This is a genomic window from Bacillus sp. SH5-2 (assembly GCF_008368905.1).
Classification (GTDB): Bacteria; Bacillota; Bacilli; order Bacillales; family Bacillaceae_G; genus Bacillus_A; species Bacillus_A luti.
The window spans coordinates 1-57,671 of the sequence record NZ_QOSD01000027.1 but is presented as its reverse complement, the minus strand read 5'-3'; the positions used below and the strand labels follow the sequence as shown (position 1 = coordinate 57,671).

Here is a 57,671-nt window from a genome sequence, read left to right as displayed (position 1 = left end):
TCATTTTCAATTTGGGCATTCATATGGACTTGGAATATTATTTCCAAAAGGTTGTAGTGATAAGTTTGCGGAAATACTTAAAAACAAAGAAGAGATACAAAATATGTATAGATAATAATGGAGTACGCATCATGTTAATGATGTGTGTTTTTTTTATGGGGAAATATAGCACTTCTTATAACGGAGGGTTATAGTAAAAAGTTTTGTTAAGGCAACTATTAAAAAGGTTATTATTAGGGGATTTTGCTTGCTGCAAATAGCGTGATAATAAAAAATACGACATTTTTTATATTTTTCATTGCGAAAAGTAGCATCTACTTTTACAATAGAAAAGGTGTAAATATATTATACTGGAAAAATAAATCGAAATAATATGAAAATTTTGTTTTGTCTTCGCTAATTGTATATTACATACATATAAGACGACATACATCATGTTATCGACTTGTAAGGAGAGAAAAAAATGAAAAGTGTAAGATTACCATCGATGCTAGAAATTATTATTCTTTTAGTCCTATTTCTTGCTGTCGTCTTTTCCTTCCAAACGATTTTTGATCTCCCAATTCAATTAGCGCTATTTATTTCATGGTTTTTAGTTATTGCGCTGGGATTAAGGTTAGGATTTCGTTATCAAGAATTGCAAGATGCAATTACAAAAGGGATTTCTAATGGATTAGAAGCAATTCTTATTTTAGTTGCAGTAGGGGCTTTAATTGGAACATGGATTGCTGGTGGAGTTGTGCCAACATTAATTTATTATGGATTAGAATTTATCCACCCAAGCATATTCTTACTGGCAACTTTAATTATTTGTTCTATAACTTCTATCGCGACAGGAACATCATGGGGAACAGTTGGAACAGCTGGTATAGCTATGATGGCGATTGGTGAAGGGCTTGGATTACCACTTCCGCTTGTTGCTGGTGCAGTTCTTTCAGGAGCTTATTTCGGAGATAAATTATCACCACTTTCTGATAGCACAGTTCTTGCAGCTTCTATGGCGAAAGTAGATGTTATTGCTCACGTTCGAGCTATGCTCGTATTAGACGTTCCAGCGTATATTATTACGAGCATTATGTTTACTGTAGCTGGCTGGATGTATGGCGGCGATAATGTAGATTTGAATCGAGTAGAGTTTTTAAAAGAAGCTTTATTAAAGCAATTTGACATTAAAATATGGATGCTTGTTCCAGCGGTCATTGTTATTGTGCTATTGGCGATGAAGAAACCTTCTATGCCAACAATTGCAATGGGAGCTTTAATTGGTGCGATTTGGGCAACTCTTTTCCAAGGAATGAACTTTGGAGAGGCGATTGGAACAGCGTATAACGGATTTTCAATTCAATCTGGTGTAGAGTTTGTTGACAAGTTATTAAACCGTGGTGGAATTAACGGTATGCTTGGCTCAGTAGCCGTTATTATTTTCGGTTTAGGATTTGGTGGATTGCTTGAAAAACTAGGTGTTTTAAAAGTAATCGTATCAAAATTCGAGAAGAAATTAAATTCTGCGGGTAATGTAACATTGTCTACATTAATCGTAGCATTCTTAGCTAATATATTTGGTTGTGCGATGTACGTATCACTGATTTTAACACCGAAAATTATGGAAGATAGCTATGATAAATTAAAAATAGACCGCCGTGTATTAGCACGTAACTCAGAAGTAGGTGGAACGTTAACTTCAGGTATGGTTCCATGGTCCGATAATGGTATTTTCATGGCTGGTATTTTAGGTGTAGCAACGTTTTCATACGTTCCGTTTATGTGGTTAAGCTTCGTATCGTTAATTTTAGCAGTTATTTACGGATATACAGGCAAATTCATTTGGTATGTAGATGATGCCGATAAAGGAAAGCAAGCATCATAAAATAAAAAATCACATTGTAGAAGGTGATTTTTTATTTTGTAATAGGAGTTGAAGAAGTGATTTCATCCTCGTATTTAGCAATTTTTTGTTGTATCTTTTTTAAGTTTGTTTCAGTATCTTGAATGAGTTGTAAGACATTGGTCTCCTGTTGTTTCATTAATTCTAACCGTTGAAAGATGGTAGATTCTCCATCCATAGACCAGTCGATAAATTGTTTTATTTTTTGAATTGGCATACCGGTGTTTTTTAAACATAAAATCATCTCCAAATATTTCAGTGCTTCTTCGTCAAAAACTCGATCTCCTTTTTCATTTCTTTGAAGAAAAGGGAACAGTCCTTGTTTATCGTAATAACGTATTTGAGAAATAGTTAAGTGGTGCATTTTGGAAAATTGACCAATCGTATAATACATATGATTCATCCTTTTACTACCAAGTTATAATTCCATCTTTATTTAGTATTTTACCATTATAGTTTGTTTCACTTACTGCATATTTAATAATAATTTTAGCACTTTCATTGGTCGTATGGCCACCTGGGGAATTACTATTAAGGTCAGTAGTTGTAAAACCGGGAGTTACTCCAAAAATTTCTGGACCATTAGTACTAAATTCTTTACTAAAAGCTAATGTTAAAGCATTAATAGCAGTTTTTGAGGAATTATACCCTACTGCATTAATTGGATGTGTTTCACCATTAGCAAACATTGTTAGTGAAGCCATATCAGTTGTTACATTTATAATTTTACTGTTGCTTGATTTCTTTAATAATGGTAAAAAGGCTTGTATCATTTGGAATGTTCCAAAAAAGTTAACTTCAAATCCTTGGCGTAAAGTTTCAATATTTAACTCACTAGGTAGCGTATTGAAGTCTAGTGCTATGCCTGCGTTATTGATTAATAAATCTAAGTGGTCAGTTGTTTCATGGATTCTCTTGGTTGCTTCTTGAATGGATTGTGAACTTGAAATATCTACTTGAATATAGGAAACGTTTGAAACATTTAAAGCTTCTACAGCTTGTTGTCCCAGTTGTTTATTACGAGCACCTAAAAATACGTGATAATCTTTTTCTACTAATTGTCGAACAAGTTCAAATCCGATCCCTTTATTAGCACCTGTTACAAAAGCATATTTTTTCATTTTGAATTCCTCCAGTGTTATTATTGTAGGTTACAATGGAAAGGATACAGCCTAAACTTAAGTTTAGGTCAAGAGGAATTTTTAAAAAAATTATCTATATATAAGAGTGAGAATTCTTATCATTTAAGAGGAAGTCTGTTATTATAAGAGATGTAGGTATTATATTTTCAAGGGGATGAAAAAATGGAATACAGAATTGAAAGAGATACAATAGGAGAAATAAAAGTTCCAGCTGATAAATTATGGGCAGCTCAGACGCAGCGAAGTAAAGAAAACTTTCCAATTGGAACAGAGAAAATGCCGCTTGAAATTGTAAAAGCATTTGCGATTTTAAAGAAGAGTGCAGCACTTAGCAATCAAAAGTTAGGAAAGCTGTCAGAAGAAAAGGCTGAAGCGATTGTGGCAGCAGCTGACGAAGTGATTGCAGGGAAATGGAATGAGCATTTTCCACTTGTCGTATGGCAAACTGGTAGTGGTACACAATCAAATATGAATGTGAACGAAGTAATTGCAAATCGTGGGAATCAAATTTTGAAAGAAAAGGGATCTGACGTACATATTCATCCGAATGATGATGTGAACATGTCTCAAAGCTCCAATGATACATTTCCAACAGCGCTTCATGTAGCTTGTGTAATCGCAGTAGAAAATCACGTATTACCAGCAATTACGAAATTAAAAGAAACATTAGCAGAAAAAGTAACTGCATTTGAACATATTATAAAAATCGGTCGTACACATTTACAAGATGCAACGCCGTTAACATTAGGGCAAGAAATTAGTGGATGGCACCGTATGCTTGAAAAAACAGAGCGTATGATTGCCGAGAGCAATACATATATGAAAGAGTTAGCAATTGGTGGTACTGCAGTTGGAACAGGTATTAATGCTCATCCTAAATTTGGTGAGATGGTAGCTGAGGAAATTAGCCAATTTACAGGTAAGCAATTTGTTTCAGCACCAAATAAGTTTCATGCATTAACGAGCCATGATGAAGCTGTATATACTCATGGAGCATTAAAGGCATTAGCTGCTGATTTAATGAAGATTGCTAACGATGTACGCTGGCTTGCAAGTGGTCCACGTAGTGGTCTTGGGGAAATTATTATTCCTGCTAATGAGCCAGGAAGCTCTATTATGCCAGGTAAAGTAAATCCAACGCAAAGTGAAGCATTAACAATGGTTGTAGCGCAAGTTATGGGGAATGATGCAACAATCGGGTTTGCAGCGAGCCAAGGTAATTTTGAGCTAAACGTATTTAAACCTGTTATTGCTTATAATTTCTTACAATCAGCTCACTTATTAGCAGATGCAATTGTTTCGTTTAATGACAATTGTGCAGTTGGTATTGAAGCGGATGAAGAAGTAATTAAAGAGAATGTGAATCGTTCATTAATGCTTGTAACAGCGCTAAACCCGCATATTGGATATGAAAATGCAGCGAAAATTGCGAAGCATGCTCATAAAGAAGGGTTAACTTTAAAAGAAGCAGCATTGCAATCTGGATTACTAACAGAAGAACAATTTAATGAAATTGTAGATCCGAAAAAAATGATTGCTCCGAAAGAATAATAGAAGAAGCTAAGGTTCTTAGTATAGAATCTTGGCTTTTTTAATATTTATCTTTTCTATTTGTATTACTGCAAGTGACAAAATATATTATTTGTTAGCAGGCATATTCAATACTTTCATATGCGGACAGTTTTCTCTTAAGACGGAAATGAACTTTTCTTCTTCTTGAGGTATAAAAACAGTTACTGAGTCAAATAAATTGTAATGGATTTCTAATTGTTGTCTAGTCCATTTTTTTGAATGAAGTTTTTTACCAGAGTATTTAATGTGACGAATGTCTTCAAATGGAATTTCAGTATGAAATATGAAACCGTGTTTTACAATAAGAGATGAAGCAGTTATATTGTAGTGAGAAAAATAGAAGGAAGAAAGATTCACGACATTTAGCAGCATCATGAGAGTGAAAAAAATAGAGTTTTCATTTTGGAAGAATAGCGAAATGAAAAAAATTATGATAAATAATGAAATAAAAATGACGTGAAATGGATTTTTTTTCGCTTTAAATTTCAAGTTAGTCACCCCGGTATACGTGTTCTTTAACTAAATTAAATCATAACATCGTGATAAAACGTATAAATATGCAGAATTGCATATTCCTTCGGCTTATTATTCATGTAAAATTTCTTGATGGGATAAATTCAAAAGAAGTTTTGTAATAGTGGAGTGGCATGAAGTGACTTACAAGAATAGAAGTGTAGTGCTAATCATAATTAGTTGTATGATGATTATGAGTGGCTGTTCACCTAAATTAGTAGAGGATGGAAAGCGAAAGCATGTATTTATAGATGCAAGTAAAGCTTTAGTAGAGGTTGTTTATAAAATATATAAAAGGTGAAAAGGTGTTTCCATAATAGGAAACACCTTTTCTGTAGTTAAAATGGAATATTTGAGAGGGATTAAATAGTGAGCTTGTTTCGTTTCAGACGCCACTTTCATTTTTATCCAATGAATAATAATTTCATTATATTTAGCGGTTATTCAAGTTAATTATAGATGTTTTTTGTTAAAGTTTATAAAATAGGCAAACGAAATATTGAAATGTTTATTTTTGATGTGTTAAAATGATGAAGTGATAATAAACGATATTGTGAAATGTTTGTTTTAAAAATAAACGTTTTGAAGGAGTGTTTAGTATGAGCGATATTTCAGAGAAGTTTTGGGATGCATCGTTAGAGGAATTGAAGAAAGGATATGTGTTTGATGCAACGTCAGAAGAATATATTTGTTTAGCTTGTGGAGAAAGGTTTATAAAAGGGGTTATTTATCAAGATAATCAAGTTTTGTATGAAGCAGAGAAGTTTGCCCAATTGCATATTCAAAATGAGCATACATCTATGTTTGATTATTTATTAAATATGGATAAGAAATTTACTGGTTTAACGGATTTGCAAAAGAAAATGGTGCAGTTTTTCCATATGGGGCTGAATGATAAAGAGATTGTAAAAGAGATGGATGGCGGAAGCACATCAACAATTCGCAATCATCGATTTACATTACGAGAGAAAATGAAGCAAGCAAAAGTATTTTTAGCGTTAATGGAATTATCAGAAGAAAAATCAAAAGTACAAACGAAATTTGTACCCATTCATAGAACAGCAACAATGGTAGATGATCGCTACAATATTACGGAAGAAGAAAATGATGAAGTATTAAAAGCGCATTTTACAGAAGGATTAGATGGACCGCTTTCTAAATTTCCAAAAAAGCAAAAGCGTAAATTGATTATATTACGCCATTTAGTGAAGAAGTTTGATAGTCATAAAAAGTATACTGAAAAAGAAGTAAATGCAGTGATAGAAAATGTATACCCAGATTTCGTAACTTTGAGAAGATATTTAATTGAATATGGTTTTTTAGATAGAACAGCTGATGGAAGCCAATATTGGGTGAAGTTATAATAATGCATAAAAGAAAATGAATAGAAGCACATCATTATAACAACTATCCAAAGAGATAGAGTGTGAAAATAGATTTTGAATAAAAGGAGAAATGAAATTTGAAACCACCTACAGAGAATAATAAAGAAGGTGCGGAGTCACACAAGTTAGAAAGTGAGAGTAAACCGATATGGAAATCAATGTCGGTGTTTTTAGTACCGTTACTATTAAGTAATGTATTACAATCAGTTGGACAATTATTTGGTATGGTAGTAGTGGGAAGATGGCTTGGTGTAAATGATTTAGCAGCTATATCGGCTTTCTTTCCGTTATTTTTCCTACTCGTTTCATTCGTAATTGGTATTGGTTCAGGAAGTTCTATATTAATTGGTCAGGCGTTTGGTGCTAAAAACGAAGATCGTTTAAAAGCGATCGTTGGTACGACGCTGACGTTTACATTTATTATTGGAGTTGTGTTGGCGATAATAGGTAGTATTTTTGCGATGGATATTATGCGCCTAATGGGAACGCCAGAAAACATTATTGAAATAAGTGTACACTATGCACGAATATTATTTATATCGATGCCAGTATTATTTTTATATTTTGCATACACAACATTTATGAGAGGTACAGGAGATTCTAAAACGCCATTTTACTTTTTAATCGTAAGTACAGCGCTAAATATGATCTTATTACCAATTCTTATTTTTGGATGGTTAGGAGCTCCGAAATTAGATGTGTATGGAGCAGCCTATGCATCTGTTATATCTACAGTTATTACGTTTATTGTCATGTTAGTGTATTTAAAGAAGAAAAATCACCCATTACAATTGGATGGCACAGTTAGAAAATACCTTCGGATGGATGGGGAGTTATTAAAGCTATTGCTACGACTTGGTATTCCAGCGAGTATTAATATGATATTAGTTTCATTATCTGAAATCGCGGTAATTGCGTTTGTAAATCGTTACGGCTCGGATGCAACAGCTGCTTATGGTGTTGTGAACCAAGTTGCAAGTTATGTACAGATGCCAGCAGTTAGTCTTGGTATTACGGTCTCCATTTTTGCGGCACAATCAATTGGTGCGAATCAATTTGATCGATTGCAGAAAGTTGTAAAGGCCGGAATTCTTATGAATTATGTCATCGGTGGTGTATTAATATCTCTTATTTACTTATTCTCAAGAGACATTTTATCGCTATTTTTGACGAGTCAAACTACAATTGATATTGCTCATAGCTTAGTTATGATTACATTATGGAGCTATTTGATTTTCGGGCATGCACAAATTATTAGTGCGACAATGCGAGCGAGTGGTACAGTGATATGGCCAACCGTTATCGGTGTTGTATCAATTTGGCTTGTTGAAGTACCTGTAGCGTATTACCTTTCTTACCATACAAGCCTTGGAATAGAAGGAATATGGATTGGGTACCCGGCAGCATTTATTGTCAGTTTAATACTACAGTATGCATATTATAAACTTTCATGGCAGAAGAAACGAATTACACGATTAGTTAGTTAAACAGTGAAGAAGTCCCTAAGTTAGTCTACTTAGGGACTTCTTTTTGTAAGTGTATGTTTATAAATAGCTTTTTAAAGTTATATCAAAATGTTGTCTAATGAGTTTTTTATCACTCATATAAAACTCCCACGCTTTTTCAGGTTCGCCGATAATTTCAAAGGATTCCTCTGTAATATATAAAGCACAATTATCTTCTAGTGCAATCCCTTCTATATTACCTTGGTGATTTTGTAAAAAGGAATGAAAGGCGTTCATTCTGTTTAATTGGTTATAATGCGGGCAAAACCTTTTGTTCACGATACCCCATCCGTTACTTTCGATATAACCGGACCCCTCATAATCGGAGCGGATACTAGATGTAAACCAGCACATAGCCCCAGCGCTATATCCCGCAATAAGTGTTCCGTGTTGCAAAGCCGATAGTAACTTTTCATTTAGTTCATGTTCTTTCCATTGAGTAAGCATGTGAATATAGTTTCCACCACCAAGATAAATAAGATCAGCTGAATGAATCATTTCGTCTATTTCATATTTCGAAGGTGTATCAGTTATAGTACGTAAAACTTCTACTTCACAATGTAATTGTTTTTCAAACGTGTCTAAAAATAGTTTTATATAGCTTTCATCATCATGACTAGCTGTAGGAATAAATAATACTTTTGGGTACGGTTTATCTGTTAATTCTATAAGTCGTTCATTAATAGGCGAGTGATTGGAATCTTGTAAATCACCGCCACCAATGACAGCTAATTTCATAGTAAAGCACCACCTAATCATTTTTGTTATATAAAAATTCGATAGAAGAGAGTTACATTCCTTCCATAAATGAATGATGATATGGAAGGAAGAAAGAAAAATTATATAGGAATAGTAAGGGTACGGTGTTTTTTACATTAGTAAGGAATTAGAAACGATAGGTTGATAAATAATAAGAGATACATATCGTTACAAAATATAGAAGTCATCTAGATGAATATTACGAAAAATCATTAAATATAGAGTATGTATATATAATCCGAGAAAATAGTAATGATTTCATAAAATGTTTTTTACTTTTTATGGGAACTTGTATTACAATATGGTAAAATTATTTAAATATATTTATTTAATATGAAATGAAGTGAGGGAGCGTGAAAGAGTGGATTTTCGATTTGATTTTGCAGCGAAGGTAAAAGAATATTTAGATGATGAAAAAGATGAAAAAATAATAAAAGATGGACACAGAGATATCATTTTTCGATATTTATATCCGTTAGAGAGTGAGATTGGCATTTTTAAAAATCCTAACTTTACATTTTTTGCATCAGGAAGGCGTTCACATATAGTATTAGAAAATATTGAATTTAAAACAGAAGTAAACGTAGAAAGTAATATAATTGAAATTACAAAAATAGTGGATAATGTGGTTATTCCGTTAGATACTATCGTAGCGAAAGATAAGGAATTATTTGCACTTGGACGTAATGAAAAGTTTAGTGTGCAAATATTAGAGTATTATCTCTTTGATACATTTGGAGAGAAGTTAGGTTTACAATGAGTGAAATGGAATCCATATTCATAATTAGTGGATATTCGTTTATATCATCCGCGTTTGACCTTTCATTTAATTTGTACTACAATTTGTAGTGTGAAAGGAGCCGTACTATGTTTACTCAAAATTATAAGTTAAATGAGCAAGGGCTAAATCACTTCTTTGGACCGCTTGAAGCGAAAATTATGGAGATCGTTTGGTCTACTGAGGGGATTACCATTAAAGAAGTGCAGCAGAAATTAAGTGAAGAATCACCTGTGAATTTTAACACTGTTATGACAGTTATGAACAGGCTGGTAGAGAAATTACACTTGGAAAAACAGACTGTGAAAAGAAGTGGCATATATCGTGCTGTACAAACAAAAGAAGAATTCTTATCCAATCAAACGAAGAAAATGACACAGGAATTAATGGGGGAATTTGGAGATTTAGTTGTAAATCATATGCTAGATGAATTAGAGCAGGTTGATCCGACTTTAATAAAAAAATTAGAAGATAAATTGAGCCAGTTAAAAAAAGAGGATCGATAAAATGAAATGGCAAATGCGTAAAATCGTATTGTTAGCAGTAATTGTTAGTACTCTCTTTTTTAGCATGTTAGTGTATTACGTTACATATCCATTTCTTTTTCAAAATAAGGCGTTCTTTCTTTCGAAATTTTGCTTGTTCCAGTTAGAAAAACATATGAAGGAACTATCGCTAATTCGAATCGTAATAGCTGGATTATTATTACTTACTGTACTGATAGTTTGCAAAAGAATTTGGCGGCAATTTTTCTATAGTAAAAAATTGCAAAAAGTACTTGTTCCTTTCATTAGAAAAGGAAAACAAATATATATACTGCCGAACGCGGAAGTTGCAGCATTTACAATTGGGTTATTTCGTCCGAAAGTTGTTATGTCAAAAGGGATGCTTCAGACGTTTTCAGATGAAGAAATTGATGCGATTATTTTCCATGAAGAATATCATCAAAACAATCGGGATCCGCTAAAATTATTTTGTTTTACGTTATTAGCAGAAGGAATGATGTATATCCCGATACTAAAAGGGCTGCTACAACGGTATCATACGTATCAGGAGCTAGCAGCAGATAAATATGCGATGCAAAAAATGAAATCTTCATTTGAGTTAGGTAGTGCGTTATTAAAATTAATTAAAATAAAGACAATGGAAAATCGATGTGTGACAGCTTCATTTGCAAAAACAGCAATCAATTTACGAATCGAGCAAGTGTTAAATGAAAAAGTTGTTAAGTTTAATATGCCGTTACATACAAATTCGGTATATGTAACATTATGTTTATTCTGTATATCGATCGTACTTATTGTCGGAGAGTGCATATAGCCTCTTTTTTTAAGATTTAACACTACTCGTCGTAGTGTTTTTAGGGGGAATAAAATGAACGCAGCAGATTTAACAATTTGGCTTGTAGTTGGGGCTGGAGTATTGTCATTTCTATCACCATGCTCTTTACCGCTATATCCATCTTATTTATCATACATTACAGGTGTTTCTATTCAAGATTTAAAAGAGAATCGTGGGATTATGCAAAAATCAGCGATTATACATACAGTATTTTTTATAATCGGATTTTCGGTTATATTTTATGCGTTAGGTCTATCAGTAAGCTGGATTGGAATAACATTTTCATCTAACCAAAAATTGATTCAACAAATTGGTGGGATTTTTATTATTTTGATGGGGCTGTTTATGACCGGTTTATTTCAGCCTAAGTGGCTTATGGCAGAGAAAAAGGTGCAGTATAGAAGTAAATCGACTGGATATATTCGCTCGATTTTAGTCGGTATGACATATGCAGCGGGATGGACGCCGTGTGTTGGGCCGATATTTTCAGCTGTACTCATGCTGGGTGCAACGAATCCTGAAGGTGCGCTTCTTTATATTACAGCGTATACTCTTGGATTTGCGGTTCCATTTTTCGTGATGGCATTCTTTATAGGAAAGGTAAAATGGATTGTTACATATGCCAATGTCATGATGAAAATCGGAGGTGGAATTATGATTGTAACAGGTGTTTTATTGTATACAAATCAAATGACGAAAATTACAGCGTTCTTTATTCGTCTATTTGGTGGATTTACAGGATTTTGAAAATGAGGAGGAAAAAAAGTGAAGAAGCTAATTGCTATTATACTAGTAGGAGCGCTCGTTTGGGCGGGAGTCAACTTTTATAATTCAAAGAAAGAAGAGAAGGAAAGAAAAGCGAAGCAAGCAGAATTACAAGAGAAAGAAATATTACCACAAGTAGGATTTAAAGCACCAAGTATTACATTGAAAGGATTAGATGGAAAGTTGTATTCGTTAAATGATGCAAAGGGAAAACCATATATTATTAATTTTTGGGCATCGTGGTGTGGACCATGTGAAATGGAAGCACCTGATTTAGTTCGTTTTTATGACAAATATAAAAAGGATATTGAAATCTTTGCGGTAAATGCAACTGTTAGTGACCCGGTACAAGAAGCAAGTGCATTTGCGGATCGCTATGGATTTGAGTTTCCTGTTTTACTAGATATGGATGGAGTAGCTGGATTAGATTATAAAGTATTTTCTTTACCAACGACATTTTTTGTTAATAAAGATGGAATTATAGTAGATCATGTACGAGGGGTATTACCTCCAGATCAATTAGAAAAGAAATTTAAGAAATTAATTGAGAGTTAAGAGGGGATTTTGTAGTGATGGAGTGGATCGTGAGGTTACAACCCGTATCTCTTATAATTGGAAGTCTATTTGGATTTATGCTGATGAAACGAAAGATGAGACACCAAAATGTAACATATGAAAAAATGATGGATGCTGTAACAAATGCTTTTCTAATCATCGTATTTGTATGGAAATTGGCACCGGCAATTTTAAATCCAGCATGGGCTTTTGGGTCTCCATTGCAAGCATTATTAGCTGTAGGAAGTATGCAGCACATTGTAGTAGGATGCTTCATTGCGAGTGTATACATTGTTTGGAAAAGTAAAAAGGAGCAATTTTCACTTCGTATTTTACTTGATACATTGCCTTATGCACTATGTATGAGTATTATTTTTTATTTTCTATTTCACCAACAATTAGGTGTACAAACTACATTGCCTTGGGGTATGAAAATATATGAATCTAAATTTTTATATCATCCTATTTTCGTATACGAGATTATACTCGCCCTTTGTATCATCAGTTGGTTATGGATGAAAAATGAAAGGTTAGGAAATGGAAAGAATATAAGTGGTTTTCTAATTTTTGAGGGGATTGCTCATATCATCATTTCATTAATTAGTGAACAAAATGCGGTTCTATTTGGTTTATCAATACAACAAATAATGAGTTTATTTGTTATTAGTTTAGGGATTTTATTGGTACCGAAAAAATAAAAAATAGCCATGTACAGAGAGTATCCGTGCGTGGCTATTTTTTATTATATTTATTAAAAAATCGGCGGAGTAACAGAAAATAAGACAATTGCATTTTTCTCAAATTGATTTACCCATTTATGCTTTAAATAAGCAGGTATTTTTACACTATCACCAGTTTCTAAAATATATTCTTCTTCATTTAAATGCAATGTAATGGTTCCATCTAATACGAAGGCTAATTCCTCTCCTTTATGTTCTAGAACATTTTCTGATGAGGCAGTATTCGGTGGGATAGTCATAATTGCCGTTGCTAAATTTCCTGTGAAATCAGGTGAAAGCATTTCATATGATAAATTATCGATAATCATTTTCTTACGCTTATGTGAGCGTACGATTAAATCATCTGTATTTGTTTCCTCAAGTAAAAAGCTAAATGTTGGAACATCAAGTGCTTTTGCGAGTACCTTTAATGTTTGGATAGAAGGATTAGCAGAACCACGTTCAATTTGACTTAGCATAGATGGTGTAATTTCAGCCATTTTTGCTAGTTCTTTACTAGTTAGACCTTTTTCTTTTCTTTGCTTTTCAATCTTTTTACCAATATCTATATTTTCCATAAAACATTCTCCTTTATAATTATTAAATTATATTTAAATAAATTAAATTAAAATTAACTAAAACTGTATTTTATGTTAAACTATATTAAAATTAATTTAATTATAATTTATTGTATAGTGAGCTACAAGGATATGAGGAGGAAACGAAATGAAGGAAATAGGGGAATTAAAAGCAGAATATCCATTAGTTAACAAACTTATTGCAACAGAAGAAGTATTTTGGATCAACCCGAATATAGAAAGGTATGAAACAGCAATAAAAGATTCACCACTTAATGAAGAAGATGTAAAAGAAGCGGAAGAGAGATTAAAGCGTTTTGCACCATATATTGCGAAAGTTTTTCCTGAAACGAAAGAAAAAAACGGCATTATTGAATCGCCTTTAGTGAAAATACCGTCTATGAAACAATCTTTAGAGCAAAAATACGGGAAACCAATATTAGGAGAATTATTATTAAAATGTGATAGTCATCTTCCAATATCAGGTTCAATAAAAGCTAGAGGTGGTATTTATGAAGTGTTAAAACATGCTGAGCAATTAGCATTACAGCATGGAATGTTAACAGAAGAAGATGATTACTCCATTTTAGATAGTGATACATGTAGAGAGTTATTTGCAACATATTCTATTGCAGTAGGTTCGACAGGAAACTTAGGACTAAGTATCGGGATTATGAGTGCGAAACTAGGTTTTAATGTAACTGTTCATATGTCAGCAGACGCGAAACAATGGAAAAAAGATTTACTAAGAAGTAAAGGTGTAAACGTTATTGAATATGAGTCGGATTATAGTAAAGCAGTAGAGGAAGGAAGAAGGCAAGCGGATGCTGATCCTAGCTGTTATTTTGTCGATGATGAAAACTCGCATGATTTATTTTTAGGATATGCAGTCGCAGCATCGCGTTTACAAAAACAATTAGAAGAATTAGAGATTGTAGTGGATGAAGAACATCCTTTATTCGTTTACCTTCCGTGCGGAGTAGGGGGCGGACCTGGCGGAGTGGCATTTGGTTTAAAGTTATTGTATAAAGACAATGTTCATTGTTTCTTTGCGGAGCCAACGCACTCTCCGTGTATGTTACTTGGATTAATGACAGGGCTTCATGATAAAATTGCCGTTCAAGATATCGGAATTGATAATGTAACAGACGCGGATGGACTAGCGGTAGGAAGACCGTCTGGGTTTGTCGGGAAAACGATGGAACCATTTCTAAGCGGAAATTATACAGTAAGTGATGAAGAGTTATATAGATTATTAAAAGAATTGGCTGATACTGAAAATGTTTATTTAGAGCCTTCTGCGTTAGCGGGTATGATAGGACCAGTGAAAGTATGTAAAGAAGATGCGTATTTACAAAAGAAACAGTTAACAGAGAAGATGAAGAAAGGTACTCATATTGTTTGGGGAACGGGCGGTAGTATGGTTCCAGAAGATGTAATGAATGAGTATTATAAAACAGGTGTGGAATTAACGATAGTAGAGTAACGAAAAATGAGGCGATTTAAAGCCTCATTTTTTCATGCACATAAAAATCTTTGTTATTTTCGCATTAGTTCATTATAGTATAGATATAAAGAACTAATATCAAATAAATATAACAAAAAGCTTTATTTTACATAATAAGAGGATGTGTATACGATGTCACTACAGACTAAATATATAGCGGGTATTTCGCTTGGGGTTATGGGTGTAGGCTTTGCGGCTTCTATCCCTTTTCAAGGAACGGTAGCAGGGGAGATTATACAAGGGGGATTTGAAGCCGGATTAGTTGGCGGACTTGCGGATTGGTTCGCGGTTACAGCATTATTCCGTCATCCGATGGGAATCCCAATTCCGCATACAGCGTTGTTGCCTAAAAACCGTAAACGAGTAACGAAAGGGCTTATTCATACGTTAGAAAATGAGTGGCTGACGAAAGAAAGTATTACGAATAAAGTAAAAGAAATGCAGTTAGCGCAAATGGTGCTGCAAATTGCTGAGAGAGAAATGCAGTCTGATGCTGTGAAAAAAGGGATTGTAACGATTGCGGAGAAAGCGATTGTTTCAATAGATACAGAAAAGCTAGCTGTTATTATTGAAAAAGAACTCAAAACGTATTTGCATACAATTAATACAAGTAACATTTTACAAGTGCTTGTTGATCAATTAGTGGTGCAAGAATATGATGAAAAGACACTTGATTACATATTAGTGAAAGTGAAAGATTGGACAGCGCAAGATGAAGCTCGTTATCAGCTCGGAAGCTTAGGTATGAAGGCGATGGAAAATATAAAAGTAGATGGATTCTTGCAGTTTACTTTGAAATCATTTATGAATATTGTAGATGAAGATAAAATTGGCGGTATTTTGCAGAAGTTTATTATTAGCAATATTAACAGCTTACAAGATGCTGATAATAGCACAAGACAACTTATTTTAACAAAAATTCGTCAAGAAATTATAAATGTAAAAGAAAATGAAGCTTTACTACAGGAGTTAGAAAAATGGAAAGAAAAATGGATTGCCAATTGGGATGGTACTGACAAAATAAAAGAGATGCTTGAACAAGTACAACAAAGGGCAATTACTTTTGTGAAAAATGAAGAATTTACGGATAAGTATGTTATTCCATTTTTACAAGCACAAATGAATAAAATAAAAGAAGATGAACAAACTGTTCAAAAAATAGAAGAGTGGTTACAAAAGCAAGTTGTCACCCTCGTTGAAAAGAATCATTCGAAAATCGGAAAGCTTGTACAAGAAAACCTTGATAAGTTAGATGATAAAACGTTAATCGAAATGATTGAAAATAACGTAGGTAAAGATTTACAGTGGATCCGAGTAAACGGGGCTGTTTGCGGATTTATGATTGGATTAGTGTTAGAAGGAATAAAAGCGATTATATGAGAAAAACCTTCCGCAATTGCGGAAGGTTTTTCTTATTTTTCAATAACGCTCATATTTAAATTATAAGCTTTCTCAATATTTAACTTGTACGTGCCATTTCCAGTTTTAATTGAATTTTTATACCAATGTTCTTGGTTGTTTAATTCTGGATGCTCTTCTGAAGAAGTATTTTCGTTTTTCGTTAAATCTTCTACTTGTTCCCAAGGTGTGCTTCCGTGTGCTTCTTTTTGATTCGTTACTGCTGTTAAAGATACATCACTCTCTTTTGCAAGATGGACAGACACTCTTGAGCTTTCTTGTACAAACCAATTATTTTGTAATTGACCTGGATAAAGAGATAGTTCGTTATTTGAAGCACGGATTTCCACATTTTTATTTTGCGGAAGAACAAGCGTTGGTTTCACCTGTGGTGCTGAATTAAATAACGTATGCTGAACAGGTAATGATTTTAAAGTGATATACATCGTTTCTCCAGCGGTTTGAACTGAAAGGAAATCAGCTTGTTTTAAATTGAGTTTTTCATTTGCTTTCGTCGTCATTTCATAAGTTCCCAAAAGATGAATTTGATTTGTATTATTTCCCTCTATCGTTAGAGGCTGATGTCCTGCATCTACTACGATTTTTTTGATAGATTCAGGTATATCAAATTGTCCGTCTGGAATATTACTCGTTTGCCTCGTTGTGTTAATAGAGTGACGAACTTCTTCTAGCAATCCAGTTGATAATAAACAGTAAAAAGCAATTCCGACGCTTCCTAAAACGCCGATAAAGAAAATACTAAAAATATCATATTTAATAAATGATTGTTCCTTCTTAGAAAATAGAAGGTATAGTAAAATTTCCACGCCAAGTATGATAAGTAAAACAGGCCACCATGCTGTTAAAGAATCTAATACCTCAGTACCTTTCATAACTGAAAATAGTAAGAAGCAACCTAATGCAATAATAGAAAGCCCCATTGAAAATGTTCCAACGCGCCATGTTCTCATTCGTTCGTCCCACCTTTGTTTTCTTTATTTCCAAGTAACAATTTAAAGCCGCCACCAATTAAGAGGAGTGCAACGATAGATGTTTGGAAATAGCGATAATACAGCTCACTAAGATGAATGTTAAATATAGTTGCAAAGTAATCATTCAAAATAGGAAGGACTGTTTGATCTAATAAATAATAACCACCGAGTGTAATTAATCCGATACCGATCCATCTTTGATGATTGATAAAATAATCAATAATAGGTTCGTCATGTACACGTTCTTTTCCATATTTTGCAGTTTGTTGTAACGCATCAAAAAAGCTATAAAACCAAATGATTGGAACTAAAAATAAAAACGCTGAAAGTCTTAATAAGTCGAGTAAATATATTGAAAGTAAAAAGGCTGCCATAAGCTGAAGACCACGGCGTTGTAAGCCTAAATACATATGTCCTGCTCCAGGAAACATTGCTAAAATAGAAGCGAATGTTTTATTTTTCTTTCCTTGTTCACGGTGCTCTTCAAACTCTTCGAAAATAGTACGATCATCTAGCTGCTCACCACGTTCTTTTTTCTGTAGTTGCTGAACAACATCGAAGAAGTTATAAATCCATAAAACAGGTAACGTCACGAGAAAGATAAGGAAACTTTCTTGAGAGGTTAAAAGTGCAACGAAAATGATCATACTTCCGATTCCTGTACAAGCTACTAAAAATGTAAGTCCACGTTGCATAAGCCCTAGCTGGAAATGACCAAGTCCAGGGATGATTGATAGAAGAATGATATAAAATCGTTCACTCTCTTTAGAGGACTCTGTAAATTCTCCAGCAGCTTGTTTTTTTGATTGATTAATAATAGTGATAACTAAATCTAATAAATTGATTGCCCATAACACGACTAGTAAAAATAGAGAAAGAAAAGCAATATCACGCTCTCCTAATGCTATTGTACAAAATGCTGCAAAGATAAATAGAAATACAGCCCCTCCGCTATATAAAATAAACCGTCCAAATTTCTTTAAATATAAATGTCCAAGCCCAGGAATTAGCCCTAATACAAGTGCTAAAAAGGGATTTTTATTCATGCTTTGAACCTCCGTCCTTTTTGGATGTGTCTACCGATTTGTTTACAATTTGTTGTGAGATAGAAGAATCGCTATGTTTTGAAGATTTTTCGAAATTTGATGTCGCTGTAAAAATATATTGGAATAAACCACTTACCATAAAAATAATTGTAGCTGCAGTCGCAATTATGTAGTGAATAATTGTACGCTTTAGTGAGTTTGTTTTTATATTTTCATTAGGTTGTAGCGTTTCAAAATTAATTTGCTTCATAACTTCGTTCGTAAATGAATCATCATTTATCATTGGAAGGTTTTCATATTGTTCATCAATACTTTCCATATAAAGTGCTAAACAATGATCACATTCATAAAGGTGTTCTTCCATAGATTCACGTTCAGTGCTCTCTATAACATCTAATGTATAATTGCGCCAATCTTCTTTTGAATAATGCATCATAGAAACTCTTCCTCCTTCCAATGTTTTTTAATCCATTTTCTTGCCCGATACAGTTTCATTTCGACTGTTTTCACTTCGATGTTTTCCTGTAAAGCAATTTCTTGATAACTTTTTTCTTCTAAGTAATGTGCGAGAACGACGTCGCGGTAATTTTCGGGAAGTTCTCTCAGTTTTTGAGCAATGAGTAATTTTTGCTCTTTCGTCACTAATAAAGCCTCGATATTATGAGAGGCTTTTATATTTTCTTCGGTTTCTTTACATAAGGAGAGTTCTTCGTTTTCTCTAGCTTTCTTTCTCTTATAATCAATAGCGTGATTAGTGGCGATTCGCGCCATCCACGTTTTTAATCCGCGAAATTGATAATTAGGGAGAGAGGCGTGAATTTTTACGAATACTTCTTGTGTAACATCTTTCGCATCTTCTTCGTGTCTTAAAATAGAAAAGATAACTTGGAAAATATAATGACGATATGTTTGCACAAGGATACGAAAAGCATGTTCGCTTCCTTGCTGTGCTTTTTCAATTAACTGTTTTTCCTCAATGGTTCTCTCCCTCCTTTTTGACGCATTCAATTATATAGACGTAAGAAACGAGAAGTCACCCTACACATGTTGTAAAAAAAGAATAATATATTTTTAGGAAGGAGGCTATATGAAAAAAGGTGTGAAAAAATGGTAAAAAGAAGTATATAATGAGCAAGTGGGAAATGTTACGCGGAGAAAGGATGTGAATGTTAGTAGGAGAAGGTCCATACTAACAAACATGAAAATTAAAATATTAATAGCAGATGATAATTCTTTTATAAGAGAAGGCATGAAAATTATTTTAAATACATACGAAGAGTTCGAAGTGGTAGATACTGTGAATGATGGGAAAGAAGCAGTGGAATATTGTAAGAAGAACGAAATTGATATTGCGCTTTTAGACGTGCGTATGCCGAACATGAATGGTGTAGAAGCGACGAAATTCATTTGTGAAGAGACGAAAACGAAACCACTTATTTTAACGACGTTCGATGATGATGAATATATTTTGGACGCAGTAAAAAACGGAGCGAAAGGCTATTTATTAAAAAATAATGATCCAGAGCGTATTCGTGATGCGATAAAAGGAGTATATAACGGCCAAACTGTTATGCAAGATGTCGTTCTCGATAAAATTAAGTCTAATTTAATGGAAAGTAAAGAAGAGGAATGTAAAATAGATAAAAGTCTGTTTACTGAAAGAGAGCTTAGTATTATCGCATTAATTGCAAAAGGATTTTCGAATAAAGAAATTTCAAAGCAACTTTTCATATCAGAAGGAACGATTGCGAATTATATTACATCAGTTTTAGGGAAAACTGGACTTGAACATCGTACACAAATTGCGATTTATTATTTAACAGGGAAAGTAGATTAAAGATATGGAATTTTGGTTAATTGTAAGTAAATTAATAGTATTTATATATATTGTGTGTAGTTACATTTATTTAAATGTTACGAACTTACCATGGATTATACTTACTTTACTTTTATATCTTTCTGTAAACGTGCTGATCTCTATATTAAAAAAAGATACGTACAAAAACATATTAACTTCCGTGTCAATCGGTGTAGTTATGTTGTTTACATGGAAGATTCATCCGTTTTTTATTTTGTTTTTACCATTGAACTTATATGAAATTACATTCCATTATATAGAGAAGAAGTGGCCAATCTTTGTTATTATGATGCTCCCCATTACTATTACAGATGAAAGTATTCGAATGACATATGGATTAATTGTTGCATTTTCTTTCATCGTATTAACTATGGCAGAACGGTATATATCGCGGGTATTAAAGCTTGAATCACAAAATGATAAGATGCGAAAAGATATGCAGCGACTTACGAAAAGCCTACACGAAAATAAAGAGTACATAAGACAGTCTGAATACACATTTAAGTTAGAAGAAAGAAATCGATTATCTCAAGAAATTCATGATAAAATTGGTCACTCGATGACGGGTGCACTTATTCAAATGGAAGCAGCAAAGAGGTTAATGGAAATAGATAAAGAAAAGTCTGCTGAGTTATTACAAAATGCAATTCATATTTCAAAAGATGGAATTGAAAGCATTCGGATTACATTGAAAAATATGAAGCCGCCAACAGAGCAAATTGGTATTCATCGTATGAAATTGTTCATAGAGGAATTCGCCAGTAAGCATGATGTAAACATTCCTTTCGTATATAAAGGGAACTTAGATATGATTTCTCCTATTCAGTGGAAAATTATCGGTGAAAATGTTACAGAGGCACTTACAAATGCAATGAAATATGCTGATGCGACAGTCATTTCCATAGATATTCATGTGCTTAACAAGATGGTGAAAGTACAAGTGAAGGATAACGGAAAAGGTGCAGAACTTGTGAAAAAAGGTCTTGGTATTATGGGGATGGAGGAACGAACGGCGTCTGTAAACGGTAAAATTATTGTAGATGGGGCAAGCGGTTTTTCAGTAACAATGTTGCTGCCGATATGAGGATGAATCATCTCATATGAAAAAAGTGAATATTCTCATGTGAAAAGAGTGAACTTCTGCACTGAGCAGGTTCATTTTTTTTGTTTATAATAACAGCAGAGAAACCGAAATAGGGGTGAAATGATGAACACATTAGAAATTAAAAATTTAACGAAAAAATTTGGTGATTTCATCGCGGTAGATAATATGTCTTTATCTATTAAAGAAGGAGAAATATTTGGCTTTTTAGGTTCAAATGGTGCTGGTAAGAGTACAACGATTAATATGATTGCTGGTTTGTTAAAAAGTAATGAAGGTGAAATTAGCATACTAGGAAAAAATATAAAGAAACATAACCGATTTGCGAAAATGAACATCGGTATCGTTCCGCAAGATATAGCCATATATGAAGAACTAACTGCTTATGAAAATGTGAAATTCTTTGCTGGATTGTACGGGTTACGAGGAGCTGAATTAAAAGCTAGGGTAGAGGAAGCTCTTCAATTTGTAGGACTTAGTGATAGACAGAAAAGTTATCCGAAAAACTTTTCTGGCGGGATGAAAAGAAGGTTGAATATCGCTTGTGCAATTGCTCATAGACCAAAGCTAATTATTATGGATGAGCCGACAGTTGGAATTGATCCGCAGTCAAGGAACTACATCCTTCAGTCAGTACGTAAATTAAATGAAATGGGAAGTACCATTATTTACACGAGCCACTACATGGAAGAAGTAGAAGAGATTTGTACGAAAATCGCAATTGTCGATCACGGTAAAGTGATTGCAGAAGGAACGAAAGAACAGTTAAAAGCGATTATTACCGATACGAAAGATATTTGGATTGAAGTGAAGTCAGTAGAAAATTTAGATGTAGAAAAGTTAAAAGAGATAAATGGTGTGAAAGCTGTTCAAATTGAAGAGAACGTAATTAAAGTAAACTCGGATGCAGGATTAAATAATTTAAATAAAATTATTCAGCATTTTATTAATCATGACATTGAAATTCGTTCGTTAGAGGAGCAGGCTCCAAACTTAGAAACAGTATTCCTTACGTTAACTGGCAGAAACTTACGGGATAAATAAACGGTAAATGAAGAAAAGGTAAAGGGAGGTTCATCAATTGAACATCTTCAATATTGCAATTATGCATATTAAAAGAGATTTCAGAGACGTAAGAACTTTAGTTTTTATGTTAGCATTTCCGATTGTGCTCATGCTTGTGTTAGGGACGGCATTAAGTAATGCGTTTAATAGTGATAGTCATTCAATTAAAGATATACAGGTACTATATAAAGATGAAGAAAGTAGTGCGTTTTCTCAATCGTTTGAAGCATTTGCGAAAGAAGTCGATAAATCGGGTATTCATTTTAAAAAAGCTTCTGAAGGTATAGATGGGAAAGAAGAAGTGAAGCAAAATAAATATGCTGCTTATGTAGAATTAAATAAAGAGGGTGCAAAATTTTACGGAAGTGACAAAAGTAGTATTGAGGGAAGTATTGTGGAAGGCATGCTTACAACATTTGTTGCTAAGTACAATGTAGCGACCGAAGTTGCAAAAGTAGATCCTAGTAAGGTGAGCACAGTTATTTCAAATGGAAATCATAATGATTATATAAAAGAAACATCTTTACAAGCTGCTAAAAAGCCAGGTTCTATGGATTACTATGCGGTTGTAATGACGACGATGATTGCACTATATGCTGCGATGGGAGCGAGTTCTTTAATTCGAAGAGAACGAATACTTAAAACAGGAGATCGTCTCATTGCTGCACCAATAAGTAAGGCTGAAATATTTATTGGAAAAGTACTTGGTAGCCTTGTAGCAAATGCTCTGTGCATATTACTCGTCATGTTATTTAGTAAATTTGTCTTTCAAGCGAATTGGGGAGACCATCTTGGAATCATATTTTTTATTCTATTAACACAAGTCTTTTTAGCGATTAGCTTCGGTTTAGGAATTGGATATATTACAAAAACAGGTGAAGCGTCTAGGGCAATTATTATAGTTATTATACAATTAGCTTCTATTTTTGGTGGCGCGTACTTCGTAGTAGAAGAAAATTTCGTTACAAATTTATCACCATTAACGTGGGCAAATACAGCTGTTATGAAAATTATTTATGCAAATGATGTAGGAGCAGCACTGCCGGTAATCTCTTTAAACCTTGGCATTTCAGCACTCTTTTTATTAATTGCGATTATTGCATTACGTAGACGGGAGGGGCTATAGTATGAAAGATATTTTATGGCTCATACAAAAAACGTTATCTGTGCTTTTGAAAAATAAAAAAGGGTTATTCATTATTATTAGTTTGCCGATAATCGGAACGCTCATCTCTTTTTCGATATACGGAAATGCAGGGCAAGGAACGTTAAATATCGGGATTGTAAATAAAGAAAATGAGCCGATAGCAAACGATACGATAAAGTTTTTAGAAGGATTAAATCATGTGAATGTGAGTAAGGTTAGGGAGTCTGAAGTAGAAGATAAACTCACTTCCAAAAAACTTGATGGAGTTATTACATTAGAATCTGGTTTTTCCAAAAGTGTTCGAGAGGGGAAACCAGATCATATTGAGATTGCATCAATTAAAGGCGATCAAGTAACAGCATTTATAAAATCATATTTATATAACTATATTGATAATATTGCTGCGATTAGTAAAGTGGCAGGAATGGATCAAAGTACGTTTAATAGTATGTACGCTGGTTATCAAAAAAGTTCATTTAAAGTAAAGTCTGAGACACTTGAAGATACTTCAAAAAATAAAGATATGACAAATCAAACGATGGGTTATCTTATTATGTTTATGTTATTTTCAGCAGTGAACTTATCAGGATTTATTTTAAAAGAAAAAGAGAACAGAACGTATTTTAGATTATTATCAACACCAATTGATGGAAGAAAATTTATATTATCTAATGTCGCAGTAAATATGATGATATTAACATTGCAAATTGTCATTGCAGTATTATTTATGACGAATGTTTTTCACACAAATATCAATATGCCTTTTATAGTAATGATTGGTGTGCTTATGATATTTGCTTTAATTGCAATTGGTTTATCATTAGTCATTGTGTCTTTTTCAAAAAGTTCAGCTGCTTCAAACGCAATGCAAAATTTAGTGATAGTACCAACATGCTTGCTCGCTGGATGTTATTTCCCATATGACATTATGCCAAGTGCAGTACAAAAAGTAGCTAATTTTCTTCCACAGCGCTGGTTGTTAGATACGATATCAAAACTACAGCAGGGAATACCATTCTCGGAGTTGTATTTAAACATTTTAATTTTATTTGCTTTCGCAATTGCATTCTTCTTAATTGCGATTTATAAGTTTGGAAGAAATAATGATGCGAGAAATTTTGTTTAATGTGAAAAGGGTGTGACGTTAAGTCACATCCTTTTTTGTATGAAGCATGAAATTTAAATTTGAATGACAAAATAGAAAGGTGGAAAGAAAACGGGCGGAAGGAAATTAAAATGATAAAAAAAATATTGCGAGTTACTTCTATTATTATTGCTATTTTCGTTTTTATTGTAATTGGGATGCATATCGATGTTACCCTCGGCAGGAAAATGGAAGCTGGGAAAAATATGCCGACAGAGTATGCACCTCATTATAGTGACTTTCAATTATATGTAAAAGGGAAGTCATTTTACAAACAGTTATTTACTGATATAAGAGAAGCGAAGCAATCTATTTACACATACTTTTTTATTTTATCGGATGATAAAAGTAGCCATACTTTTTTAAACTTATTAAAAGAGAAGGCAAAAGAAGGAGTAAGCGTCTATTTATCAGTTGATCGCATTAATGATTTATCATTTGAAAGAAAGATGATAAATGAATTGCGGGAAAGTGGTGTACATTTTACATATAGTAGAAAACCGGAATTACCATTTGGATTTTATTCTCTTCATCACCGTAATCATCGCCGTATTACGACGATTGATGGGGAGATTGGATATACAGGTGGTTTTAATATAGGAGATGAGTACTTAGGAAAAGATAAGCGATTTGGATATTGGCGTGACTATCATGTGCGGCTTAAAGGAGAAGGAGCAAAAGATTTAGAAGAGCAGTTTGCTTTAGATTGGAAACGAGATACGAAAGAAAATATAAAGAGAAGTACGAATAAAGCTAGTAAAGGGAACACGTTACATACGATGGCCAGTTACAATGGGCATTACGTCGCTGAAAAATATGTGGAGTTAATAAACGAAGCGAGGCATTCGATTGTCATTACGACGCCGTATTTTATAGCGAAAAATAAAGAGTTAATGAACGCTTTAATAGCGGCACAAAAACGTGGAGTTACTGTAAAAATACTGTGGTCATATAAACCAGATATTCCTCTTATTAAAGAGGCAGCATATCCTTATATTCGTCAAGCTGTTAATAATGGAATTAAAGTATATGGTTATAAAAAAGGGATGTTTCATGGGAAGTTAATGTTAATTGATAATGAATTAACCGTTATCGGTACTACAAATTTTACAGCTCGTAGCTTCTATATAAATGATGAGATGAATTTGTATATTCATGGTGGAACTATCGTATCAGAAGTGAACGAGGCATTAGCGCAAGATTTTCATGATTCAAAAGAAATGACGAAAGAATTTTTTGAGAAGTTATCATTTTGGGAGCGTTGTAAGGAGAAGGTGGGGGGATTGGCTGATTTTTATTTATAAAGGTTAATGAAAAGGGTGTCTTTTATAGACACCCTTTTCATGAGAAATAACTATTTTTCATGCACAAGCAATGAAGCATCATCATTAATCAACGTCCCCACATGCTCACCTAAACAAATTCTTTTCATTACTCCAGGCTCATCAAAGTTAAAGACGTGTGCTGGTAAATTGTAGTCTCGGGCAAGCAGTAAAGCGGCTTGATCCATTACTTGTATATTTTGCCTAACTATATCGTTATAGTTTAGTTTTTTGTACATTTTTGCTAATTTATTATGTTTTGGATCACTTGTAAAGACACCATCTACTCCCTGTTTTGCGACTAATATGGCGTCACTATTCATTTCAATGGCCCTTTGTACACTTGGGTAATCTGTCGTAACGAATGGCTGCCCGTTACCGCCTCCAAAAATGATGATATAACCGTTATCTAAATGGTGGACTGCACGCAAGCGAATATATGGCTCAGCTACCGCATTAAAAGGGATGGAAGTCATAACGCGTACTTCTTTATCAGTTTTACTAGTTAGAACGCCGCGAAGCATTAAGCTGTTAATTATCGTTCCTAACGTGCCTATATTATCAGCTTCTACGCGATCAATGCCCCATTCTTCAGCTAAATGACCTCTGAATATGTTACCACCACCAATTACGATGGAGACTTCGATGCCTAAATCAACGATGGATAAAATTTCGTTTGCGATATGTTCTAATCGTTTCGAGTTAAAGCTATTTCCAGATTGATCAGCAAGTGCGCCGCCGCTTAATTTAATTAAGACTCGTTTATATGGCTTCATAACAATTCCCCCTATATAGATCGCAATAAAAAAGGAACAAAGGCGAATGCCCTTGTTCCTTTTTATGAAAATGAAATAGAAAAGAAATAGATATAATGAACTTCTTCGCATGATTTTTCATAATATCCACCCCTTTTCATCCTTGTTAGTTTGAATACGTATATCTTTTAGATTATACGAAATAATCTGATGTTTTATCAAGTATATTTTATTTCTTTTTACAGAATATGTGTCAATGAATATTATAAGAAAAAAATTCGAATTTTTTGTGACGAACTTGTAGGTTTTTGTATGATTTTGTAGGTTCGCTTATATGATGTGTGAGTAGCTTTTATAAATACGAAATGAAAGCGTTCGCATAAAGGGGATGAACATAAATGAAAAAATTCGGATTGGCAACACAAATTTTTGTCGCGCTTGTTTTAGGGATTGTGGTAGGGGCAATCTTTTATGGAAATAAAACGGCGATTTCTTATATCACACCAGTTGGGGATATATTTATTCACTTAATTAAAATGATTGTAGTACCGATTGTTATTTCAGCATTAATTGTTGCGGTAGCTGGTGTAGGTGATATGAAGAAGCTTGGGAAACTAGGCGGAAAAACAATTCTTTATTTCGAAATTATTACGACGATTGCTATTTTAATGGGATTACTTGCAGCGAATATATTCCAACCAGGTACTGGCGTTGATATGAGTAATTTACAGCAAAGTGATATTTCTTCTTATAAACAAACAGCAGATGCAACAGAGAAGAAAGGTTTTGCTGACACAATTGTTCATATTGTACCGAAAAACGTATTTGAATCTATTGCACAAGGAGACTTATTACCGATTATATTCTTCTCAGTTTTATTCGGTTTAGGTGTTGCGGCAATTGGAGACAAAGGAAAGCCTGTCTTTAACTTCTTTGAAGGTGTGCTCGAAGCAATGTTTTGGGTTACAAACCAAGTTATGAAGTTCGCACCATTTGGTGTATTCGCATTAATTGCCGTTACAGTTGCAAAATTTGGAGTAGCAACACTACTTCCGTTAGGAAAACTAGTGCTAGCTGTATACGTAACTGTTATACTATTCGTTGTGATTGTATTAGGTATTAATGCACGAATGGTTGGAGTAAACATTTTTACATTAATGAAAATTTTAAAAGAAGAACTTATTCTTTCATTTACGACAGCAAGTTCAGAAGCTGTTTTACCTAATATAATGAGAAAAATGGAAGAGTTCGGTTGTCCAAAGGCAGTTGCCTCTTTCGTAATTCCGACAGGTTATACATTTAACTTGACTGGATCGGCTATTTATCAAGCGTTAGCGGCATTGTTTGTTGCGCAAATGTACGGTATACACATGTCACTAACGGAGCAAATAACGTTATTATTCGTTCTCATGTTAACATCCAAAGGTATGGCGGGAGTTCCAGGTGCATCATTCGTTGTTGTATTAGCAACGTTAGGCTCAATGGGCTTACCGTTAGAAGGTATCGCGTTAATTGCGGGAATTGACCGCATTTTAGATATGATTCGCTCATCTGTCAATGTATTAGGAAATGCATTAGCTGCCATTGTTATGTCGAAGTGGGAAGGCGAATTCGATCATGAGAAAGCAAAACAATATGTAGAAACAGTCAAAGAAACAAAAGCAGCATAAGAAATCGTTAAGGAGTGAAAAATCATGGCAACATTAACTGAAGTGAAAAATGGAGTACGTATTGAAAAAGATTTTTTAGGTGAAAAAGAAGTGCCTAATTATGCATACTACGGTGTACAAACAATGCGTGCAGTGGAGAATTTCCCAATTACAGGGTACAAAATTCATGAAGGCTTAATTAAAGCTTTCGCAATCGTAAAAAAAGCTGCAGCACTTGCTAACACAGATGTGGGAAGATTGGAATTGAATAAGGGTAGCGCGATCGCAGAAGCTGCTCAAGAAATTCTTGATGGAAAATGGCATGATCATTTCATCGTCGATCCAATTCAAGGCGGTGCAGGTACTTCAATGAACATGAACGCAAATGAAGTCATTGCCAATCGTGCTCTTGAATTATTAGGAATGGAAAAGGGAGACTATCATTATATTAGTCCAAATAGCCATGTAAATATGGCACAATCAACAAACGATGCATTCCCAACTGCGATTCATATCGCAACATTAAATGCATTAGAAGGCTTATTACAAACGATGGGCTATATGCATGATGTATTTGAATTAAAAGCAGAGCAGTTCGACCATGTTATTAAAATGGGTCGTACACATTTACAAGACGCTGTGCCAATTCGTCTTGGACAAGAATTTAAAGCGTATTCTCGCGTACTTGAACGTGATATGAAACGTATTAAGCAATCACGTCAACATTTATATGAAGTAAATATGGGAGCGACTGCAGTTGGTACAGGATTAAATGCAGATCCAGAATATATTGAAGCAGTTGTAAAACATTTAGCTACAATTAGTGAATTACCACTTGTTGGTGCAGAAGATTTAGTAGATGCGACGCAAAATACGGATGCTTATACTGAAGTATCAGCAGCACTTAAAGTATGTATGATGAACATGTCTAAAATTGCGAATGACCTTCGTCTAATGGCATCAGGTCCACGTGTTGGTTTAGCGGAAATTATGTTACCAGCTCGTCAACCAGGTTCATCTATTATGCCAGGGAAAGTAAACCCTGTTATGCCGGAAGTGATTAACCAAATCGCGTTCCAAGTAATCGGTAACGATCATACGATTTGTCTTGCTTCAGAAGCAGGTCAATTAGAATTAAACGTTATGGAACCAGTACTTGTTTTCAACTTACTGCAATCGATTAGCATTATGAATAACGGTTTCCGTGCCTTTACAGATAATTGCTTAAAAGGAATTGAAGCGAATGAAGACCGCTTAAAAGAGTATGTTGAGAAGAGTGTAGGAATTATTACAGCCGTGAACCCTCATATCGGTTATGAAGCAGCAGCTCGTGTTGCGAAAGAAGCAATTGCAACAGGCCAATCCGTTCGAGAACTTTGTGTGAAAAATGGTGTGTTGTCACAAGAAGACTTAGAGTTAATTCTAGATCCATTCGAAATGACACATCCAGGGATTGCTGGAGCAACTCTTTTAAAGAAAAATTAAAAGAAGAGGGGGGACAAGCCCCTCTTTTTTGTTTACAATATAGAAATGCTATATATGAATAGAGGTAGGGATGTTATGAGCAAGTTTACAGTAGCTTCTAATGGTTCATTAGAAACGACATTAAGAGGAGTAGAAGTATTATCAACACCACTTTTAAATAAAGGGGTAGCTTTCACGCAAGAAGAGAGAGAAGAATTAGGTTTAAAAGGGTTATTACCGCCAGCGGTTTTAACGTTAGAAGAACAAGCGCGCCGAGCATACGAACAATTTTGTTCCCAGCCGGATGATTTATTAAAGAATGTATATTTAACGGCGTTACATGATCGAAATGAAGTATTATTTTATCGTATATTAACAGATCATTTACGTGAAATGTTACCGATCGTATATACACCTACTGTTGGTGTAGCAATTCAAAGATACAGTCATGAATACCGTAAACCACGCGGCGTTTATTTATCAGTTAACGACCCTTCAGGTATTGAAGAAGCATTCAATAATATCGGTGCAACAGCTGAAAACATTGATTTAGTCGTTGTAACAGATGGAGAAGGCATATTAGGAATTGGTGATTGGGGTGTTGGTGGCATTAACATCGCAATCGGAAAATTAGCTGTATATACGGCGGCAGTTGGAATCGATCCTAGTCGTGTATTACCGGTAATTTTAGATGTAGGTACAAACCGTGAGGAACTATTAAACAATCCATTTTATATTGGAAATCGTCATCCACGTATAACGGGTGAAGCTTACGATGAATTTATTGATACATTTGTACAAGCGGTAAATAAACAATTCCCGAAAGCCCTTTTACATTGGGAAGATTTCAGTTCTCGCAATGCACGAAAAATTTTAGATAAATACCGTCATGACGTATGTACGTTTAATGATGATATTCAAGGTACAGGTGCAGTTTCACTTGCTGCTGTATTATCAGCAGTAAAAGCTTCTGGTGTACCACTGAGTGAACACCGCGTTGTTGTGTTTGGTGCTGGTACAGCTGGAATCGGTATCGCAGATCAAGTAAGAGATGCAATGGTCCGCGCCGGCTTATCAGAAGAAGAATCACATAATCGTTTCTGGTGTATTGACCGAAACGGATTAGTTACAGATAACATGGAAGATCTTCTTGATTTCCAAATTCCATATGCAAGAAAAGAAGCAGAAGTAAGTGAGTGGAAAGAAAATGATGTAATCGGACTTGCTGAAGTTGTGAAACATGTACAACCGACAATTTTAATTGGTACATCTACTGTTGCGGGCGCATTTAAAGAAGAAATTATTAAAGAAATGGCTTCTCACGTAGAAAGACCAATCATTTTACCAATGTCGAATCCGACGCCACTTGCTGAAGCAAAACCAGCAGATTTAATTGAATGGACAGAGGGAAGAGCATTAGTTGCAACAGGAAGTCCATTTGAACCAGTTACGTATAATGGTGTAACGTACGTTATCGGGCAATCAAATAACGCACTTATTTTCCCAGGACTTGGTCTTGGAACAATTGTTGTGCGTGCAAGCGTCATGACGGACGGAATGTTCGCAGCAGCTGCTGAAGCAGTTGCAAGCATGGTAGATACAAGTCAGCCAGGAGCACCTATCTTGCCAGAAGTTGAAGAGTTACGTAATATCTCCGAAATGGTTGCAATTGAAGTAGCGAAAGTTGCAGTTGCGGAAGGTGTTGCTAGAGAGAAATTAAGTGATAACGATATCAAGATTGCAGTGAAAGAAGCAATGTGGATGCCAGAGTATCGCCAAATAAAAGCGGTAGAAAAGGTTAGAATATAGAAATAAAGCCCGTTTATTATTATAAGCGGGCTTTATTTGTACGATTGAAAAAATGCATAGGAAGTGGCACTTTTGAATTGGAATCAATTATGGAAGAATGATATGTCTCTTTTAATTATATTAATGGTCGTTGTTCCGATTGCTGGAGAGCTGAATTTTCATCCTTTTAACGATACGTTTCGTGTTAGCTTTGGGACGCCGCTATTCTTCTTTTTATTACTATTTTTAAGAAGAGTGCCAGCTGCTGCTGCAGGTATTCTTGTTGGTATATGTGTAGTCTTATTCCGTGTATGTCTTGATTGGGTGTTGCAAGGTTCATTTCATATGACAGAATCATTTTATTTGCGCTATCCTGTGTTCTTCTATTATTTTATTTATGGAAGTCTTTTTTCGCTTTGTAGAGTGAATAAGTTTCATCAGAAGCCAATCGTTATTGGGTGCCTTGGAATTACAATTGAAATTATCGCGAGTATGTCAGAGCTTGCGATTTATCATATGGTAGTGCTCGGTACAACAATAACGGTTTCTGAAGTAAATAAGTTAATTATTATTGCTATTTTTCGTAGTTTCTTTGCACTCGGTTTTTTAAATATGATGAACTTATATGAAACGAAATTAAAAGAATCACAAGTGCGAAAAGAAAATGAAAATATGCTAATGCACCTGTCTAATTTATATGTAGAATCTGTTCATTTGAAGAAAACGTTACAAAATGCGGAGTTAATTACACAAGAAGCATATCAATTATATCGGAACTTGAAAGTAATCGATGATTCGAATGGTAAAACAGCATTGAAAATAGCGGGAGAAGTACATGAAATAAAAAAAGATAATCAAAGAATTTTTGCAGGATTGTCTAAACTATTATTAGATAAAAATGTAGCTGAGTATGTAGAAGGACATGAACTTGCAGAAATGATTGTGAGAATAAATGAGAAGTATGCTGAAATGTTAGAAAAAGATATACATTTTTCTAAACATATAGAAGGTGAGCACGCTGCATATCATGTGTATACAGTGTTATCAATTTTCAATAATTTAGTTGCCAATGCAGTTGAAGCAATTGAAGATAGAGGTCTCATTAGTATTAATTTATATAAACGAGATCAGCATGTAATCTTTGAGGTAATTGACGATGGTCCTGGTATTGCACAAAAGTATAAAAAATTAGTGTTTAAGCCTGGATTTACTTCAAAGTATGATCAAACGGGAACACCATCCACAGGAATCGGACTTTCTTACATACGCGAAATGGTAACAGAGCTTGGTGGAGAAGTAAGATTAGAAGACAATGAAACTGGAAAAGGGTGTAAGTTTATCGTTTGTTTACCGGAGTGCAGTTTAAAGCGGGAAGGGGAATAGGGTTGTTTTATTATATTGTAGATGATGATGAAGTTTTCCGTTCGATGCTTTCGCAAATTATTGAGGATGGCGATCTTGGGGAAGTAATTGGAGAATCGGAAGATGGAGCGTTTATTGAAGCGGAACAGTTAAATTATAAAAAAGTGGATATTTTATTTATTGATTTGCTCATGCCAATGAGAGACGGCATTGAAACAGTTCGCCATATAGCGCCTTCATTCAATGGGAAAATTATTATGATTTCCCAAGTTGAATCGAAACAGCTCATTGGTGAGGCGTATACACTTGGTGTGGAATATTATATTACGAAACCACTAAACAAAATTGAAGTTGAATCTGTCGTACGAAAAGTAATGGAACGAATTCGCTTAGAGCGTTCCATACATGATATTCAAAAATCATTGAATAACGTGTTTCAGTGGGAGCAGCCGCAAATGCGCAATGAACCGGTGCAAGAAGCAAAAAAGATAGCAGATTCAGGACGTTTCTTACTATCAGAACTCGGTATCGCAGGAGAAAATGGAAGTAAGGATTTACTTAGTATGCTGGAATATTTATATGGGCAAGAAAAGGCGCAAACATTTGAATTTGGATTTCCTGCGTTAAAAGATATTTTCCACTATATTACGATAAAAAAATTAGGAGATGGAGCTTTACATACGGATATTGATAAAGAGAAAAAAGCATCTGAACAAAGAGTGCGCAGAGCGATTTATCAGTCGCTAAATCATTTGGCTTCTTTAGGATTAACAGATTTTTCAAATCCGAAATTTGAAAGCTATGCCCCGAAATTCTTTGATTTTACGATAGTTAGAAAACGGATGACAGAGATGACAAAGGAAGAATTCGCAGTTTCGGGTCATACGCGGATAAACACGAAAAAGTTTATTCAAGTGTTGTATTTTGAGGCGAAACGGTTGATGGAGATAGATTAAAAAATACGATATAGGGTATAAACATTGATAAACCAAATCTTACATTGATTTGGTTTATTTTGTGTCGAAAAGTATTTTCTGAATAAATGAACAAATGGTGGTAAACGCTATTGAATTTGATAATAGGAATAGATTAATATAGTTATGAGTTTCCAATAAAATGAAAAGAAAGGAGTTAATAGCGGAAACGTATGTATTTGAAGAAAAGAAAGGGGATAATTAGTTGGGAGGAAAATATAAGCAGTTTAAAAGCGTGTTAACAATTTGTATAGTTGCTATTTTATGTTTACAGTTACCAGGATTTTACGTAAAGGCAAATGGGGAAGAAACCACTAAAGAAGACAGAAAATTTGAAATCAAAAGCGTGCAAGAGGCTGGTAAGAGTAATAATCCAGACATATCAGTATCCACATTAGATGATAATGTGAAAGCAGAACAGCTAGCGAAAAAGCTCGTTGGTGATGGAGTGGAAATTCGAAATGTAAAATATAAAGGTGCAAATCAAGCAGCCGGCACAGTGCAAGCGAAGCAAAATATTTTTGGAGTTGAAGATGGCGTTATATTAAGTACAGGTAATGCGAAGGGCATTATTGGACCTAATAAGTATAGAAGTTATACACAGATTAATAATCAGCCAGGTGATAGTGATGTAGAACGATTATTGTGGAATGGGACAAAAACATTTGATGCAAGTGTTTTAGAATTTGAGTTTAAGCCAACGAAAGAAAAAATGAATGTGCAGTATGCGCTTGCTTCAGAGGAGTATGAGGAATTTTCGGATTATAGTGATGCGGTAGGGATGTTTATTAATGAGAAAAATATAGCGGTTATAGACAATTGGATCTGGAGACCGGTGACAACTTCAACCATTAACAAGCGGACTAATTGGGATTACTATATTTCGAATACAAATAATTCTAAAAATACGGAAATGGATGGAATGACTAAAGTATTAGATGCCAGTTCGAATGTAAAAGCAAATGATTGGAATAAAATGAAGCTAGTAATAGCCGATGGAAAAGATAATGGTGTAGATTCGAATGTGTTTGTTAAACCTTTTGTATTTGAAGATATACCCTCCCCTGTAGAGTATGATGTTGTTTATATTAGTAGATGGAATATAGAGGATATAGATAACGAAAAGGCGAAAGTCAATGTTCATATTGTAAGAGAAGGAAATAAAAATAAAGATGATAGTGTAGAGTGGAAATTAGCTCTTCCTAAGAAAGATGCTAGTGGAACAGAAGTGAAAGCACAAGGAAAGGTATTGTTTGAAAAAGGTGAATCTGAGAAAACTATACAAGTAGAAGTAAGTAAACAAGATCGTGATTTGCAGCTTTCTTTATATGTAGAAAAAAATGGGGAAATTACTTTAAAGAACTCAATTAGTATATTTTTAAGAGAAATCATCATTGAGCCTCAGCGAATGCAGTTGAAAGTTGGAGAACAGCAAATATTTAAAGTGAAGGCTATGTATAGAGATGGAAAAGAAGTAGACATTACTGAAAATGTAGAAGCAGAAATTAGAGATAATGGAGTTGCTAAACTGAATTCGAAAAATAAAATAATTGCACAAAAATCTGGAATGACAAGTTTGACCATAAAATATGGTGAAGAAAGACGTGGGGCGTTGATAGAAGTTGGAAAAACGTTAAAAGATATTGAATTAGATAAAGATAATTTCGAATTGGTAGATAAAGAAATAGCCTATATTTCTGGACGGGTAATTTATGATGGTGAATTAATAGAGGATATGGATATGAATGGTGTACAGTTAACAAGTTCAGATGAAAGCGTTGTGCGTGTACACTATGCGGGAAAATTTCAAGCAGTAAAAGAAGGAAATGTGGTCCTTACAGTGGAGTATGGTGGAATTAAAAAAAATGTAAATGTAACAGTAAAAAAATCGGACCGTAAATTGACTGGAATTAATGTTTATCCAAATTATTATCAGGTATTAATCGAAGGAGAACAGCGTCCTGTTTACGTTGTAGCGATGTATGATGATGGATACACTGAGTATGTTACGAAAGAATCTGAGTTAGCAATTGCCGATACAGAAATTGCAGAATTAAATCGAGAATCATTGTATTTAATTGGGAAAAAAGCTGGGGAAACAACAATTAAAGCAACTTATAAAGGTATTACAGTAGAAGAGACAGTCGTAGTAGAAAAGCAATTTAAGGAGATCGAGCTTAACAAAAATCAAATTAATTTAAAGGAAGGTGCTAAAGACAAGATTGTTGTAAAAGCAAAATATATTGATGGTGAAAAAGATGTCACAGATCAAGCGAACTTTTGGATAAACGATGGAAGTATAGCTAGAATGTACAGTCATAATGGTGAAATTAGAGGGCTTAAACAAGGGCAGGCAACTGTTGTTGTTAATTACAAAGACCAGGAAATACGTGTACCAGTATATATTGAAAATGGATTGAAAAGTATTGAATTAGGTACATCGAGTATGACGTTGTTGGTTAATGAAAAAAGAAGATTACAAGTTATGGGAACGTATGAGGAAGAATATCGTTCATATATTAATGACGAAGCAACATTTTCTAGCAATAACGACAACGTAAAAGTTGATAAGTATGGATTTATAACAGCGCAAAAAGAAGGAGAATCTATTATTACAGTATCTGTAAGAGATATAAAAAAGGAAGTGAAAGTAAAAGTAGAGAATCCACTCGTTGCATTACAAGTTGGTACGGAGAAAATAGCATTAAAAACGAAAGAAGCATATGAATTAAAAGTAACAGGTTTATATGAAGATGGTTCGTTGAAAGATGTTACGAAAAGTGCGAATTTTGAATCTTCTAATCCGTCTGTAGTAGCAGTAGATGCTTCTGGGAAGTTGGTAGCTCAAGATAAAAAAGGAACAGCAACTGTTACGATAACGAAAGATAAACAAAGTTTGAACATTCCTGTTGAAGTAACAGAAAAAGAGACTGGTTTATTACTAGAAGTACAAGATGGAAATGGACGCGGAATGGATAATGTTAGCGTCGTTTTAGAAGATTCAAAAAAGAAAACACAAAAGTTAATAACAGGTAGCAATGGTACTCTGTCGTTAAAACCACAAGAAGGTGCTTATAAAGTATACGTTTATAAGAAAGGATATAAACCAGTTGCTGTAGACGTAGTTGTAAAGAATGATGAGCGGACGAAGCAGAAAGTCATATTAGAACCTTCGCAGTTATTTGATGGAAAGATGAACGTAACTCAAATGTCGAAAGAAGAAATAGAGAAGGCTGGTATTGATGTCAATCATCCAGATAATCGCCACGTGTATAAGTTTGAACTGCATTTGAAAATAGATAATGAGGATAAAAAAGTTGATTACATTATTAATAATGTAGGTAAAGTTATACAAGGTGATTTAAACGTGTCGATTGGTAGTGGTGCAAGTGAGGTTAATGTGTACCCAGTTGTTATTCAAAATGAACGTTTCCAAGAAAAAGAAGCTCCTCCTGCAGTTGGATATATGGTAGTTCCAGGGAAAGTAAGTTGGCTGAAAGAGTTCTTTAAAGTGGAAGTGATGATTCAAAGTTTTGCAGACGAACCATTTGAATTAACGAATACAAATGTATCACTAAATTTACCAGGAGGATTAAGCTTAGCTCCGATTTCCGAAAAACAAAGTGAAACAATCCATTTAGGAACGATAGGTGGAAATGAAGTTAAGAAAGCTGAGTGGTATATTCGTGGAGATAAAAAGGGCGAGTATCATTTGAATGCTAACTTCTCATCTACACTATATCCGTTTGATGAGCCACTTTCTGCCGGGTTTAAAACAGCTAAGCCAATTGAAGTGTACGGGGAAGACGGAGTGAAGATGCATATTAAAGTAGATAAAAAAGCATATAGAGGTCTTCCGTATGTAGTTAGGGTAGGGATTGAAAATAAATCGCCAAACGTAATTTATGATTTACAAGTAGAGTTAAATGAAGCAGAAAAGAAAAACTTTGTTTATACACCAGGAACAGAGTTGAAGCGAGTTGTTAATTCTATTCCATCAGGGGAAACGGTATGGCTTGATTATTTATTGCTACCTAAAATTTCAGGAGATTTAAATATTGGAAAATCATTCATTAAAAAGGTTGGAGACGGTATAAACATAGAGACTGTTCTTTCTACAATTGATGAATAATTCGATTCGGTTATCTTTATTTCATTTTGAATGCAAAAGGGGAATACGGGATGAAAAATTGGCTTAAAAAAGTAGCTCAATTGAGTATACTGTTTGTACTATTTATAACATTGATATTTGATGGTGCAATAGCGTACGCTGCTAACGAGGTAAATAAAAAAACAAATCAGTTTCATAGTGCAGCTGAGAATACAAACGAGCTTGTATTCAAAGATGTACCACCTTCTTACTGGGCGTATAAAGATATAAAGAGATTAAAAGAGATGAAGATTGTATCTGGTAAGGGAGATGGGCTATTTGGTCCAGAAGATCGCTTAACGCGAGAACAATTTTTGTCGATGGTCGTGTTACAGCAAGGATATAAGATTGTAAAAGATCAAGAGACATTTAAAGATGTGCCGAAAAGTAAGTGGTCAAACCAATACATTGAAACTGCAATAAAAGAAGAGATTATTGAGAAGAAAGAATACGGAGATAACTTTAAGCCAGAGCAGGAAATTTCAAGGGAAGAAATGGCGATTGTAATCGCAAAGGTTTTAAAGTTAAAAGAAGTAGATGAAGAAATAAAATTTGGAGATAAAAGTGAATTTACGAAAAATCCTAAATTGATAGCTGCATTAGTAAATGCAAAAATCATTTCAGGATATCCGGACGGAACGTTCAAACCGAAACAAACATTAACGAGAGCCGAGTCGGCAGCAGTCATCGTTAAATTACTCGAATATGGATATGTATTTGATGATGTACCACCTTCCTACTGGGCGTATAAAGATATAAAGAGATTAAAAGAGATGAAGATTGTATCTGGTAAGGGAGATGGGCTATTTGGTCCAGAAGATCGTTTAACGCGAGAACAATTTTTGTCGATGATTGTGCTACAACAAGGATATAAGATTATAAAAGATCAAGAGACGTTTAAAGATGTACCGAAAAGTAAGTGGTCAAATCAGTACGTCGAAACAGCGATAAAAGAAGGAATTATTGAAAAGAAAGAATATGGAGATAACTTCAAACCAGAGCAAGAAATCCCGAGGGAAGAAATGGCGATCATTATCGCGAAAGTATTGAAATTAAAGGAAGTAAATGAAGAAATAAAATTTGGAGATAAAGGTAAATTTACGAAAAATCCTAAATTGATAGCTGCATTAGTAAATGCAAAAATCATTTCAGGGTATCCAGATGGGACGTTTAAACCGAAACAAACGTTAACGAGAGCGGAGTCGACAGCAGTCGTTAGTAAAGTGATTGATTACAAGAAAGATGAGCCAACTACTGGGGATGGAGATACCGGTGGCAGTACGGGTAATGGAGGAGACGGTGAAAAAGCAAGTATCGTATACAAAAAGAACGTATATGAAGTGAAAGAACAATATAAAAACGACATAGAACAAACGCAAACAGATACTTTCACATTCAAAAATGACGCAGCAAAATTAAAAGAGTTGAAAAATGATAACATTTTAATTTTACCACCAATTCCAAACAATCCACTTGGGGTTGTTATTAAAATCATCTCTATAACGGATGGAAGTGATGGGGAAAAGGTTGTAAAAGCAGTGCAACCAGAGGCTAAAGAAGTAATTGAAAAAATAGATGTGAAGGAAAAGGTATCAGTTACAAGAGATAATGCAGAAATTGTTTATTTAGCAGAAGGTGTAACGCTGGATGAAAAGCAGCCGGTTTCTTTTAATCCTTTTCAACAGCAAATTAGTGGAGAGGAAGAAAAAAATCAATATGTTTTACAGGGACCAGAGGATTTCTTACAACGTGCATTTGCTGAATATGATGTTGATAAAAAAGAATTTAGTACGAACACGAATGTTAAAGTAACAGGTAAGGAGTTAGGAATTAATGAGGATCTAGCCTTTGCACTAAAAGGTAAAATGAAAATTAAAAATGTAGATGCTGATATTTTGTTTAAAGATGCGACTAGTTTGGATGAATTAAAATTTATTCTTAAAGGTGAAGTTGAGAATAATGTAAAATACACTTTTAATTACTCGCACTGTGTCGGAGGGAAAGTAGCTTGTAAGAAGAAAGAATCTGAAACTTTAACATTTGAAGAATGGAAAGAAATTATTGATAAAAAAGGTCTCTCACTGAAACCATTTAAAAAATCTTTGTTTATGGTTCGCGTACCACTGCCTGCTGCTCCAGCTATCAGTGTAATGTTGGAAGCTTCGCTTGTAGTAAAAGCAGATTTATCAATCGGCATAGAGGTAGATGTGAAGCAAACAGATTCGTTTGAAGGGGGAATTGAAAACAGCGGAATAGTATTTGTACACGATCAAACAGGCCCGAATCTTAAATTTAAAGGGGAAGCAAAAATTGATGGGAAAGCAGGTGTCGAAATTAAAGGCGGTTTAACACTTGCTAATATAATTTTAATAGGGACTAATTTTGAAGCTGGATTGAAATTAGAAGCACTGGCAAGAGCGTCGGAGGGAATAAAAGACGTTGACTCTAGTAATTTAGATACGTATGAAAGTATTTGTGCAAAAGGGTCACTTGGATATTATATTCAAGCCGGTTTAGAGGCGAGTATAATTTATGCCGACATTTTTTCTATTAAGAAATCGTTAATAGATAAAAATGGGGAGTTCAAGAAAATAAGTAATTGCGAAAAGTATGATTTACAATCAGCACAAGATTATTTATTACTGGAAGAGGGAGAAGACACAAATTTAAAAGTAGTAAAAAGAATCTTTGATGAAGATCAATTAACGATGAAAGTAGAGAAATTATTGAAGGATCAGGAAATACGAGTATCAAGTAAAAATACAGATGTAGTAGAAGCAAAACGAAAAGATGCAGATAATTTTGCAATTCATGTGAAACCGAACGCAAAAGAGGAGCAGAAAGTAAATTTATTATTTGAGTTAGTAGAAGGCGAAAAAGTAATGGCTGAAATAGAAGTTCCAGTTTATATTGTGAAGCCAACAAAGCTACAAGTAGATCCTGAAAAAACATTTGTAATGAAAAAGCAAAAAGAACAATTGCAAGTACGTTTAGCGATACCTGTGCCGGTAGAAGTAATGAAACAATACGAAACATTAGGGTTACCAATTGAACCGTATCGCTATAAAAAAGTAACACAACCGAACCTGCTTACTTTCAAAAGTTCGAAAGATTTCGTTATCGTAAATGAGCTTGGAGAAGTGACAGTAAAGGACGATGCGAAAATCGGAGATACGACTGAAATTAATGTCGCTTATAAAGGATTGACAGGTAAGATTAGTGCTCAAGTTTCGGGAAGTGAGGAAGATAAGCGAGCACTATCAGGTTTATCTTTACAAAGTGCGCAGCAATTAATATTAGATGCGGAGCAGCACGCAAATAATATTTTGCAAGCGGCAGTTAAATCGCCTGAAGAAGAAAAATTTGAAGACTTACAAAAACAAATGAAAAAGTTTTATGAGCCGAAATTTACAGGGAAGCAATTTGAAAAAGCTTATAAGTATAATAGACAGTGGATATTAAATCCGTATTACTTATATCCTGTAACGAATGTTTATAATACAGAGGCAATGAAAACATTCACAAGTGTAAGTGAAACACCTTCAACATTAAGTGTGAAAGTAAGTGTACCAGTTCAAGGTGAGCAAGGTGAATCATTTACGTATACGTATGATTTAGTGAAAAAAGATGGATCTTGGTATTTAGATGACATCAATTAATTAAAAAATAAGCGCCTTTCGTTATATAGCGAAAGGTGCTTATTTTTGTTTTTCGTATGTACGACTTTACTTAATGGAGTATACATGTACAATATTGATAGAATGAAATGAGTGACGTAAGGAGTTGAACCATTGAGTTTTCATATAAATAAATCGATTATTAAAGAAGTATGCGGTGAGACCTCATATAAAAGAGGTGAAGCTTATTATAAAGCAAATAAAGTAATCGTGAATCATTATGATGCAAATAAAGAAATTTGCGAGGCGACGGTAAAAGGGAGCGAAGATTTTCATGTGACAGTAGAAAAAGCTAAAAAAGGTGACGTTGTTGCGAGATGTAGTTGTCCTTCGTTAGCGTCTTTTCAAACGTACTGTCAACATGTTGCAGCGGTACTGCTGCAAATAAATGAAAAGCAACAAATGGGTGGAAGGTCCCTTACTAGTAGTGAAAACATGAGCGGGAATGATCAATTAACGAGCGGGATGTTTCAGTTGTTTGCGGACAAACCACTGCGGCCAAAAAGTAAACAACACCGTTTTGATACACGTGAAATATTAGATATTGCGTTTATATGTTCACCAGTAGCGACGAAAAGCGGTGGGGCTCTTCTTGGAGTTCAGTTAAAACTTGCGAAAACATATTTTATAAATCATATTAGAGACTTTCTTTCTAAAGTGGAAAAAAGAGAGGCTTTTCATTGTTCCAATGAATTTATATACACACCAGATGTACATAGTTTTAAACAAGAGACGGACGCAATTATTCAGCAGCTTATTAAAATGTATCATAATGAAAAAATGTATGAGGATGCGCTAGAAGTACATGCGAAACAAGATGAAAGTATAATGTTCATACCGCCAGCTTCTTGGAATGACATGCTTTCTTTACTTTCTAAAGTTGAGTATGTACAGCTGAAACAACATGAACAACTGTTTCATGGTTTACAAGTTTCTAAAGGGTTATTGCCGTTACATTTCGAGTTTACGAAAGGGAATAATGGCGGATTTACACTTCATATAGACGGCTTAAACCGTGTTCAAGTTATGGAAATGTATAACTATGCTCTGTACGATGGGAAATTATATCATTTACCTGTGGAAGATTGTATGCGGCTTATTGAATTACAAAAGATGATGAATCGTTCAAATAGCAATCAGTTTTATATTCCTGAAAATAAGATGGAGCATTTCGTAGCGAAAGTTGTGCCAGGGTTAATGAAACTCGGAACAGTTCGAATTGATGAAGTAATATCAGATCGTGTTGAAACACCGTCACTAAAAGCGAAATTGTATTTAGATCGAGTGAAAAATCGTTTGTTAGCCGGTCTCGAATTCCACTATGGAAACGTTGTGATTAATCCGCTAGAAGAAGACGGACAGCCGTCTGTTTTTAATCGTGATGAGAAGAAGGAAAAAGAGATTTTAGACATGATGAGTGGAAGCGCCTTTGCGAAAACAGAAGGCGGTTACTTTATGCATAATGAAGAAGCTGAATATAACTTTTTATATCACGTCGTTCCAACGTTAAAAGGTTTAGTTGATATTTATGCGACGACAGCAATCAAATTACGCATTCATAAAGGAGATGCAGCTCCTCTTATTAGAGTAAGAAGAAAAGAAAGAATTGATTGGTTGTCATTTCGTTTTGATATAAAAGGAATACCGGAAGCTGAAATTAAAGGTGTATTAGCGGCTCTTGAAGAGAAACGTAAATATTATCGATTAGCGAACGGTTCGTTATTATCACTGGAGAGTAAAGAGTTTAATGAAATTAATCAATTTGTAAAAGAATCGGGTATTCGGAAAGAGTTTTTACATGGTGAAGAAGTAAATGTTCCGCTTATTCGGAGTGTAAAATGGATGAACGGACTTCATGAAGGAAACGTTTTAAGTTTAGACGAGTCTGTTCAAGAGTTAGTGGAAAACATTCAAAATCCGAAAAAATTAAAGTTTGCTGTGCCAAATACTTTACACGCCGTTCTGAGAGAGTATCAAGTGTATGGATTCGAGTGGATGAAAACACTCGCTCATTACCGTTTTGGGGGTATTTTAGCAGATGATATGGGGCTTGGAAAAACGCTGCAAAGCATTGCTTTTATAGACTCTGTCTTACCTGAAGTTCGAGAGAAGAAAATGCCCATATTAGTCGTTTCACCGTCATCACTTGTTTATAACTGGCTTAGTGAATTGAAAAAATTCGCTCCGCATATTAGAGCGGTTATTGCCGATGGAAATCAAGCAGAGCGCCGAAAAATATTAAAAGGTATAACAGAATTTGATGTCGTAATTACGTCATATCCATTACTGAGAAAAGATATAAGATTGTATGCAAGGCCGTTTCACACGCTATTTCTTGATGAAGCACAAGCGTTTAAAAACCCTACAACGCAAACTGCAAGAGCAGTGAAAACGATTCAAGCTGAATATCGTTTCGGATTAACGGGGACACCTGTAGAAAATTCATTAGAAGAGCTATGGTCTATCTTTCATGCCGTATTCCCGGAATTATTGCCAGGAAGAAAAGAGTTTGGTGATTTAAGACGTGAAGATATAGCGAAGCGGGTGAAACCATTCGTATTAAGGCGACTAAAAGGGGACGTATTACAGGAGCTTCCTGATAAAATAGAACATATACAGTCATCGGAGTTATTACCCGATCAAAAAAGTCTCTATACTGCTTATTTAGCGAAGTTAAGAGAAGAAACGTTAAAACATTTAGACAAGGATACGTTACGTAAAAATAAAATTAGAATTTTAGCTGGCTTAACGAGATTAAGGCAAATTTGTTGTCATCCTGCTTTATTTGTTGATGATTACAAAGGTAGTTCAGCTAAATTTGAACAACTGTTAGAAATATTAGAGGAATGTAGAAGTACAGGGAAGAGAATTTTAATCTTTTCTCAATTTACAAAAATGCTCTCCATTATTGGTCGTGAGTTAAATCGTCAAGCAATTCCCTACTTTTATTTAGACGGGAGCACACCTGCGCAGGAGCGGGTAGAGCTATGTGATCGTTTTAACGAAGGAGAAGGTGATTTATTTCTCATTTCATTAAAAGCTGGTGGTACTGGTCTCAATTTAACAGGGGCAGATACGGTCATATTATACGATTTATGGTGGAATCCAGCAGTTGAGCAACAAGCAGCTGATAGAGCATATCGAATGGGACAAAAAAATACAGTGCAAGTGATTAAGTTAGTCGCTCACGGAACAATTGAAGAAAAGATGCATGAATTGCAAGAGAGTAAGAAAAATTTAATAGCCGAAGTGATTGAGCCGGGTGAAGAGAAATTATCATCAATCACGGAGGAAGAAATACGAGATATTTTAATGATTTAATATAAAAAGCTATGCTTTCACATGTATGAGAGCATAGCTTTTTTAGTGTAATAATTATAATTTGTTTTGAACAAAGTAAAGAGATAATACAGAATTTACTTTTTAGTGCCTTTACTTTTATATGGCTTGGCAGCTGCCTTTTTCTTTGCACTTGATTGCCAACGATTCCATCCTTTACTTCCTGTACCTTGTCCTACACCTTTTTTCGGTTTTGCTTTCGTTTTACTCATATGATCACTCCGTTATATAAAAATCTTATTTGATAATAGTCAATGATTTAGAAAATACTCTTTATAAATGACTATGATTGCTTTAAGTAAAAATAAACTGCTTGAATGCTATAGTATAACATGAATTTGCAAGTAAACTGAAAGGAATTGCAAAGAAAATGAAAATAATACGAAATACTGCGGATTCTATATTTCGAACGATTACATTGCTTGTTGTGTATATGTTAGTCTCGGTTAGTGAAACGTTTTTTGGATTGACGAGGCAAAAGAAGTGAAGATGTTATATTGAAAACAATCAATAAAGCCGTAAAATAAAGAATTGAAAAACATTTTGAAAATTTTTGTTGACTTTCTTTATTTTTTGTATAGAATAATCATTAATAAAATGTTTCAGAGATGTGACAACAAAACGACTATGAAAGGACGAGTAGTAGTAGGACGTAGTCTAAGCGAGTCAGGGGTGGTGTGAGCCTGATACGAAGCCTATTATGAAGAACCTCCTGGAGTTGCTAACCGAAATCCTTTATAGGAAAGTAGACTTAGCCGGGAACTTCGCCGTTACAAGAAGAACAGTATCGAGATATTCCATCTCCGTACTGTATAAGTGAGCAACCTCTGTTGCTAATTTGGGTGGTACCGCGGAACCAAAGCCTTTCGTCCCAGTTTTTTGGGGAAGAAGGGCTTTTTTTGTTGGCTTCTTTTCACAACATCCAAACATTTTAGGAGGAAACCACCATGTATCAATCATTAATGACAGTAAGAGAGACTCAAATTGCAATTAAGGAAGTTAAAACATTTTTCGAGGATCAATTAGCAAAACGCCTGGAACTATTCCGCGTATCTGCACCATTATTTGTAACGAAAAAATCGGGATTAAACGATCACTTAAACGGTGTAGAGCGTCCAATTGAATTTGATATGTTACATTCAGGGGAAGAATTAGAAATTGTTCATTCACTAGCAAAGTGGAAACGTTTTGCATTACACGAGTATGGATATGAAGCTGGTGAAGGTTTATATACGAACATGAACGCGATTCGTCGTGATGAAGAACTTGATGCAACACATTCCATTTACGTTGACCAATGGGATTGGGAAAAAATCGTTCAAAAAGAATGGCGTACTGTCGATTACTTACAAAAAACAGTACAAACAATTTATGGAATATTCAAAGATTTAGAAGATCACTTATTTGAAAAGTATCCGTTCCTAGGAAAGTATTTACCAGAAGAAATCGTTTTCGTTACCTCTCAGGAGCTGGAAGATAAATATCCAGAATTAACACCGAAAGATCGTGAACATGCGATTGCGAAAGAACACGGTGCAGTCTTCATTATCGGAATTGGTGATGCACTTCGTTCAGGAGAAAAACATGATGGACGTGCAGCTGATTATGATGATTGGAAGTTAAACGGTGACATTTTATTCTGGCACCCAGTACTACAAGCTTCATTCGAATTATCATCAATGGGAATTCGTGTTGATAGTAAATCACTTGATGAGCAGTTAACGAAAACAGGTGATGACTTCAAACGTGAGTATGATTTCCATAAAGGTATTTTAGAAGACGTACTACCATTAACAATTGGTGGTGGTATCGGACAATCAAGAATGTGCATGTACTTCTTACGTAAAGCGCATATCGGTGAAGTTCAATCTTCTGTATGGCCTGATGATTTACGTGAAGCTTGCAAGAAAGAAAACATTCATCTGTTTTAATAGAATTATGATGGAGAGTAGCTCAGGAATTGAGTTACTCTCTTTTTTACTTGTTTACAGTGAGTTTTACTAAAAACTGAATTCATTATTATGAGGGAATTCAAGGGGGATTAGAAGAAAAAGATTGCAAGGATATATGTGATAAGAAGTGAGAAGAGTCCGTTATATTTCCTAGGAAAGGGTATAACGAATATCTATATTATTTTGTATAGATTTTTTAATGTTGATAATATGTTAAAAAGCCGTTTAGATAGAGTATTGAAATCTATATGTAAAATGAAAATACATTTTTAAAAGCTCAAAAAAGCATAACCACGTTCTAAAGTTAGGACGTGGCTAAAAATATAGTGGTTTCAATTATAATGAATTTCTGTTTGGCATAGCCAACAACTTAAAAAAACATCACTTACTTGCTACCAAGTTCTTTCGCTAAACCGATTAAAATGCCTTCGGTTCCACGAATATAGCAGAGACGGTAAGAGTTCTCGTATTGAACTACTTCGCCAACGAGCTGAGCACCATGCTTAGTAGTAAGCCTAGATACCATTTCGTCAATGTCTTCAACGGTGAACATGACGCGCAAATAACCGAGGGCGTTGACAGGAGCTGTCCGGTGATCTGCTATAGCGGGCGGGGTAAGAAATCTGGAAAGTTCAATACGGCTATGGCCATCTGGTGTAACCATCATAGCAATCTCCACGCACTGAGAACCGAGTCCTGTTACGCGACCAGCCCATTCACCTTCGACAGTAGCGCGCCCTTCGAGTTTTAATCCAATCTCCTCGAAGAAAGAGATTGCGTGATCAAGGGATTCTACAACGATGCTGACATTGTCCATTCTAAGTAATTTGTTTTTCGCCATTGGCTTTATCTCCTTATATGTAAAAGTGTGTTATCCAATCATCTTCTTAATTATACTATTAAAAAGTTATAAATTCCTTTCAAACAAAAAAGACCTTGTCACAGTGTAGAAAAATGTGACAAGGTCTTTTCGGGTATAAGTATATAACATCTTGCTAACGAACAACACCTCATAAACCCTTTACTATTGAAATATGCATGAACTTTATTTCGTGAATGTTATCATGTTCAAGTAGCTTCAAGAATTTGATACTGGAGTTGCTATTTGATAGAACGACTTCGACTTTCCCACAAAACATTCCGTCCCTGTTTCTATTCATATAGGAAGAAAATAGATTAATATCATTTGTTTTAAGTTGTACCGGTGGAAATTAACTCATTTGCACTAAAGGCTCAATTTTCGCCATAAATGATTGATGAAGTGCTTCAACACCTGTAACTAAATGAAGGCGGTCAATAACGACAGACACTTTAATTTCAGATGTACTTACCATTTTAATATGAATATCTTCTTCTTTTAAAGTAGTGAACATATTAGCAGCAACACCTGGGTTAGATACCATACCAGACCCTACAATGGATACTTTTGCTAAATGATTTTCATATTCTACAGATTCATAGTGAAGTGCTTCTTGGTTTTGTTCCAACACTTTTAAAGTTTCTCTTAAATCATTCGAGTGAATGGAGAAGGAGAGATGAACAGTTCCTTCATTTGTAATACTTTGAATGATGATATCTACATTAATGTGTGCCGCTGCTAATGTAGAGAAAACGGTTGAAAGTGAACCTTGTTCTAATCCTTTAATGGTGATACGTGTAATATTATCTTCAAATGCAATACCTTTAACGATTGATTGTTGTTCCATGTTACATTCTCCTTTTACAATTGTTCCATTTTCTTGTTCCATACTTGAGCGAACTTCTAAAACGACATTATGATTTTTAGCAAATTCAACAGCACGTGGATGTAATACGCCAGCGCCGAGGTTTGCAAGCTCTAACATTTCGTTATAAGAAATTTCATCTAATTTGTAAGCAGTTTTTACAACTCGTGGATCAGTCGTGAAAACGCCTGTCACATCCGTATAAATATCACATTTTTTCGCTTTTAATGCCGCTGCTAATGCGACAGCAGTCGTATCAGAACCGCCGCGTCCAAGCGTTGTAATTTCACTTTCTATACTCATACCTTGAAAACCAGCTACGATAACAATTGTGCCTTCAGCAAGATAAGACTGAATACGATCTGTATTAATGTCAGTAATCCGTGCACTACTATGTACAGATTCTGTCGTAATACCAGCTTGCCATCCGGTTAATGAAATGGCGTTATAGCCTTTTGCTTGTAGTGCCATCGTTAATAAAGAAATAGTTACTTGTTCACCTGTAGATAGAAGCATATCCATTTCACGTTTACTTGGGTTTTCTGTAATAGCGTTAGCAAGAGCTACAAGTTCATCTGTACTTTTTCCCATTGCTGAAACGACAGAGACAATACTATGTCCTCGTTCATATTCTTCAATAATTAAATTTGCTACATGTTGAATGCGTTCGATGCTTCCGACAGAAGTGCCGCCAAATTTTTGTACAATCGTTTCCATTACGAATTCCTTCTTTCGTCCATTTTTAAGAATAGGTTAGGACATATACAAATCCCAATATTCCTGTAGTTACCAGAGAGAAAAACAAAAAACACCATCTCAAATAAGTGAGGATGGTGCTGTTACAGGAAAAGGGAAACAGAAAACGGAGCTAATAAAAAAACCGCCAAAAAAGGAATACCATGAAAATGATATCTCTTTTTTGTAGATAGCTCTTCATACGTACATGTCTGTACATATGACAGTTCTGTTTCTATTCGAAAACAGCCCCAATTGATAAATGCAGAGAAGTTTATCAATTTCGGCAACACTTCCTTTCCTCTAATTTCATAGACATCTCTGTGTCTCCATTAGAATACTTATAAGTATTGCAACCTCTATCTCACGTTTTAGGCGAGAGTGTTTGATTTATGAAGTTGTTGGTAACATTTGTTTTATAATAAGTTAAATTTTTCGGGGAATCAAGTGTTTTATATATATTTTAAAAATTTTTTCTCTTTGAAAAGAAGTTTGTGAAAAATGTAGCAAAATAAATTCATTGCATGTACATTAAAAATATAGTGCACTGGAGGTGGAAGAATGCAAAGGAAAAAACCTATTTATGTTTCGATAGAAATGGAAACAACGATGGAGAAATTATGGGAATATACGCAAGAACCAGACATACATACAAAGTGGGATGCTCGCTTTACTGAAATTTCGTATTTAGAGAAGAAAGAGGGAGAACCGCAGCAATTTTTGTATAAAACAAAGATCGGATTTGGACTTGAAATAGCTGGGGAAGGGGAATCGATAGGTGAGATTAGAAAAGAAACTGGGGAACGGATTTCATCTTTGAAATTTTGGACAGACAATCAATTATCGCTTATACAAATGGGGCGTGGGTATTGGAAGTATACACCGAATAATGAATACATTCATTTTGAAACGCAATATGATTATGATACAAGATTTGGCCGTATAGGGAATGTAATAGATTCATATGTTTTTCGCCCGTTATTAGGCTCTGCGACTGCTTGGAGTTTTGATGCTTTAAAATTATGGTTAGAAAAGGGACTTCATCCTAGGTTGCTAATTAGAAGAACAATGACATATTGGCTCGTCTGTTTTTTATTCGCTTTTGTATGGCTATATCAAGGGATTGTACCGAAAATAATCTTTACCCATCCAGAAGAAGTGAAAATGCTTTCGGTCATAATTGGTTCAACTGAAAATAGTATTTTTATTCTTAAAATAATTGGGCTGTTAGAAGTTATTTTTGGTGCCATATGGTTACTTCCATTTCCAAAACGAAATGTATTTATAATACATATTTTCGTATTAATAGCCTTAACGATAGCAGCAGGATTTACGAATATTGCAAGCTTTACAGAGCCGTTTAATCCGATTACGTTAAATCTGCTTCTAATTGGATTATCGATTGTCGGTTATATGAATAGCTTCGATTTGCCAAGTGCAAAAAATTGCAAGAGGACAAGAAAGGGATAGTGTATGGCTAATATTTATGAAAGACTATTAGGGGATTCTTATAAAAAACTTCATCCGAAATTACAGAAACGCTATGAGATTACAGAAGAGAATAGTTTTATTGGGGAAGGAAAGATGGATGAAATTTACGGAGGTTCTTTTTTCGTTAAATTGATTTTAAAGATTGCATCGAGGTTTCGTATGTTTTTCTCGGAACGGGGAAAAAAAGTGCCTTTTGTAATACATAATACTGCTGGACGAGATAAAGATGGAAAAGAAATTGTAAGGTGGAATCGCACGTTTTATTTTCATGATAAAAAAAGATATTTTAATGCGGTTATGCAACTAGATGAAGAGAATAATGAAATTGTAGATTATTTTGGTGAACCACATTTACTCGTCTCTACATTGAATTTTCATATTGATGAGTTGGGAGCAATGCATATTTCTTCAAAGAAACAATGGTTTTATATGTTTGGAAGAAAAATCTCTTTACCGAAACTTTTATACGGAGAGGCAAAAATTGTTGAAAGTTATGATGACGAATTACAATGTTTTCGAATTCATGTTCAAGTACGAAATCCGTTAATTGGTTCGCTATTTTCATATAAGGGAACGTTTGTGGAAAGGAAATAAATGATATGAGAAATATAATATTTGGTCTTGCTTGTTATATTGTTTTTCTAATATGTGAGTGGCCCGATGTAAACCCTGTTGAAGCAATTATATTATTATCTATTTTGTTATTTATACCGATGTTTTTTTATATTATTGATAAAAGAGCACGACATGGATCGTATTTATTATTTTATAAATCTGTATCGTTTTTATATCCGGTCGCAGCAATTTGTGCAATGTTATCTTTTGTAACAAATCAATATTTCTTTGCGATAATTTGGTTTGTATATACGGGGATCGTTGCGTTATTTGGTATAAATAGATTACTAGAAAGAGGATGGAAACCGATAGAAGAAACGGCTATCGATAGTGCGTTTGTTTATTTGTTTTTAGGTGGTTTCTGGTTTTTTGCTTCTGTAGCAAAGATTTCGATTATGCAGTTTAGTTCTGACATTGTTTTACTTACAGCTGCACACTTTCATTATTCGGCATTTTTATTGCCGTTATCAGCGGGTTTAATTGGGAGGAAGCGAGAAAAGAGAAGTAAAGTATATGATGCAATTATGTTTATTATAGTCATTTCACCGATGACAGTTGCAATTGGAATTACATACTCAAGGATATTTGAATTTTTTGCAGTGTTCCTATATTTATGCGCTATTTATGGTTATGGTTTTTACGTTTGGAAAGCAAAATTTAATGCTATCAGCGCAAAGATTCTTTTAATCATTTCGTCTAGTACGCTCATGGTCACAATTATGTTCTCACTCATATATTCATATGGGAATTTGAAACAAGTAATGACAATTACAATTGCACAAATGGTCTGGATTCACGGAGTTGTAAATGGGATTGGAGTAGCGCTACCGGTATTTGTTGGTTGGATGATGGAAAAGAGTGCTCCCAATTATAAGTACTATGGAAAACCAATGAGTCAGTTAAGAGGAAGTGCAACAATTGGTGAGGCGTTTTTACATAGTAGGAATTTAGTAGGTAGTAAGAAATACAACGGTTTAGTTGATAAAATGAATGATTTTCATAGTGAAGCATTTGACACGGCGAAGATTCCTTTAAGCATTATTCGTTTTTATGAAAATACAACAGCGTATAAGTTACAATCGCATATTAAATGGACTCGTTGGTTCCGCCCATTTGCATTTTGTTATGAGAAAATGAGTAAACGTGTCGAACAAATACATTTAGGAATGGGCGGCAAGTGGGAAACGATGCACGGCTCTATCATTGGTGTAATCGATGAGAAAGACGGAAGGGAAAATGTAAGAGCTTGGCTAAGAAAAAATGAAGCAGGGAAGTCTATTTTTTTAGCCATGTATTCAATGCATACATATAAGAACGATACATATATGAATATCGCATTGCCTTTACCATATTCGAATATGACGGGGATTTTAAAATTACGCAATGATAATAATGAGTTAATCATTACTAGTAAGCTAAGAAAAAATGGTAAGGGCGATGAGGGGATTTATTTACATACTCGTTTCTTTACAGTACGTTTACCGTTAGCAGAGACGTTTATTATTAAAGAGGGAAATGGTCAAATGCTAACAGCTCACCATAAAATGTGGATATTCGGAGTTAAGTTTTTAGAAATTGATTATGAGATTAAGAAATTAGAGGAGAAGTAAGAAAAGCTTGGAGAGGTTCCAAGCTTTTTTTACGTGTGGGCAATTGTCATAGCGACTTGTTTATCTAAGTCTTGGTCCCAAACACGTTGAATTTCAAACGTACCTTTTTCAAAAAATAATGGGAATCTTTCTTTAAACCAATCTTGCATAGGGAGATTTAGTGCTGTATCGATTGGTACCCATAATAATTCACCCTCAGGAGGATTCATAAGAAGCTCACCTTCAAATGAATCTGTCCAATAGTTAAATACCATATATCGAACATTTTCCTTAGGATTTACGTATTCGTCTAACCCCTTAAAAGTTAAATTAGAAACGTGTAATCCGGTTTCTTCTTTCACTTCTCGTATAGCAGCTTGTATGATACTTTCTGGGAATTCTACTTTTCCGCCAGGAGCTATGTAGCCAGGAAAACCTCGATGATCGGGGCGTTTTATAAGTAAAACTTCATTATTACGCTGGATCATACACATTGTATAGATGCGGTGCTCGATGTTATGTGAATGTGGAGGCATAATGATGTATTCTCCCTTTATATTATTTTTGATAATTTTACCATAACATAATGGTTTCTTATATAATTGAAAATAGAAGATTGGAAATTTTTAGTTACTTCTTATAAATTCTATAGTTATTTGAAAAGAGGAGAGGGAAATGCAAAGGGAAATACAAAGAGAAAAAGGTTTAGGGTATGTTGGCAAATTACTGTTGCCAGTTAAAGTGTCACGGCATTTTAAATTTTTGTGGATTGGACAATTGCTTTCAACTTTAGGGAGTTCAATAACGATGGTTATTTTGCCAGTTGTTGTTTACTCATTAACTGGTTCAACAGTTGTAATGGGGATGACGATGGCAATGTACATGCTACCTAATATTCTTGCTTTACCGTTTGCAGGATTAGTTGTAGATAGAATTGACCGAGTAAAATTAATGTTATTTACAGATATAATTCGCTGTATATTAATGCTATTACTTGGGTCGCTTATACTGATGGATGTATTAACAATTACACTTTTATATGTCCTCGTTGCATTATACGGACTTATGGAAGGGATCTTTCAGCCAGCGTATGCTGCTGTAAGAGCAAAAGTATTCGTACCTGAAATTCGTAATGCAGCTAATGCACTCACGCAAATGAGTAATCAAGGCATACGATTAATCGGACCAGCACTTGGTGGGTTAATCGTATCAGTTGCATCTGCTGGGATAGGGTTTGGACTAGATGCAGCAACGTATTTATTATCATTTTTCTGTTTATTATTTTTAAAAGAAATTAAATTTAAAAAAGTAAACTCGATTGAAAAGAGTAAGGTCGCTTATAAAAAAGAGTTTATGGAGGGTGTTTTAGTTTTAAAAAGTCATCCGTGGCTATGGATTACAATTTTAGTGTTTTCTTTCGTAAACATTTGTTATGCCGGCATTATCGTCGTATTAATTCCATGGTTGTTTAATGTTCACCATCATTTTGAAGCTTACGTATATGGACTAGGCATGGCAGCTTCTGGTGGTGGCGCTGTAATCGCCGCACTACTATTTGGCGGGAGGGAACGATGGCATAAAAGAGGATTACTTGCCTATGGAGGTGTTTTAATTAGTGGCTTCGCTTTACTCGTTATGCCTTTCATTTCTTGGGCACCTGCTTTAATCTTCTTAATGGCAATCGAAGGGTTCGGTATGATGATATTTGGACTTATTTGGGAAACGAGTTTACAAGAACTCGTACCGGAAGAAGCATTTGGAAGAGTAGCAAGCCTTGATATGTTAGGTTCTTTCGCTTTATTGCCATTAGGATACGTAGTTGTTGGCTGGCTAGCAAATGTAATAGGTGGCGAGATAACGATTGTATTGCTAGCAATTTTAGTGATTATTACAATAGGTATGGCATTGTCTGTGCGGAGTATTCGTCGATTTGATTGATGCTAGGGGGAAGGGGGCAACGTATATGACTATAGAAAATTTGAAAGATATAGTAGTAAGGCAATTGGAAAGTAAATACACTTTGCAAGAAAAGGTTTTTGAAGCAAAAAATTTCACGGTCTATATCGCTTCTCATATAGAAAATAATATAGTATATAATCGATTATTATTAATAAAGCATTTTTATAATAAAAAGCCTTCCGTACATATTTGGCACAAGCAAATTAGTACGGATGCAACCAAACTAGAAATTACAAAAGAAGTGACAGAAGCAATCCAATCAGGTTTCATAAATGAAGACTAAGTTTAGAACTTAGTCTTCATTAAATACAAATGTTTGTTTCATCCTTTTACCCTCGTTTACTGGATGACCGTTGTAAGAGAAATTCTTTTCTTCCCAAGTAATGACGACTTTGAAATTATGGCTGTTAAAGTCTAAAGGGAATACTATGTAGTCAAAGCTTGTATGACTTTTAGAAACGTTGTTATTTAAAGCAGTAGGATTAAAAGTAGCTTTAGGGGTAGGAGTGTTATCAAGTATTTCCACAGCTACGTTTGATACATCATTACCGATGTTTTTTACAAGTAAACTATACGTATCGTATACATCTTGTTTTGGCTGTACTCCTTGCTTGTTTACGTTATGAGATTTATCAATTTCGATATACCACTGTTTAGACTTTGATGCAATTGGTAGTGATTGAAATGTGTATGCACTTGCTTGTATTGGTAGTGCTAAACATATAAGCGTAAAGAGAGTTAATATTTTTCGTTTCATTTTTTAGAGCTCCCATTCTTTAATGGATTTATTTGTTATTATCTTCTCTTTTTGAGATAATACACCATACGATTTTAGGGGGAGGATATATTGAAAGAACTCGTAAGTATGGGAAGCAGTATTTTTCTGCAACTATTATTTTTGTATATATTTATTTCTGGTGTTTTATTAGAACTTAATCCATGGTATGCAGTAGTTGTTTATGTGACTATTGCAATAATAAGTCTTCTTCTAGGGGTATACTCGATGATTTTCTCTATGAAGAGAAGGCCGAATACTCTTTTTCTAACACTACCAGGTGGAATTATAGTAACATTATTTTCAATATTAATTATTGGCTTTACAGTATTCGCTTATTTTTTACCAGAAGGAGGTATTCCGCCTGTCATTCGTTTGTAGTATGAGTGAATCGATGGAGTTCCTATTTTTTATTGTTACTCTTTCTAATTAAGCGACATACATATTAAAAAAGGAAACTGTGTAGAGATTTTTTTTGCATAGTCTCCTTTTTTTTTTGTAATTAATAATAGGTGTGCTTAAGGATGCTTAAGTAACATTAATTTATCGATATAAAGAAGAGATGTGATTGTTTGTCAAAATAAATTTGAATTTGAAAAAAATCCCAATGAATATGTTAAAATAACATTGTCATACAACAAGGGGGATTTGTTTTATGGAACATGGACATCTTGCTAAAATAGATTTAACGAAAAGAATCGAATCAAAATCTAAGTATAATAAAAAACTTGAAAAATACCAGAGACGTTTATTAGCACTTCAGCAAATTGTAAAAGAGGAAAAAATTGCAGTTATGCTTGTTATGGAAGGCTGGGATGCAGCTGGGAAAGGTGGAGCGATTAAACGAGTGACTGAGCATCTTGATCCACGTGGTTTTCAAGTAACTCCGATTGGAGCGCCTGCACCTCATGAAAAACGGTACCATTACTTGCAACGTTTCTGGCGGAAACTTCCTCAGTACGGGCAAATTACTATTTTTGATCGCTCATGGTATGGCCGTGTGTTAGTTGAGCGTGTGGAAGGTTTTGCTACACAGGAAGAATGGATGAGAGCATATGATGAGATTAATGATTTTGAAAAATTATTAACCGATGACCATTACATAATAGGGAAATTCTTCTATCATATTAGTAAAGATGAGCAGTTAAAGAGGTTTAAAGATAGAGAGGGAAATCCTTTAAAAAGATGGAAAATTACCGATGAAGATTGGCGTAATCGTGACAAATGGGACGAGTATATTGAAGCGACGGAAGAAATGTTTGAAAAAACAAATAAGCCAAATGCGAAGTGGCATATTATCGAAAGTAACGATAAATTATATGCTCGTGTGAAAACGTTGAAAGTGATTATTTCGTTAATTGAGAATTATTTCGTAGAGCATGGTATAGAATTGCCTTCTTATTATTATGAGATGAAAGAAGGTAAGCGAGAGGACTTTGAAACGAATCAAGATGTAATTGTAAAATAGTACGAAATTCGAATATGAAATATAACGAAGAACCATCCTGGAAATTTGAGAAACCAAATTACAGGATGTTTTTTTATTTAGAAACATTTTACAATTAACAGAATAAGGTATATAATCAATAATCATA

General features: G+C 34.4%; 50 protein-coding genes, 1 pseudogene, 1 riboswitch and 1 other annotated feature (1 of these 53 running past the window's edge). Of the genes and pseudogenes, 36 read left to right on the top strand and 15 right to left on the bottom strand.

The genetic code is table 11. The features are described from left to right. Positions 1 to 115 (top strand): annotated as a pseudogene (locus DN410_RS23560) (class I SAM-dependent methyltransferase); it begins 545 nt to the left of the window's first position. A 348-nt stretch (positions 116 to 463) separates the two neighbouring features. Next, positions 464 to 1,867, top strand: a complete 1,404-nt coding sequence (gene nhaC / locus DN410_RS23555; protein ID WP_149178279.1) for a Na+/H+ antiporter NhaC — start codon at positions 464 to 466, stop codon at positions 1,865 to 1,867. A 31-nt stretch (positions 1,868 to 1,898) separates the two neighbouring features. Here nhaC and DN410_RS23550 read toward each other — a convergent pair whose 3' ends face one another. Further along, positions 1,899 to 2,288 carry a MerR family transcriptional regulator gene (locus tag DN410_RS23550; RefSeq protein ID WP_149178278.1) on the bottom strand — a complete coding sequence of 130 codons (390 nt, stop codon included), beginning with the start codon at positions 2,286 to 2,288 and terminating at the stop codon, positions 1,899 to 1,901. Between the two features lie 7 nt (positions 2,289 to 2,295). Next, the gene (locus tag DN410_RS23545) at positions 2,296 to 3,006 is read right to left on the bottom strand and encodes an SDR family NAD(P)-dependent oxidoreductase (RefSeq protein ID WP_149178277.1); all 711 of its coding nucleotides are present in this window, start codon (positions 3,004 to 3,006) and stop codon (positions 2,296 to 2,298) included. A gap of 183 nt (positions 3,007 to 3,189) precedes the next feature. Between DN410_RS23545 and fumC the strand changes: the two genes are divergently transcribed. Continuing rightward, a complete protein-coding gene (gene fumC / locus DN410_RS23540; protein WP_149178276.1) occupies positions 3,190 to 4,578 on the top strand; it encodes a class II fumarate hydratase in 1,389 nt (462 codons plus the stop codon). Between the two features lie 87 nt (positions 4,579 to 4,665). On the opposite strand, the gene DN410_RS23535 is transcribed toward fumC, so the two are convergent. Next, positions 4,666 to 5,088, bottom strand: coding sequence for a PH domain-containing protein (locus DN410_RS23535; protein WP_149178275.1), 423 nt, complete (start codon positions 5,086 to 5,088; stop codon positions 4,666 to 4,668). 208 nt (positions 5,089 to 5,296) lie between these two features. On the opposite strand from DN410_RS23535, the gene DN410_RS28085 reads away from it, so the two are divergent. The 3 genes from DN410_RS28085 (at position 5,297) to DN410_RS23525 (ending at position 7,984) form a co-directional block, all read left to right on the top strand. Beyond that, positions 5,297 to 5,413 carry a permease gene (locus tag DN410_RS28085; RefSeq protein ID WP_218947484.1) on the top strand — a complete coding sequence of 39 codons (117 nt, stop codon included), beginning with the start codon at positions 5,297 to 5,299 and terminating at the stop codon, positions 5,411 to 5,413. 298 nt (positions 5,414 to 5,711) lie between these two features. Further along, positions 5,712 to 6,476, top strand: coding sequence for a DUF2087 domain-containing protein (locus DN410_RS23530; RefSeq protein ID WP_149178274.1), 765 nt, complete (start codon positions 5,712 to 5,714; stop codon positions 6,474 to 6,476). A 98-nt stretch (positions 6,477 to 6,574) separates the two neighbouring features. Continuing rightward, positions 6,575 to 7,984, top strand: coding sequence for an MATE family efflux transporter (locus DN410_RS23525; RefSeq protein ID WP_149178273.1), 1,410 nt, complete (start codon positions 6,575 to 6,577; stop codon positions 7,982 to 7,984). 57 nt (positions 7,985 to 8,041) lie between these two features. Here DN410_RS23525 and DN410_RS23520 read toward each other — a convergent pair whose 3' ends face one another. Further along, positions 8,042 to 8,740, bottom strand: a complete 699-nt coding sequence (locus tag DN410_RS23520) for a peptidase E (protein ID WP_149178272.1) — start codon at positions 8,738 to 8,740, stop codon at positions 8,042 to 8,044. A gap of 382 nt (positions 8,741 to 9,122) precedes the next feature. On the opposite strand from DN410_RS23520, the gene DN410_RS23515 reads away from it, so the two are divergent. The 6 genes from DN410_RS23515 to DN410_RS23490 all read left to right on the top strand — a co-directional run bounded on the left by DN410_RS23515 (position 9,123) and on the right by DN410_RS23490 (position 12,898). Continuing rightward, positions 9,123 to 9,521 (top strand): DUF3942 family protein, encoded by a 399-nt coding sequence (locus DN410_RS23515; protein WP_149178271.1) that lies wholly within the window; start codon positions 9,123 to 9,125, stop codon positions 9,519 to 9,521. A gap of 107 nt (positions 9,522 to 9,628) precedes the next feature. Beyond that, positions 9,629 to 10,045 (top strand): BlaI/MecI/CopY family transcriptional regulator, encoded by a 417-nt coding sequence (locus tag DN410_RS23510; protein ID WP_149178270.1) that lies wholly within the window; start codon positions 9,629 to 9,631, stop codon positions 10,043 to 10,045. Between the two features lies 1 nt (position 10,046). Further along, a complete protein-coding gene (locus DN410_RS23505) occupies positions 10,047 to 10,859 on the top strand; it encodes a M56 family metallopeptidase (RefSeq protein WP_149178269.1) in 813 nt (270 codons plus the stop codon). Positions 10,860 to 10,913: 54 nt separating this feature from the next. Beyond that, entirely contained in the window at positions 10,914 to 11,627 is a 714-nt protein-coding gene (gene ccdA / locus DN410_RS23500) for a cytochrome c-type biogenesis protein CcdA (protein WP_149178268.1), read from the top strand. A gap of 18 nt (positions 11,628 to 11,645) precedes the next feature. Continuing rightward, the gene (locus DN410_RS23495; protein WP_149178267.1) at positions 11,646 to 12,200 is read left to right on the top strand and encodes a TlpA family protein disulfide reductase; all 555 of its coding nucleotides are present in this window, start codon (positions 11,646 to 11,648) and stop codon (positions 12,198 to 12,200) included. Positions 12,201 to 12,217: 17 nt separating this feature from the next. Continuing rightward, positions 12,218 to 12,898 (top strand): prolipoprotein diacylglyceryl transferase family protein, encoded by a 681-nt coding sequence (locus tag DN410_RS23490; RefSeq protein ID WP_149178266.1) that lies wholly within the window; start codon positions 12,218 to 12,220, stop codon positions 12,896 to 12,898. Positions 12,899 to 12,951: 53 nt separating this feature from the next. Here DN410_RS23490 and DN410_RS23485 read toward each other — a convergent pair whose 3' ends face one another. Next, positions 12,952 to 13,497: a helix-turn-helix domain-containing protein gene (locus DN410_RS23485; protein ID WP_149178265.1), complete on the bottom strand. Its 546-nt coding sequence runs from the start codon at positions 13,495 to 13,497 to the stop codon at positions 12,952 to 12,954. Positions 13,498 to 13,645: 148 nt separating this feature from the next. Between DN410_RS23485 and DN410_RS23480 the strand changes: the two genes are divergently transcribed. Next, complete coding sequence (locus DN410_RS23480) at positions 13,646 to 14,983, top strand: D-serine ammonia-lyase (protein WP_149178264.1); 1,338 nt, start codon at positions 13,646 to 13,648, stop codon at positions 14,981 to 14,983. Between the two features lie 153 nt (positions 14,984 to 15,136). Further along, positions 15,137 to 16,384: a DUF445 domain-containing protein gene (locus tag DN410_RS23475; protein WP_149178263.1), complete on the top strand. Its 1,248-nt coding sequence runs from the start codon at positions 15,137 to 15,139 to the stop codon at positions 16,382 to 16,384. Between the two features lie 32 nt (positions 16,385 to 16,416). On the opposite strand, the gene exsE is transcribed toward DN410_RS23475, so the two are convergent. Genes exsE through DN410_RS23455 form a run of 4 tightly spaced genes read right to left on the bottom strand, consistent with a single transcriptional unit; the run spans position 16,417 to position 19,448 of the window. Beyond that, positions 16,417 to 17,373: an exosporium protein ExsE gene (gene exsE / locus DN410_RS23470; protein WP_149178262.1), complete on the bottom strand. Its 957-nt coding sequence runs from the start codon at positions 17,371 to 17,373 to the stop codon at positions 16,417 to 16,419. Next, entirely contained in the window at positions 17,370 to 18,440 is a 1,071-nt protein-coding gene (locus tag DN410_RS23465) for a hypothetical protein (RefSeq protein WP_149178261.1), read from the bottom strand. The genes exsE and DN410_RS23465 overlap by 4 nt, the downstream gene beginning before the upstream one ends. Further along, the gene (locus tag DN410_RS23460) at positions 18,433 to 18,876 is read right to left on the bottom strand and encodes a hypothetical protein (RefSeq protein WP_149178260.1); all 444 of its coding nucleotides are present in this window, start codon (positions 18,874 to 18,876) and stop codon (positions 18,433 to 18,435) included. Before DN410_RS23460 ends, DN410_RS23465 begins: the two co-directional genes overlap by 8 nt. Continuing rightward, positions 18,873 to 19,448 (bottom strand): RNA polymerase sigma factor, encoded by a 576-nt coding sequence (locus DN410_RS23455; protein WP_255446821.1) that lies wholly within the window; start codon positions 19,446 to 19,448, stop codon positions 18,873 to 18,875. The genes DN410_RS23460 and DN410_RS23455 overlap by 4 nt, the downstream gene beginning before the upstream one ends. 190 nt (positions 19,449 to 19,638) lie before the next feature. On the opposite strand from DN410_RS23455, the gene DN410_RS23445 reads away from it, so the two are divergent. From DN410_RS23445 to cls, 6 genes are all read left to right on the top strand, one after another. Next, the gene (locus tag DN410_RS23445; protein ID WP_149178259.1) at positions 19,639 to 20,277 is read left to right on the top strand and encodes a response regulator transcription factor; all 639 of its coding nucleotides are present in this window, start codon (positions 19,639 to 19,641) and stop codon (positions 20,275 to 20,277) included. 4 nt (positions 20,278 to 20,281) lie between these two features. After that, entirely contained in the window at positions 20,282 to 21,382 is a 1,101-nt protein-coding gene (locus DN410_RS23440) for a sensor histidine kinase (RefSeq protein ID WP_149178258.1), read from the top strand. Positions 21,383 to 21,505: 123 nt separating this feature from the next. Continuing rightward, positions 21,506 to 22,444, top strand: coding sequence for an ABC transporter ATP-binding protein (locus tag DN410_RS23435; protein WP_149178257.1), 939 nt, complete (start codon positions 21,506 to 21,508; stop codon positions 22,442 to 22,444). A gap of 37 nt (positions 22,445 to 22,481) precedes the next feature. Beyond that, entirely contained in the window at positions 22,482 to 23,591 is a 1,110-nt protein-coding gene (locus DN410_RS23430) for an ABC transporter permease (protein WP_149178256.1), read from the top strand. A 1-nt stretch (position 23,592) separates the two neighbouring features. Then, a complete protein-coding gene (locus DN410_RS23425; protein WP_149178255.1) occupies positions 23,593 to 24,738 on the top strand; it encodes an ABC transporter permease in 1,146 nt (381 codons plus the stop codon). 110 nt (positions 24,739 to 24,848) lie between these two features. Continuing rightward, entirely contained in the window at positions 24,849 to 26,060 is a 1,212-nt protein-coding gene (cls, locus tag DN410_RS23420) for a cardiolipin synthase (RefSeq protein WP_149178254.1), read from the top strand. A gap of 50 nt (positions 26,061 to 26,110) precedes the next feature. Here the strand turns inward: cls and pyrH are convergent, their stop codons facing one another. Continuing rightward, on the bottom strand, positions 26,111 to 26,854 hold the full coding sequence (gene pyrH, locus DN410_RS23415) for a UMP kinase (protein ID WP_149178253.1): 744 nt from the start codon (positions 26,852 to 26,854) through the stop codon (positions 26,111 to 26,113). A 377-nt stretch (positions 26,855 to 27,231) separates the two neighbouring features. Between pyrH and DN410_RS23410 the strand changes: the two genes are divergently transcribed. The 8 genes from DN410_RS23410 to DN410_RS23375 all read left to right on the top strand — a co-directional run bounded on the left by DN410_RS23410 (position 27,232) and on the right by DN410_RS23375 (position 45,218). Then, positions 27,232 to 28,503 (top strand): cation:dicarboxylate symporter family transporter, encoded by a 1,272-nt coding sequence (locus tag DN410_RS23410; protein WP_149178252.1) that lies wholly within the window; start codon positions 27,232 to 27,234, stop codon positions 28,501 to 28,503. 24 nt (positions 28,504 to 28,527) lie between these two features. Then, positions 28,528 to 29,967, top strand: coding sequence for an aspartate ammonia-lyase (gene aspA, locus DN410_RS23405; protein WP_149178251.1), 1,440 nt, complete (start codon positions 28,528 to 28,530; stop codon positions 29,965 to 29,967). Between the two features lie 75 nt (positions 29,968 to 30,042). Continuing rightward, on the top strand, positions 30,043 to 31,755 hold the full coding sequence (gene malS / locus DN410_RS23400) for an oxaloacetate-decarboxylating malate dehydrogenase (RefSeq protein ID WP_149178250.1): 1,713 nt from the start codon (positions 30,043 to 30,045) through the stop codon (positions 31,753 to 31,755). Positions 31,756 to 31,818: 63 nt separating this feature from the next. Continuing rightward, positions 31,819 to 33,117 (top strand): sensor histidine kinase, encoded by a 1,299-nt coding sequence (locus DN410_RS23395; protein ID WP_179958640.1) that lies wholly within the window; start codon positions 31,819 to 31,821, stop codon positions 33,115 to 33,117. 2 nt (positions 33,118 to 33,119) lie between these two features. Then, positions 33,120 to 34,052 carry a response regulator gene (locus DN410_RS23390; protein WP_071712375.1) on the top strand — a complete coding sequence of 311 codons (933 nt, stop codon included), beginning with the start codon at positions 33,120 to 33,122 and terminating at the stop codon, positions 34,050 to 34,052. A 223-nt stretch (positions 34,053 to 34,275) separates the two neighbouring features. Next, positions 34,276 to 38,202, top strand: coding sequence for a choice-of-anchor L domain-containing protein (locus DN410_RS23385; protein ID WP_149178248.1), 3,927 nt, complete (start codon positions 34,276 to 34,278; stop codon positions 38,200 to 38,202). A gap of 50 nt (positions 38,203 to 38,252) precedes the next feature. Then, complete coding sequence (locus tag DN410_RS23380) at positions 38,253 to 41,879, top strand: S-layer homology domain-containing protein (protein ID WP_149178247.1); 3,627 nt, start codon at positions 38,253 to 38,255, stop codon at positions 41,877 to 41,879. A gap of 132 nt (positions 41,880 to 42,011) precedes the next feature. After that, complete coding sequence (locus tag DN410_RS23375) at positions 42,012 to 45,218, top strand: DEAD/DEAH box helicase (protein WP_149178246.1); 3,207 nt, start codon at positions 42,012 to 42,014, stop codon at positions 45,216 to 45,218. A 95-nt stretch (positions 45,219 to 45,313) separates the two neighbouring features. Here DN410_RS23375 and DN410_RS23370 read toward each other — a convergent pair whose 3' ends face one another. After that, on the bottom strand, positions 45,314 to 45,448 hold the full coding sequence (locus DN410_RS23370) for a DUF3934 domain-containing protein (protein ID WP_000047588.1): 135 nt from the start codon (positions 45,446 to 45,448) through the stop codon (positions 45,314 to 45,316). A 406-nt stretch (positions 45,449 to 45,854) separates the two neighbouring features. Further along, positions 45,855 to 46,113, top strand: a binding site (T-box leader). Between the two features lie 70 nt (positions 46,114 to 46,183). Here DN410_RS23370 and asnA point away from each other — a divergent pair. Continuing rightward, on the top strand, positions 46,184 to 47,167 hold the full coding sequence (gene asnA, locus DN410_RS23365) for an aspartate--ammonia ligase (protein WP_000284913.1): 984 nt from the start codon (positions 46,184 to 46,186) through the stop codon (positions 47,165 to 47,167). Between the two features lie 406 nt (positions 47,168 to 47,573). Here asnA and DN410_RS23360 read toward each other — a convergent pair whose 3' ends face one another. Next, a complete protein-coding gene (locus DN410_RS23360) occupies positions 47,574 to 48,029 on the bottom strand; it encodes a VOC family protein (RefSeq protein ID WP_149178245.1) in 456 nt (151 codons plus the stop codon). A gap of 370 nt (positions 48,030 to 48,399) precedes the next feature. Beyond that, the gene (locus DN410_RS23355) at positions 48,400 to 49,629 is read right to left on the bottom strand and encodes an aspartate kinase (RefSeq protein WP_149178244.1); all 1,230 of its coding nucleotides are present in this window, start codon (positions 49,627 to 49,629) and stop codon (positions 48,400 to 48,402) included. Positions 49,630 to 49,830: 201 nt separating this feature from the next. After that, positions 49,831 to 50,017: riboswitch (Lysine riboswitch) on the bottom strand. Between the two features lie 191 nt (positions 50,018 to 50,208). Between DN410_RS23355 and DN410_RS23345 the strand changes: the two genes are divergently transcribed. Genes DN410_RS23345 through DN410_RS23335 form a run of 3 tightly spaced genes read left to right on the top strand, consistent with a single transcriptional unit; the run spans position 50,209 to position 53,363 of the window. Further along, complete coding sequence (locus DN410_RS23345) at positions 50,209 to 51,117, top strand: DoxX-like family protein (protein WP_149178243.1); 909 nt, start codon at positions 50,209 to 50,211, stop codon at positions 51,115 to 51,117. Positions 51,118 to 51,120: 3 nt separating this feature from the next. Beyond that, complete coding sequence (locus DN410_RS23340; protein ID WP_149178242.1) at positions 51,121 to 51,732, top strand: DUF4166 domain-containing protein; 612 nt, start codon at positions 51,121 to 51,123, stop codon at positions 51,730 to 51,732. 5 nt (positions 51,733 to 51,737) lie between these two features. Then, positions 51,738 to 53,363, top strand: a complete 1,626-nt coding sequence (locus DN410_RS23335) for a YndJ family protein (protein ID WP_149178241.1) — start codon at positions 51,738 to 51,740, stop codon at positions 53,361 to 53,363. Between the two features lie 29 nt (positions 53,364 to 53,392). Here DN410_RS23335 and DN410_RS23330 read toward each other — a convergent pair whose 3' ends face one another. Continuing rightward, positions 53,393 to 53,878, bottom strand: coding sequence for an 8-oxo-dGTP diphosphatase (locus tag DN410_RS23330; RefSeq protein WP_149178240.1), 486 nt, complete (start codon positions 53,876 to 53,878; stop codon positions 53,393 to 53,395). A gap of 139 nt (positions 53,879 to 54,017) precedes the next feature. On the opposite strand from DN410_RS23330, the gene DN410_RS23325 reads away from it, so the two are divergent. Then, positions 54,018 to 55,280 carry an MFS transporter gene (locus DN410_RS23325; protein ID WP_149178239.1) on the top strand — a complete coding sequence of 421 codons (1,263 nt, stop codon included), beginning with the start codon at positions 54,018 to 54,020 and terminating at the stop codon, positions 55,278 to 55,280. Between the two features lie 25 nt (positions 55,281 to 55,305). Further along, on the top strand, positions 55,306 to 55,584 hold the full coding sequence (locus DN410_RS23320; RefSeq protein ID WP_149178238.1) for a hypothetical protein: 279 nt from the start codon (positions 55,306 to 55,308) through the stop codon (positions 55,582 to 55,584). A gap of 9 nt (positions 55,585 to 55,593) precedes the next feature. On the opposite strand, the gene DN410_RS23315 is transcribed toward DN410_RS23320, so the two are convergent. Further along, the gene (locus tag DN410_RS23315) at positions 55,594 to 56,058 is read right to left on the bottom strand and encodes a hypothetical protein (protein ID WP_149178237.1); all 465 of its coding nucleotides are present in this window, start codon (positions 56,056 to 56,058) and stop codon (positions 55,594 to 55,596) included. A 90-nt stretch (positions 56,059 to 56,148) separates the two neighbouring features. Between DN410_RS23315 and DN410_RS23310 the strand changes: the two genes are divergently transcribed. Beyond that, positions 56,149 to 56,457, top strand: a complete 309-nt coding sequence (locus DN410_RS23310; protein WP_149178236.1) for an alpha/beta hydrolase — start codon at positions 56,149 to 56,151, stop codon at positions 56,455 to 56,457. 274 nt (positions 56,458 to 56,731) lie between these two features. Continuing rightward, entirely contained in the window at positions 56,732 to 57,544 is an 813-nt protein-coding gene (locus DN410_RS23305) for a polyphosphate kinase 2 family protein (RefSeq protein ID WP_149178235.1), read from the top strand. Positions 57,545 to 57,671 lie beyond the last annotated feature (127 nt).

Coding starts and splice junctions, on each gene's coding strand:
- DN410_RS23330 (WP_149178240.1), bottom strand. CDS start 53,878: ATGCCTCCACATTCACATAACATCGAGCACCGCATCTATACAATGTGT.
- nhaC (WP_149178279.1), top strand. CDS start 464: ATGAAAAGTGTAAGATTACCATCGATGCTAGAAATTATTATTCTTTTA.
- DN410_RS23485 (WP_149178265.1), bottom strand. CDS start 13,497: ATGGAAAATATAGATATTGGTAAAAAGATTGAAAAGCAAAGAAAAGAA.
- DN410_RS23505 (WP_149178269.1), top strand. CDS start 10,047: ATGAAATGGCAAATGCGTAAAATCGTATTGTTAGCAGTAATTGTTAGT.
- DN410_RS23345 (WP_149178243.1), top strand. CDS start 50,209: ATGCAAAGGAAAAAACCTATTTATGTTTCGATAGAAATGGAAACAACG.
- DN410_RS23320 (WP_149178238.1), top strand. CDS start 55,306: ATGACTATAGAAAATTTGAAAGATATAGTAGTAAGGCAATTGGAAAGT.
- ccdA (WP_149178268.1), top strand. CDS start 10,914: ATGAACGCAGCAGATTTAACAATTTGGCTTGTAGTTGGGGCTGGAGTA.
- DN410_RS23550 (WP_149178278.1), bottom strand. CDS start 2,288: ATGAATCATATGTATTATACGATTGGTCAATTTTCCAAAATGCACCAC.
- malS (WP_149178250.1), top strand. CDS start 30,043: ATGAGCAAGTTTACAGTAGCTTCTAATGGTTCATTAGAAACGACATTA.
- DN410_RS23305 (WP_149178235.1), top strand. CDS start 56,732: ATGGAACATGGACATCTTGCTAAAATAGATTTAACGAAAAGAATCGAA.
- DN410_RS23340 (WP_149178242.1), top strand. CDS start 51,121: ATGGCTAATATTTATGAAAGACTATTAGGGGATTCTTATAAAAAACTT.
- DN410_RS23465 (WP_149178261.1), bottom strand. CDS start 18,440: ATGAATAAAAATCCCTTTTTAGCACTTGTATTAGGGCTAATTCCTGGG.
- DN410_RS23460 (WP_149178260.1), bottom strand. CDS start 18,876: ATGATGCATTATTCAAAAGAAGATTGGCGCAATTATACATTAGATGTT.
- cls (WP_149178254.1), top strand. CDS start 24,849: ATGATAAAAAAAATATTGCGAGTTACTTCTATTATTATTGCTATTTTC.
- DN410_RS23475 (WP_149178263.1), top strand. CDS start 15,137: ATGTCACTACAGACTAAATATATAGCGGGTATTTCGCTTGGGGTTATG.
- DN410_RS23445 (WP_149178259.1), top strand. CDS start 19,639: ATGAAAATTAAAATATTAATAGCAGATGATAATTCTTTTATAAGAGAA.
- DN410_RS23520 (WP_149178272.1), bottom strand. CDS start 8,740: ATGAAATTAGCTGTCATTGGTGGCGGTGATTTACAAGATTCCAATCAC.
- exsE (WP_149178262.1), bottom strand. CDS start 17,373: ATGAGAACATGGCGCGTTGGAACATTTTCAATGGGGCTTTCTATTATT.
- DN410_RS23355 (WP_149178244.1), bottom strand. CDS start 49,629: ATGGAAACGATTGTACAAAAATTTGGCGGCACTTCTGTCGGAAGCATC.
- DN410_RS23480 (WP_149178264.1), top strand. CDS start 13,646: ATGAAGGAAATAGGGGAATTAAAAGCAGAATATCCATTAGTTAACAAA.
- DN410_RS23360 (WP_149178245.1), bottom strand. CDS start 48,029: ATGGCGAAAAACAAATTACTTAGAATGGACAATGTCAGCATCGTTGTA.
- DN410_RS23370 (WP_000047588.1), bottom strand. CDS start 45,448: ATGAGTAAAACGAAAGCAAAACCGAAAAAAGGTGTAGGACAAGGTACA.
- DN410_RS23325 (WP_149178239.1), top strand. CDS start 54,018: ATGCAAAGGGAAATACAAAGAGAAAAAGGTTTAGGGTATGTTGGCAAA.
- DN410_RS23440 (WP_149178258.1), top strand. CDS start 20,282: ATGGAATTTTGGTTAATTGTAAGTAAATTAATAGTATTTATATATATT.
- aspA (WP_149178251.1), top strand. CDS start 28,528: ATGGCAACATTAACTGAAGTGAAAAATGGAGTACGTATTGAAAAAGAT.
- fumC (WP_149178276.1), top strand. CDS start 3,190: ATGGAATACAGAATTGAAAGAGATACAATAGGAGAAATAAAAGTTCCA.
- DN410_RS28085 (WP_218947484.1), top strand. CDS start 5,297: ATGATGATTATGAGTGGCTGTTCACCTAAATTAGTAGAGGATGGAAAG.
- DN410_RS23510 (WP_149178270.1), top strand. CDS start 9,629: ATGTTTACTCAAAATTATAAGTTAAATGAGCAAGGGCTAAATCACTTC.
- DN410_RS23425 (WP_149178255.1), top strand. CDS start 23,593: ATGAAAGATATTTTATGGCTCATACAAAAAACGTTATCTGTGCTTTTG.
- asnA (WP_000284913.1), top strand. CDS start 46,184: ATGTATCAATCATTAATGACAGTAAGAGAGACTCAAATTGCAATTAAG.
- DN410_RS23335 (WP_149178241.1), top strand. CDS start 51,738: ATGAGAAATATAATATTTGGTCTTGCTTGTTATATTGTTTTTCTAATA.
- DN410_RS23530 (WP_149178274.1), top strand. CDS start 5,712: ATGAGCGATATTTCAGAGAAGTTTTGGGATGCATCGTTAGAGGAATTG.
- DN410_RS23490 (WP_149178266.1), top strand. CDS start 12,218: ATGGAGTGGATCGTGAGGTTACAACCCGTATCTCTTATAATTGGAAGT.
- DN410_RS23545 (WP_149178277.1), bottom strand. CDS start 3,006: ATGAAAAAATATGCTTTTGTAACAGGTGCTAATAAAGGGATCGGATTT.
- DN410_RS23410 (WP_149178252.1), top strand. CDS start 27,232: ATGAAAAAATTCGGATTGGCAACACAAATTTTTGTCGCGCTTGTTTTA.
- DN410_RS23315 (WP_149178237.1), bottom strand. CDS start 56,058: ATGAAACGAAAAATATTAACTCTCTTTACGCTTATATGTTTAGCACTA.
- DN410_RS23380 (WP_149178247.1), top strand. CDS start 38,253: ATGAAAAATTGGCTTAAAAAAGTAGCTCAATTGAGTATACTGTTTGTA.
- pyrH (WP_149178253.1), bottom strand. CDS start 26,854: ATGAAGCCATATAAACGAGTCTTAATTAAATTAAGCGGCGGCGCACTT.
- DN410_RS23435 (WP_149178257.1), top strand. CDS start 21,506: ATGAACACATTAGAAATTAAAAATTTAACGAAAAAATTTGGTGATTTC.